Raw genomic sequence first — 57,671 nt, forward strand, 5'->3', positions numbered from 1 at the left:
ATGAGATTAAGCTTTCCCCATCTCAATGAGCATTGACCCCTATTTTAGTTGCTTTTGACCGGATGCAGTAGGGGACTCACGGTTTAGGCACAAGATAACAAAGCCCCTTCAACCGCCCCTTTGACTCTTGGTTATGTCTCGGCAACAGCAAAGGATTTTGCATGCTCGATTCCGCTAGCACTCATTTGCCGCCTGTTCGCGCGGAGCGCTTCTTCAGGTAGGTCGTCACGTTGTAGAGCGTGTGGGAGAAGCCGTTGATGCCGAGGTTGTACAGCCCTTGCGACACCAGCCCCTTCGCGTAGGCCAGCTTGTTGATGGGCGGGCAGGGAATGCCGCGCAGCTCGGCGAAGAGGCGCTTGCATCCTGGCGACACCTCGTTATCGCTGAACACCAGGTCGGAATCCATGCGCTCGAACATGGAGATGGCTGCCTCTCGCACTTCCTCGTGAGAAAGGTCCACTTCCTCGATGATTCCTGAAAGGTAGGTGAATCCGCGGCTGTTGTGGGCGCGCAGGATGCGCTTGTCGGTGACGCCCAGGCGCTCCAGCACGTCCATCATGTCGTTCCAGCGCTCGAGCGGCAGAAGCGTGTTCTTGTGCGCGAACGCCGCAGACTTCTCTGGCGTTTCCTCGCGGTAGCAGTAGTAGGGCGTGTCAAAGTAGCCGATGCGGTCGGTTTGGCAAAGCGTCTCCACCAGAAACGGGTTATCGGCCCAGCCGGCTCCGGGGATCTCCTTGAAGCGGATGCCTCGGTCTTTCAGAAACGACGCGCGATAGATGGCCGACCAGATGGAGGGGTGGTGCGTTAACAAGTGCGCGGCGTCGGTGATGGCGAACGGCTGGCGAGGCGGGTTGACGCGCTTTTTGTAACTGCAGTTCAGTTTGCGCTGTTCGGGCGTGTCGGGCATCCAGATGCGCCAATAAGGTGTTTTTACGATATCGAGTGGAGTGCCGGCTTCTTCGATGTCTGCGGCGAACGCCAGCATGTCCGCATACATGCTGGCCTCGATCCAATCGTCGGGTTCCACGACGGAGATCCACTCGCCGTGCGCTTCGTCCATGCCGCGGTTGCAGGTGGCCCCGTACCCTTGGTTCTGCTTGTCTATCACCGCGATGCGGCTGTCGCGTGCGGCGTGCGCCTGCATGATGGAAAGGGAATTGTCGGTGGAGCCATCGTTCAGCAGGATGATCTCAAGGTTTCGGTAGGTCTGCTTTTCGATGCTGTCCAGGCATTGCTCCAAATACGGCTCCGCGTTCATGATAGGGACGATAACCGATACGAGCGCGTTCGATGGGTTCATGCGTATTCCTTTGGTTTGCTCTGTTCAAACGTATACATAATAGCGTAAAAGTCGGGGTGCCACTCCGGCCGATGTGGAGCATGTGCAGAGAAACATGTACTATAATCGTCGGATAAGAAACATCGATTTCGCGGGGAAGGCGAGGGGGATCTTTGAAAGCGCTTTGCATCATCCCGGCGCATAACGAGGAGGAGTCGCTTGAAAAAACCGTCGACGATTTGCGGACGGTCAATCCCGACGTCGATTTCCTCGTTGTGAACGACGGATCTACCGATGCGACCGGCGAGATATGCAGGCGGAACTCCTATCCCTTCCTCGACTTGCCCATCAATCTGGGGCTCTCCGGTGCGTTCCAAGCGGGCATGCGCTATGCGTATCGCTATGGCTATGATTGCGCGGTGCAGTTCGACGCCGATGGGCAGCATTGCGCCGAATACGTTGCCGCATTGGTCGAAGAGGCGAAGGCGGGCGACATTGTCATCGGCTCCCGTTTCGTGACCGAGAAACGACCCGTTTCCCTACGCATGCTCGGCAGCGTCATGATCGAGAAGGCCATAAGGATCACCACGGGATCGGTCATCAAAGACCCGACCTCCGGCATGAGGGCGTTCAACAAGAGAATGATCGTGCTGTTCGCTAAAGAGCTAAATTTCGGACCCGAGCCCGATACGGTTTCCTATCTGATCAAGCATGCACACGCCAAGGTTTCCGAGGTTCCGGTGAAGATGCGGGAAAGAAGCGCGGGGGAAAGCTATTTCAATTTCAAAAGCTCCATGCTTTATATGCTCAGGATGACGACCTCTATTCTCCTGATTCAGCTTTTTCGCAAGGATCTCAAAGGGGATCTCGCATGATGACGTTAACGCTGCGCATTGTTCTTGTGGTGGCATCTGCGCTAGTGCTGGTGCTCGTCGTTCGCAAGATAAGGAACTCCAAAGTTCGTTTGGAAGACACCCTGTTTTGGCTTTTGCTTGCGTTCGCTCTGTTGGTGGTGAGCATATTTCCCCAAATCTTCGACTTCTTGTCTGAAGCTGCGGGCATTTACTCAACGACGAACTTCGTGTTCCTTTTCTTCATATTCGTGCTATTGATAAAATGCTTCACCATGGGCATACAGATTTCGCAGCTCGACATCCGGGTCAAGGAACTCACCCAATACCTTGCGATCGAGAAATTCGAACGAAGAATGAACGACGAGGGGATAATTGACGGATGCGAATCCAAGGACAAAACCAACGCTAAGGCGGGCTCTGAGGTGGAAAAGGCAAGCTGAGCAGAATTACGCGAAATCGCCGCTAGGCGTCCTTGCCGTCCTCCACAAACACGCCCTCTTGCTTGAACACGGTCGAGAACGTCTTGAAGAAAATCTTCACGTCTAAGGGGAAGCTCATGGTGCGCACGTACTCCACGTCCATCTTCAGGCGGTCGTGCCAGGGGAGGGAGTTGCGGCCGTAGACGGCGGCGTAGCCGGTCACGCCGGGCTTCACGGTGAGCTTGAGGGGCTCGTCGCCCTCGTAGAGCTCGGTCTCGCGGCGCAGGTCGGGGCGGGGGCCCACGACGCTCATGTCGCCTTTCAGCACGTTCAGGAACTGGGGCATCTCGTCTAGGCTCGTCTTGCGCATGAAGGCGCCCACGCGGGTCATGCGCGGGTCGTCGGCGCCGTTGTAGGTGGAGCCGTCCTCCATGACCAGATCGGGGGCGTTCACGCGCATGGAGCGCAGCTTGTACATCTTGAAGTCGCGGCCGTCCTTACCGACGCGCGGGGCGTTGTAGAACACGGGGCCCTTGTCCTCGAAGTGGATGAACGGCGCCAGCACCGCTATGATCAGCAGCACGAACGGCAGCGCCACCACGCCGATCACCAGGTCGCAAACGCGTTTTCCGAACCGCGCGTACATCAGCGGATGCCCTCCGCCTCGAGCGCGGCCCAGGCGCGGTGGACCGCTTCGACGACGTAGTCGACGTCTTCGTCGGAGAGCAGCGTGTGCAGCGGCAGCGTGACCTCGTTCTCGAACTGGCCGCGCGCATTAGGGAAGTCGGCGATGTCGAAACCGAGGTCGCGGTACGCGGTGAGCATAGGCAGCGGTTTGTAGTGCACGTTCGCGGACACGCCGTCGTCGGCCAACCGCTCGATGAGCGCGTTGCGGAACGCCGAGGTCTTGCCCGGCAGCCGCACGAGCATGAGGTGCCCGCTCGATTCGTTGCCGTCGCCGTAGTGTTGCAGCACGTTCACGCCCAAGTCGGCCAAGCCCGCCTCGTAACGTTCCACCAGCTCTCGCCGACGGGCGAGCAGGGCGGGATAGCGGCGCAGTTGCGCCAGACCCAGCGCGGCCTGCAGGTCGGTCATGTTGCACTTCCAACCGGGGAAGGCGATGTCGTACTCCCAGGCGCCGGCGCGCGTCTTCGACAGCGCGTCTTTCGTCTGGCCGTGCAGCGCCATGAGCATGAATTGGCGGTAAAGCTCGTCGGAGTCGAACGCCCCCGCGCGCCACGCCAGGGCGCCGCCCTCGGCGGTGGTGAGGTTCTTCACGGCATGGAACGAGAAGGCGGTGAAGTCGGCCACGGTGCCCGAGGAGCGGCCTTCTTGCACGGCGCCGAGGGAGTGCGCGGCGTCCGCCAGCACGACGACGCGGTCGAACGCGCGCTGCAGCTGGGTCGCGGGCTTCCAACGGTCGCGCGCGCCGTCCAGCGCGGCGAAGAGGCGCTGGTAATCAACCATGCGTCCGGCGATGTCCACGGGAATGACGGCGCGCGTCCGATCCGTCACCAGGGACGGCAGCGCGTCGTAGTCCATTTCGTAGCTGTCCGGCGCCACGTCGCACAGAACCGGTGTCGCGCCCACGTGGCAGATGACCGAGCAGGAGGCGGTGTAGGTGTAGGCGCTCGTGATAACCTCGTCGCCCGGTCCCACGCCCAGCGCCCGCAGCGCGCACTCGAGCGCGGCCGTGGCCGATGCGAAGGTCGCCACGCGCTCGGCTCCGGTGAAGGCGGCTAGCTCGCGCTCGAATTCCTTCGTTTTCGGGCCGGTGGTTATCCACCCGCTCTTCAGCGCGTCGACCACCTCGTCGATTTCCGCCTGCGTGATGTCGGGCGGCGAAAACGAAACGCGTCTCTGCTCGGTCAAGATAAGGCTCCTTGCTTGCTCAAACGGTCGCACCGCTTCGAGGCGGCGCGGCGAAACTCATATTCTGACGCGCCCGCGCCGTTTTGGCGAGGGCGCTCGGTGGAAATCACAGCAGCGTGCGCAGCAAATCCACGATCTCGCGGTACGAGCGCGGCTGGTCGAACTCGCGCTCGGCCACGGCGCGCGCCTTGGCTCCCATGATCTTGCGCAGCGAGGCGTGCCCGGCAAGGGTCGCTATCTCGTCGGCCAGCGCCCGCGGATCCTCGGCCTGCACGTTCACGCCGAAGCCGTCGGCGGTCACTTTGCCGCGGAACTCGGGGCTCGACCCGGTGTTGATCATGGGCTTGCCGCTTGCCAGGTAATCGCCGATCTTCGTGACGATGCTCTGCGCGGCGGACCTCACGAGCGAGTTCACCGTGATGTCCGAGGCGCACAGGTAAGCGGCCATGTGCCCGTAGTCCTGGTAACCCAGGAAGTCCACCGGGGCGTTCAGCTCCCGTGCGAGCGCCTCCAGCTTCTCGCGGTCGGGACCGTCGCCCAGGACCTTCACGCGCACGGGCGGCGCGGCTGACGCGGCGGTTCTGCGATCGCAGCCGGCATCGCCTGCCAGGTCGACGGCCTTCGCGAGCCGTTCCTGCTCGAGCAGTGCGGCGGCCCTCACGAGCGTGGCCACGTCGTAGCTCGCTCCGAGCGTTCCCGCGTACGTGGCCCACACCTCGCCTGCGGGCTTCTCGACCTCGCTCGCATGCTCGCGCGCGCCTGCGTCGAAAGCGGCCAGGTCGTTACCGACATACACGGTGACGTGAGGGTAGGGCCTCTCGCGGTCGGCGGCCGGCCGCGCGGCGTACTCGTCGGACGTGCCAACGGCGCCGGCGAGCAGCTGGTAGACGCGCTTCGCGTCGCGCGCGAAGGGGTAGAACGCTACGTCGCTCACCACGGGGATGTTCACCACCATGCGCATGGCCTCGGGCCACAGATCGTTGATGTCGGCCACGAACGGGATGCCCTGCGCGTCGGCCGCCTCCGCGCAGACGCGGGCGACGTCGTTCGGCGGGATCTCCGCGTAGACGAGGTCGTAGGCACCGGCGTTGCGCGCGAAGTGCTCGCGCAGGTTCTTGGCGGCCACGCGGTGGCTGCGGATGCGCCCGAGGTCGAGGTTGCGCGTGTAGCCCGGCTCCTCGACGAACACGATGCGGTAGGGGAGCCCCTGGTAGCATGCCTTCGAGCAGTCGCGCTGGGCCTTTTCCCAATGCTGGAACGTCGACGTGATGAGGTCGACGGAGAAACCTTCGCGGGCGAGCAGCTCCGATAGGAAGCGGAAGCGCGTGTAGCCGCGTGTCTCGTCGCCCAGCTTCACGCCCATCGTCACGACGGCGATGCGCTTGGGCTTGCGACCGCCGCGCTCGGCAGGGCGCAGCGGTCGCAAGGACGCGGCGCGCCCGTCGTCCGACGCTCCGTCAGCTGCTTCCACCGTGTTCGTTTGCTGGGAATTCGTATCCATAACCGGATCATTATACCAAGCGAGCGGTCGCCGCCGACCGAGAACCGCAAGGCATCCCGGTCGCTCCACAAGAAGAGGTTGCGTCGAGAGCCGTTGCGACGTGGGGCCGGTTTGGTCGCCTCGTAGGGCCTGTATCAAAAGTCGTCAAAATGCGCGTTTCTCGTAGTCGCCCCGTAGGGCAAGGGCTCTGCCCTTGCCGTCTGCCTGCGGAAGCGTCTCTTGTTGAGCGGCAAGGGCAGAGCCCTTGCCCTACACGAATAGCGAAAACGACACTTTTGATACAGCCGCCTACGGCGCGTTGGCTCCGACAACCCGGTCGCTGCGGACTGCTGATCGTTCGCCGACGGGGCCCTACCGCTTCTCCGCTGGCTCCTTCGCCACGAGCACGGGGACGTCGGCCGAGCGCAGCACCCCGTAGCTCACGCTGCCCAGCATGCCGCGCAGCACGCCCAGGCCGCGCGAGCCCATGACGATGAGGTCGCAGCCGTGGTCGTGCGCGTAGTCGTTGATGCCGTCCACGACGGACGGCGCGTTCACGGCCGTCACCTCCACGGGGTTGGGAAGGCCGTCGAGCAGGTCGCCGATGGCCCGGTCCATGTCGTCCCTCTCGCGGGCGAGCGTCGCCTCGGCGAGCTTCCGGTACAGCTCGGGGTCGACGGCGAGCGGCGGAACGCTCTCGTAGGGGTTCGCCTCCAGGCCGAGCGACGGCGGCATCTCTGACAGGTAGACGATGTCGACGACGTGCAGGCGGATGCCCGGATCCTCCTCGGCGAGGCCCTTGGCTATCTCGAGCGCCCGCACGGCGTGCTCGGATTTGTCGAACGGCACAAGGATGTTGGAGAACTTCATGGCCACCTCCGTCTTGTCGCGGCAACGCCTGATGAAACGACTGCAGTATACCATGGGCGTTCCGACTCGCGCCGTGCTCGAAGAGCCGACGGCCGCCCCGTGGTGGTTCCGGGCGCGGCCGTGCGGTTCGATGGGGCGGGCCCGCCTTCCGCGGGCCGGGCCGACTTAGTCGTCTAGCGAGCTCAAGGCCGTTTTCACGGATTCGTAGGCGATGCGGACGGGCTCCATGCGCGCCTTCGCGCCCGCGGAATCGCCCTCGCGCAGCGCGGCGTTCACGTCGCTGATGGCCGCGTAGAGATCGGCGAACGAGAGGTTTCCGGCCACCCCTTTGAGGGTGTGGGCCTCGCGCAGGGCCGTCGCGTCGTCGCCGTCGGCAAGAGCCTGCTCGAGCGCGGCGAAGTGGGTGTCGTCGAGGAACTTGGAGGCAAGCCGCTCGAAGAGCGCCTCGTTGCCGCCGAAGCGGTCCATAGCCTCGTCGTAATCGATGCCGTTTCTTTTCAACGCTTCCGCGTGTATTGACGTCATGGGGTGCCCCCGCCTCTCGTTGTGCGCAGTACGTTCGCCCACCGCGTGCCACGATGGATGGGTAACCAAGTATAACCTTTTCGCGCTGAGAATGAACGATGACATGCGTCCGTCACGCGTGCGTTACCGGCTCGTGTCCTTGTCGTCCACGCGCCGTTGCACGGGCCTTCGACACGTTCGATCATATGACGTTGCAAAAACCTAGTTATATGAACAATAGATAACCAATGATGAAATAATCGCATAGGCGAGAACGCCCTCTCCGTCTTGACAGGGTGCGCGCATCACGTAAGATACACATCTATGAGTTCTCTTTTCGTGCATACCATGGACATGATGATGCCCAAGCCTGGGTTGGTCGGACTGCGCGCCGACGCTCAGGCCTAGCTTCCACGCGGCTTCGTTCCATCGAACGGCCGCACGTTTCCGCACGCGAGCACGAACGAGACGATTGAGAATCCCATGATCCAGCTCGAACACCTGAACAAGACCTACGACGGCGCCGCCGGCGCGGCCCACCATGCGCTCTCCGACGTGAGCCTGACCATCGAGGACGGCGACGTCTTCGGCATCATCGGCGCGTCGGGCGCGGGCAAGTCGACGCTCGTCCGCTGCATCAACCTGCTGGAGCGTCCCACCGCGGGACGCGTCGTCATCGACGGCGCGGACGTGACGAACCTCAAGGGCAAGGAGCTGCTGCGCCTTCGCGCGTCCATCGGCATGATCTTCCAGAACTTCAGCCTGTTCCAACAGCGCACGGTGCTCGGCAACGTCATGTTCCCGTTGGAGCTGCGCCGCGAGAAGAGGGACGCCGCCGAGAGGCGCGCCCGCGAGCTTCTGGAGCTGGTGGAGCTGGGGGACAAGGTCGACCGGTACCCCAGCCAGCTCTCCGGCGGGCAGCAGCAGCGCGTGGCCATCGCCCGCGCGCTGGCGAACAGCCCCAAGGTCATGCTCTGCGACGAGGCCACGAGCGCGCTCGACACGCGTACGACGGTGTCCATCCTGGACCTTCTGGCCGACATCAACAAGGAGCTGGGCGTGACGATGGTGGTCATCACGCATTCGCTGGCCGTGGCGAAGAAGATATGCAACCGCATCGCGGTCATCGACGCGGGCCGCATCGTGGAGGAGGGGAGCACGGCCGACGTGTTCTCCAGCCCGCAAAGCCCCGTGACGCGCGAGCTGCTGGAGTACGACAGCCTGTCGGGGGATCCGGGCGCCTGGCGGGAGCCCAAGGAGCCGGCGGGCAACCGTCTGGACGATCCGGCGATCATGTCATCCCTGGCGCCCATAGGCGCCCCGCTCAACCCGATCATGGTCACGCGCGGCGAGCTGGAGGGGGAATAGCATGGAGTTCCTCGCATCGTTCTTCGACCAGTACGGCTTGCTGCTCGCCCAGGGCACGGGGGACACCATCGTCATGTCCGTGGCCGCTACGATCTTCGCCTACGTTATCGGCATCCCGCTCGGCGTGGCGCTCGTGGTCACGGCTCCGGGCGGCTTGCGCCCGCATCGCGTGCTGAACGCGGTGCTCGGCTGGATCACGAACATCGGCCGCTCCGTTCCGTTCATCATCCTGTTGGTGGTGCTCATCCCGGTGACGCGCTGGATCGTGGGCACGTCGCTGGGCGTGCCGGGCGCCGTCGTGCCCCTCACGGTGGCCGCCGCGCCCTTCGTGGGGCGCATGGTGGAGCAAAGCCTCGCCGAGGTCGACGGCGGCCTGGTGGAGGCTGCGCAGAGCTTCGGCGCCGGCGTGTGGCAGATCGTGGCGAAGGTGTTCTTGCGCGAGAGCCTGCCGTCGCTCATCCGCGGCGCGTCCATCGCGTTCATCACGCTGTTCGGCTACTCGGCCATGGCCGGTATGGTGGGCGCGGGCGGTTTGGGCGACATCGCCATCCGCTACGGCTACCAGCGCTACCAGGGCGACGTGATGGTGGCGGCGCTCATCCTGTGCATCGTGCTGGTGCAGGTGGTGCAGAGCCTGGGCAACCTGCTGGCCCGCAAAGTCGACAAGCGGCGCTAGAGAGAACCGGCAGCCTGCCGGCACCGGAGCCAGCCGACGGCGCGGACGGCCCTGGCGCCCGATCTTGCGGCGATGCCGAGGGTCCGCGCACCGAGAAGAGAGCTCGACGATATTTGAAACCTCATAGGGAAGGGACTACGAACATGAGAATCAGAACCATCGCGAAAGCGGTCGCCACGGTGGCCGTGGCCGGCGCCGCGCTCGCCGCGTTTGCGGGCTGCGGAGGGGCGGCGGGCGCGAAGATCGCCGTGCCGTCCGATCCGACGAACGAGGCGCGCGCCCTGCTGCTTCTGCAGGACCAGGGCCTGATCACGCTGAAGGACGGCGCGGGCCTCTCGGCCACGAAGAACGATATCGCCGACAACCCGCACAACATCGAGATCGTGGAGATGGAGGCCGCCTCGCTTCCCTCGACGCTGCCCGACGTGGACATGGCCGTCATCAACGGCAACTACGCCATCAGCGGCGGCATCGACGTCTCGTCGGCCGTGGCGCGCGAGGACGCCGCGTCCGAGGCCGCCGACAAGTACGCCAACGTGGTGGCCGTGCGCGAGGGCGATGAGGGCAGCGACAAGATCAAGGCGCTCGTCACGGCGCTGCAGAGCGCCACGGCGCGCCAGTACATGGAGGACACGTACGCCGGCCAGGTGGTGCCGCTCGATGTGCCCGGCAACGTCGAGATCGAGGACGCGAAGGACGGTGACGCGCGCATCCTGGTGGGCGCCTCGCCCGCCCCGCACGCCGAGATCCTCGAGCAGGTGCGCGGCATCCTCGCGAACCACGGCTACACGCTGGAGGTCAAGGAGTTCTCCGACTACATCCAGCCGAACGTGGCGCTGGCCGACGGCGAGCTCGACGCGAACTACTTCCAGCACATCACGTACCTGGAGGACTACAACGCCGAGAACGGCACGACGCTCGTGTCCGCCGGCAAGATCCACTTCGAGCCGCTGGGCCTGTACCCCGGCAAGACCGCGAGCATCGAGGGTCTGAAGAAGTAGGGGGTCCGCCGGCCTGCCGGTTGGCGGAACCGTGCGGCATCGAGAGACGCGCGCTCCTCCGGGGGCGCGCGTCTTGTTTGTGCGACGGATCGAAAAACCTGTTCCATCTCGCGGAATTCGTTGGTCGGTGTCGGCGTAACGAAACCGAAACGTCATGCCGTATAATGGTTGCTTGAGAGAAAGGACCTCCTCATGACCGCGAACCCCGACCAAGACTTTGTTCTCAAGACCGTGAAGAGCCGCGACGTCCACTTCGTCCGCTTCTGGTTCACCGACGTGCTGGGCACCATGAAGTCGTTCGCCGTCGTGCCGAACGAGCTGGACGACGCCTTCGCCGACGGCATGGGCTTCGACGGCAGCTGCATCGAGGGGTTCTGCCGCACGCAGGAGTCCGACATGCTGGCCTATCCGGACGCCTCCACGTTCCAGGTGCTGCCGTGGCGTCCGGAGAGCAACGCGGTCGCGCGCATGTTCTGCGCCGTGCGCACGCCCGACGGCCGGCCCTTCGAAGGCGACCCGCGCCATGTGCTCGCGCGCACGGTGGAGAAGGCCCAGGAGATGGGCTACGTGTTCAACGTCGGCCCCGAGCTGGAGTTCTACTACTTCAAGGACGCCGAGGGCACCGAGGTGCTCGACCGGGGCGGCTACTTCGACCTCACGAGCCTCGACTACGCCTCCGACCTGCGCCGCGACACGGTGCTCACGCTGGAGAAGATGGGCATTCCGGTGGAGTACTCCCACCACGAGAACGGTCCGTCCCAGCACGAGATAGACCTGCGCTTCACCGACGCGCTGTCCATGGCCGACGCGGTCATGACGTACAAGCTGGTGGTGAAGGAAATAGCCATGAAGCACGGCGTGTACGCGTCGTTCATGCCCAAGCCCATGGCGGACGAGCCGGGCAGCGGCATGCACGTGCACCAGAGCCTGTTCGACTTCGACGGCAACAACGCGTTCTACGACCCCGAAGACCCTCAGGGCTACCACCTGTCGAAGGTGGCGAAGCATTACGTCGCGGGCCTTTTGAAGTACGCGCCCGAGTTCTGCGTCGTCACGAACCAGTACGTGAACTCCTACAAGCGCCTCATCTCCGGCGGCGAGGCTCCCACGTACCTGTCGTGGGCGAGCAGCAACCGCTCCACGCTCGTGCGCATTCCCGGCTACCGCCCGAACCGAGAGGACGCCTGCCGCATCGAGCTGCGCAGCCCCGACCCGGCCGCGAACCCCTACCTGGCCTTCGCCGTCATGCTGGCCGCCGGCCTCAAGGGCGTCGAGGACGAGCTGGAGCTGCAACCCCCCACCGAGGACCGGGACCTGTTCTCGCTTCCGCGCCAGGACCTGCGTCGCCAGGGCTTCCAAACGCTGCCCGAGAGCCTGGGCGAGGCCGTGGAGCTGTTCGCCGAATCGGAGCTCATGCGCGAGACGCTGGGCGAGCACATCCATTCGTACCTCGTGGCCGCGAAGCGCGCCGAGTGGAACGACTACCAGGGCAATGTGAGCGCCTGGGAGCGCGACCGCTACCTGGCGGTGCTGTAGCCGTGGGCGGGTCGGAAGGGCGGAGGCTCTGACATGAGGAAATCGGTTATTTTCGTCGCCGACAGCTTGGACAACGCGCACAAGTTCCAGCAGGTGCTCTCCGGCCTCGACGTGGACGTGGCCGCCGGATCCTCCGCGCAGTTCAAGAAGCTGCTGTCGCAGCATCCCGGCTACGACCTCGTCATCTACGAGGCGCGCGGCGAGGCGCTGGGCTGCGTGGCGCAGGCCGAGTCCCTGCTGCTCGAGGACGGCTCCGCGGCGCTGCTCGTGATCGTGGGCGAGGACCAGCTAGGGGAGTTCCGCCTGCCCGTACAGGTGAAAAGCGACTTCGTCGTGCACGGCGCCAGCTCCGACGAGTGCGCCGCACGCATCCGCCAGTTGCTGTGGCCCGGCAACGAGAGCTCCGCGTCCGACTTCATCGCGGTCGACTCCATGACCATCAACCTGGCCACCTACCAGGTGAACGTGGCCGGCGAGCCCCTCGACCTCACGTACCTCGAGTACGCCCTGCTCGCCTTCCTCGTGACCCATCCCGGCCGCACGTACTCCCGCGACGCCCTCCTGCGCCGCGTGTGGGGGTTCGACTACTACGGCGGCTCGCGCACGGTCGACGTCCACGTCCGCCGCGTCCGCGCCAAACTGGGGCCCGACCTGTCCCAGCACCTGGAAACCGTCCGTGGTGTGGGCTACCTCTGGAGCGCCTAGCGCCTCCGGACTTCCGCGGCCTCGCAGGTCGAATCCCTCTCACCAAGGTGCAGAGTTAGTTGCCCCCGCCCGGTGACCTCTCAACATCCTTTTGGCCTTTTCCATGGCTTATTGCAGGGTTCGTTCAACCCGTCCGGCCGGCGCTCGGGGAGCCGTTTCGATTCCCCGCTCCGCTGCTCATGCGAAGGCCTTGTTCGCTTTTGGCGAACAGGGCCTTCGCATTCGTGCGCTGCGCTCCTTCATGCTTTATACGATGCGCCCTCCGGGCGCAAAACAGGAACAGTGTTCAGAAGGAATCGAAACGGCTCCCCGAGTGCCGGCCTTGCCGCAGGTTGTTCGACTGCGAACCAGTAGGAGCGAGCCCGGCGAGGGGTTCCGGGCCCTTCCGAACACCACCATCCGCGCCCGCAGGGCGCATACCAAAGCATGAGGGAGCGCAGCGCACGAGCACGTATCCCCTGATCGCAAAAGCGATCAGGGGATACGGGAGCAGCGGAGCGGGGGCCTGGAACCCCTCGCCGGACTCGCTCCGGGCAGGTCGGTCGAGATGGGGGACGTGGGGCTGAGGGCGGAATGGGAGGGCCGTCGTGAGATATTCTGGTGAGGGGGTTCAACCTGCAAGCCGTCAGGGGGCTGGGCGCCGGAAGACCCGGCGCGTCGAAGCGGTTCGAGCGCGAAGTCCCGTTGCGGTTTTCTGTTTCTCGGCTCTCGGTCGGGTTCGGTGCGCGGCCCTTGAACTATACTGGTCGATCAGAAACCAAGCGACGGAGGACACGACCATGCCGAAGAAGATCGCCGTCATCGACGGCAACTCGCTCATGCACCGCGCCTACCATGCCGTTCCGCAGACTATGAACGCGCCCGACGGGACGCCCACGAACGCCGTGTTCGGCTTTTTGGCCATGCTGCTGAAGTTCATCGACATGGCCAACCCCGACGCCATCATCTGCGCGTTCGACGCGGGGCGCCCGGCGTTCCGCATGAAGGCGCTCGAGCAGTACAAGGCGCAGCGCCCGCCCATGGACGACGACCTCAAGGTGCAGTTCCCCATCATCGAGGAGCTGCTGGAGGCCATGGCCGTGCCCGTCGTGCGCATAAAAGGCTGGGAGGGCGACGACGTGCTGGGGACCGTGGCCGCGCGCGACGAGGAGCTCGGGTACGAGACGCTGCTCGTGACGGGCGACAAGGACGCCTACCAACTCGCCACCGACAAGACGCGCATCGTCACCACGAAGAAGGGCATCACCGACGTGGCCATCTACGGACCGGCCGAGGTGGAGGAGCGCTACGGCGTGCGCCCCGACCAGTTCATCGACTTCCTCGGCCTCAAGGGCGACTCGTCGGACAACATCCCCGGCGTGCCCGGCATCGGCGACAAGACGGCCGCGAAGCTGCTGCAAACCTACGGGAACCTCGAGGGCATCTACGAGCACGTGGACGACCTCAAGGGCAAGCAGAAGGAGAAGATGGTCGACAACAAGGACATGGCGTTCCTTTCCCGCGAGGTAGCCACCATCGTGTGCGACCTGGACTTCCCGCTCGACTTGGAAGGGTGCAGCTTCCCCTCGTTCGATCCCGAGGACGTGACCGAGGCGTTCAAGAAGGTGCAGTTCAACGCGCATTTGAACCGCGTGCTCAAGCTCGTGGGGCGCGAGTTGGAGAAGAAGGCGGCCCCGCTTTCATGGGAGCCCGTCGTCACCGGGCCCGAGGCCGACGCGCTCGTCGACGCTGCCATCGCGCGCGGCGAGACGCTGGGCGTGTCGTTCGTGGAGCCGGAGCAGGCGTCGCTCTTCAACGTCGACCTCACGTGCGCCGTCTCCACGACGCAGGGCACGGCGCTGTACGAGGACGAAGGCGGCCTCGCGGCGTTCGCGCGCGTCGTGCGGGGAGGCCCGTTCGCGGCGCTCGACGTCAAGCACGCCGTGCACCGCGTCTACCCGGCCGACACGGCCGAACCGGCGCTCGTGGCCGACGACGACCTTATGGGCATGCGGGCGTTCGACCTGGGGCTCGCAGGCTACGTGCTGAACTCGTCGGTGACGGAGTATTCCTTCGACGCGCTGCTCGACGCCTACTGCGGTGGCGTGCTGCCCGAGACGAAGGCGGAGGCCGACCTGGCCTGCGCGCAGGCCGCAGCCGCCCGTTCGCTCGTGGGACCGCTCACCGAGGCGCTCGAGCGGGACGGGAGCCGCAGGCCCTACTTCGACATCGATCTTCCGCTCGTGGGCGTGCTCGCCGTCATGGAGCGCACGGGGGCGGCCGTGGACTGCGACCGCTTGGCCGAGCTGGGCGCATCGACCCAATCCGAACTGGACGAGCTCAAGGTGCGCATCTTCGAGATGGCGGGGGAGGAGTTCAACCTCGACTCGCCCAAGCAGCTCTCGCGCATCCTGTTCGAGGTGCTGGGCCTCAAGCCCAAGAAGAAGAACCAGCGCGGCTACTCCACCGACGCCGCCGTGCTCAAGGAGCTGTGCGCCGACCACGAGCTGCCCGCGCTCGTGCTGCGCTACCGCGAGCTTTCGAAGATCAAGTCGACCTACATCGACGCGCTGCCCCGCATGCGCGCCGGCGACGGACGCGTGCACACCTGCTTCAACGAGACGGTCACCACCACGGGGCGCCTCTCCTCGTCCGACCCGAACCTGCAGAACATCCCCGTGCGCACCGACTTCGGCCGTCAGATCCGCGCGTGCTTCGTGCCGCTCGAAGAGGGGAGCAGGTTCCTCTCCGCCGACTACTCGCAGATCGAGCTGCGCCTGCTCGCGCACCTTTCCAGCGACGAGCACCTGGTCGCGGCGTTCTGCTCGGGCGCGGACTTCCACGCCAGCACCGCAGCGCGCGTGTTCGACGTGCCGGTGGACGAGGTCACGTCGGAGCTGCGCAGCCGCGCGAAGGCCGTGAACTTCGGCATCGTGTACGGCCAGCAGGCGTTCGGCCTATCGCAGAGCCTGGGCATCCCGTTCGGCGAGGCGAAGGAGATGATCGAGCGCTATTTCGCGGCGTACCCGGGCGTGCGCTCCTACCTGGACGCCACGATCGAGGAGGCGAAGGAGAAGGGCTATGCCGAGACGATGTTCGATCGCAAGCGCCACATCCCCGAGCTCAAGGCGACGAACGCCGCCACGCGCGGCTTCGGCGAGCGCACGGCCATGAACCACCCCATGCAGGGAAGCGCCGCCGACATCATCAAGCTCGCCATGGCCGAGGTGCAGCGTCGCCTGGCGGCCGAGGGATTCCAAGCGCGCCTTCTGCTGCAGGTGCACGACGAACTGGACTTCAGCGTGCCCGAAGCCGAGATCGAGGCGCTGTCCGCCCTGGTGAAGGAAGTGATGGAGGGCGTCGCGCAGCTGCGCGTGCCCCTCGACGTAGACATCTCTTGGGGCGACAGCTGGGCGGAGGCGCATTAGGGTTCCACCGGCCGGCAGCGGAGCCGTTCTCCCGTAGGGGCGATCTCCTGATCGCCCGCTCGCGCTAAGCGCGAGAATGCGGGTTCCGGTTGCTTTTCCGGCTTGCGCCGGAACGGGCGATCAGGAGATCGCCCCTACGGGGTTTTGGAAAGCCCTAGAAGGGTGCGTCTTTCAGGACGCCTGGCAGATCTGCGATGCTGCGCCAACGGCTTTGCGCTCGCTTACTTTGTCGAACCTGTGAGGTCGAGGAAAAAACATGCCACGCCGCCGCGCGTGGCTATAATTATCTGCTATCATATGAATGTTGCGCTCTGTGGAGGCGCGGCAAAGGAAAGAGTGCGATGATACGCGGAGATTGTGCATACGATCACATTGACTTGCTACGGTCACGCTGTTAAGATATCGCCTTGCGTTTTATTTCATACAAGGAGACACTCATGTACGCAATCGTAAAAACGGGCGGCAAGCAGTACAAGGTTGCCCCCGGAGACAAGCTGAACATCGAGAAGCTTGACGCCGAGGTGGGCGCGAAGGTCGAACTCGAGGCCATCTGCGTCGTCGACGGCGAGAAGGTCGAGGCCGATCCGGCCAAGGCCGCGGCCACGAAGGTCACGGCCATCGTCCTCGAGCAGTTCAAGGGCGAGAAGCAGCTCGTGTTCAAGTTCAAGAAGCGCAAGAACTACAAGAAGCTGCGCGGCCATCGCCAGCAGCTGACGCGCGTCGAGATCGAATCCGTCGGCTCGGCCAAGGCCGAGAAGAAGGCCGCCGCCAAGAAGGCGGCTCCGAAGAAGGCCGAGAAGGCCGAAGAGCCCGCGTCCGTTGACGCCGAATAAAGCAAGGGAGGGAATACCATGGCACACAAGAAGGGTCTCGGTTCCAGCCGTAACGGCCGCGATTCCCACGCGCAGCGTCTCGGCGTGAAGTTGTTCGGCGGTCAAGAGGTGCACACGGGCAACGTCATCGTTCGCCAGCGCGGCACGCACATCCATCCGGGCGAGAACGTCGGCCGCGGCAAGGACGACACGCTGTTCGCCCTGTGCGACGGCAAAGTGGAGTTCACGAAGGGCGCCAAGCACAAGGTGCACGTCCGCCCCGAGGCGTAAGGGCGAATCGCTCGCGCCACGACTGCGTAACGTTATCTGTTTTCGCGTGCCCCCTGCTCGTCAGGGGGCACTTTTCATATACAATCCGAGTTGCGAGATCAAAGCATCGACCCTCCGCTGCGCCCTGCGCGGCCGGGACCGAGATAGAGGTACCCAGTGTTCATAGACAAAGTACGCATCCACGTGAAGGGCGGCGACGGCGGCGCGGGCTGCATGTCGTTCCGCCGCGAGGCGCATGTGCCGAAGGGCGGGCCCGACGGAGGCGACGGCGGCCACGGCGGCAACGTGGTGGTGGAGGCCGACGCGAGCCTGTCGTCGCTCATCGAGTACCGCTTCAAGCACCATTTCAAGGCCGATCGCGGCACGCACGGCAAGGGCAGCCGCATGCACGGCGCCACGGGCGAGGACCTGGTGCTCAAGGTGCCCGTGGGCACGGTGGTGCGCGAGTACTTCGAGGAGTCGAAGGAGACGGGCGAGCTCATCGCCGACCTCACGCACGACGGCGAGAGCGTGACCGTGGCCTGCGGCGGCATGGGCGGGCGCGGCAACATCCACTTCGTCACGCCCACGCGGCGCGCTCCCGCGTTCGCCGAGCTGGGCGAGCCGGCCCAGGAGGGCTGGATCGAGCTGGAGATGAAGCTCATGGCCGACGCGGCGCTCGTGGGCATGCCGAGCGCGGGCAAGTCGTCGCTCATCGCCAAGATCAGCGCGGCGCGTCCCAAGATCGCCGACTACCCGTTCACCACGCTCGTGCCGAACCTGGGCGTGGCCCGCTCGGGGGACCTGAGCTTCGTGGCGGCCGACATCCCCGGGCTCATCGAGGGAGCCGCCGAGGGGCGGGGCCTGGGCCACGAGTTCTTGCGCCACATCGAGCGCACGGCGCTCATCGTGCACGTGGTGGATCTGACGGGCGACTACGAGGGCCGCGACCCGTTGGAGGACTACGAGGTCATCAACCGCGAGCTCGCCCTGTACGCCGACGATCTGGCGGCGCGTCCGCGCATCGTCGTGGCGAACAAGATCGACGTGCCCGGCACCGAGGAGGCGGCCGAGCGCCTGGCCGCGCGCGTGCGCGCCGACTCCGTGGCGGCGGCCGGCGGCGACGAGTTCGCCCCCAGCCCCGTCGACCCGAAGCTCTACCGCATCAGCGCGCTCACGGGCGAGGGCGTGGACGCCCTCAAGGCGGCCATCGCCACCAAGGTGCACGAGCTGCGCGAAGCCTCGCGCGCCGAGCTTGCGGCCGACGTGCAGTACGACCACGTGTGGGAGCACAAGCGCGAGGCGCGCGACAAGCGCTTCGAGGTGCTCAACCTGGGCGGCGGCGTGTTCCGCGTCGTCGGCCCCCAGGTGGAGCGCATGGTGGTGCAGACCGATTGGGAGAACGAGGAGGCCATCGCCTTCTTGCAGCACCGCTTGAAGCGCCTGGGCGTCGAGACGGCACTCGAGCGCGCCGGCGCGGTGGACGGCGACGAGATACGCATCGTCGGACGCGCGTTCGACTTCGAGTCGGCGCGCACGGCGGAGGACATGTTCAAGGAGCTCGACCTGTGACGAAGGGTTCTGTCGGCGCCGCCCGTCCCGAGGAGGGACGGGGAAGGCGCCTGGTGATAAAGATAGGGTCGTCCACGCTGACGACGTCCGAGAGCAAGGTCGACTACGACTACCTGCGGCAGGTGGCCGAGCAGGTGGCGCGCGTGCGCGAGGCGGGTTGGCAGCCGGTCATCGTCACGTCGGCGGCCATCGCGTGCGGCTTGGAGGCCCTCGGCATCGACAAGCGCCCGCACGACATGCCGAGCCTCCAGGCTGCGGCGTCGGTGGGCGAGGGCGTGCTGTCAACGGCCTACGCCGAGGCGTTCGCGCCCCATGGCATCGTGACGTCGGTCGTGCTGCTCACGCGTCGCGACACGGCGGACCGCCGTGCCTACCTGCACGCGCGCGACACGCTCACGCGCCTTTTGGAGCTGGGCGTGGTGCCCGTGGTGAACGAGAACGACACCGTGTCGGTCGAGCAGATCCGCTTCGGCGACAACGACACGCTCGCGGCGCTCGTGGCGTGCCTCATCGAGGCCGACCTTATGGTCATCCTCTCGGACATCGAGGGGCTCTACGACGCGAACCCGCATTTCAACCCCGATGCGAGGCTCATCGGGCGCGTGGAGGCCATAGGCCCCGACATCATGGCCGTGGCGGGCGGCGCGGGCACGACCGTGGGCTCGGGCGGCATGATCACGAAGATCAAGGCGGCTCGCGTGCTCATGGTGGCGGGCATCCCCATGGTCATCTGCGCCGGCCGGCGCGCGGACGCCATCGTGGACGCAGCGGCGGGCGAGGACGTGGGAACGCGGTTCGTGGCGGCGCGCAAGCCGCACGAGATCACGCCGAAGAAGCTGTGGATCGCCCTCGGCGACGCGGCCAAGGGCGCGCTCGTGGTGGACGCGGGCGCGAAGGCCGCGCTCATCGGGAAGGGCAGCTCGCTTCTGTCGGTGGGCGTCGCCCGCGTCGAGGGACGGTTCGACGAAGGCGACGTCGTGGACATCAAGGACGACGCGGGCCACCTGTTCGCCCGCGGCCTCGTGGCCGCGGCCAGCGACGAGGTGGAGCTCGCCGTAGGGCATTCGCGCGAGGCGCTGCGGGCGAACCGGCTTCTGGCCGGTTTGGCCGACAAAGCGCTCGTGCACCGCGACGAGCTGATAGTGTTTGAGTAGGGGAGAGACGGCATGGTAATCGAAGACGCAAGGGCTGAGGTCGGGCGTATCGCCGAGGCGGCGAAGCGCGCAAGCGGCGCGCTCGCTCAGACGAGCTCGGAGGAGCGCAACGCGGCGCTCGCGGCTATGGCGGCTGCGCTGCGCGCGCATGCGCCGGCCATCGTGGAGGAGAATGCGCTCGACGTGGAGGCGGCCCGCGCCGCCGGCACGAAGGAGAGCCTGATCGACCGTCTCATGCTGGACGACGCGCGCGTCGAGGTCATGGCGAGCGCGCTCGAGGACCTGGTGGCGTTGCCCGACCCGCTGGGGACGGTGCAGGACGAGCGCACGCTGTACAACGGTATCGAGCTCACCCGCGTGAGCGTGCCGCTGGGCGTGGTGGCCGTGGTATACGAAGCGCGCCCGAACGTGACCGCCGACGCCGCCGGCATCTGCCTGAAATCCGGCAACGCGGCCGTCCTGCGCGGGGGCAGCATGGCCGCGCGCTCGAACGCGGCCGTCGCATCCGTGCTGCACGACGCCGCGGTGGCCTCTGGCATGCCGGAGGGCTGCATCGGCCTGGTGGCTTCCACCGACCGCGCCGCCGCCGACGAGCTCATGCAGCTGCACGGCGTGATCGACGTGCTCATCCCGCGCGGCGGAGCAGGGCTCATTCGCCACTGCGTCGAGTGCTCGAAGGTGCCGGTCATCGAGACGGGCACCGGCAACTGCCACGTGTACGTGCACGCGACGGCCGACCTCGAGCGCGCCCGGGCCATCGTCGTGAACGCGAAATGCCGGCGCTACGGTGTGTGCAACGCAGCCGAGACGCTGCTCGTGGACGAGGCCGTCGCCGAGGCGTTCCTACCCCTCGCGTTGGCCGACCTGCGCGAGCGCGGCGTGGTCCTGCACGCGGACGAGCGCGCAGCCGACGTCGCGGCGGCGCACGGCATCGAGACCGTGCCCGCCACCGAGGAGGATTGGGCCACCGAGTACCTGGCGCCCGAGATCGCCGTCAAGTGCGTGAAAGGCGTCGACGAGGCCGTCGACCACGTGAACCGGTTCGGTACGAAGCATTCCGAGGCCATCGTGGCCGATCCGGACGTGCCGGCGGGCTCGGCGGCCATCGAGGCCTTCATCGCGCGCGTCGACGCGGCCGCCGTGTACGCGAACGCCTCCACGGCCTTCACCGACGGCGGGCAGTTCGGCTTGGGCGCCGAGATCGGCATCTCGACGCAGAAGCTGCACGCGCGCGGGCCCTTCGCCCTCGAGGCGCTCACGTCGTACAAGTACGTGCTGCGCGGCGACGGGCAGGTGCGCGCGTAGTGGCACGCATCTGCGAGCGCTTCGACGACCTGGGCGCGGACGGCGCGCCCGCGCGCCTCGGCATCATGGGCGGCACGTTCGACCCCATCCATATCGGGCACCTGGCCACGGCCGAGCAAGCACGCGAGGCCTACGGCTTGGACGCCGTCGTGTTCGTGCCGGCCGGCAACCCCGTGTTCAAGAAGCATCGCCGCGTCACGCCGGCGGCCGACCGTTTGGCCCTGTGCCGGCTGGCCGTGGCCAGCAATCCGGCGTTCTGTGTGAGCGCGCTCGAGATCGAGCGCGGCGGCGACACCTACACGGTGGACACGCTGCGTGAGCTGCGCGCCCACTACTCGGACAACGTGGAGCTGTTCTTCATCACGGGCGCCGACGCCGTGGCGCATATCGTGAAGTGGCGCGAGAGCGCCGCCATCGCCGATCTGGCCCACCTCATCGCCGTCACGCGGCCGGGCTACGCGCTCACGGCCGAGCGCAAGCGCGAGATAGAGGACGAGGGCAGCTTCGACGTCTCGTACCTCGAGGTCACGGCATTGGCCATTTCGTCGAGCGACCTGCGCGCGCGGCTGCGCGAAGGCCGCTCCATCCGCTACCTCACCATGCAGAGCGTGCGCGACTACATCATGGAGCACGGCTTGTACGAGCATATGGGCGCTGCGATCGAGCCCGCGGAAGAGGTTCCGGCGGCGGAGACCGACGACGCGGCCGATGCAGCCGTTCGATCACCGCAGGCTGTTGCGGCAAACGACCCTATCGAGGCCGGAAAGGGGGCGCGGCGATGAGCGAAGAGCCCCGAACCGCCTCGGGCGTGGCCGTCGACGTGCTGTCCGACGCGTTCTACGCGGCGCGCGAAGACGACCTGTCCCGCCGCCTGAGGCACGGCCGTTTCGAGCACGCGCTCGGCGTGGCGAGGACGGCGGAGAACCTTGCGCGGCTCTACGGAGCCGACGAGCGGAAGGCGCGCCTGGCGGGCTTGCTGCACGACTGGGACAAGAGCTACGATGACGAGGGCATACGCGCCCGCGTGGAAGAGCTGGGCCTCGTCGTGGATCCCTACGTGTTCGAGGAGATGCCCCAGCTGCTGCACGGCCCCACGGCCGCGGCCGCCCTCGCCCGGGAGTTTCCCGGCCTGCCGCGCGACGTGGTGCAGGCCATCGAGCGGCACACGGCGGGCGCGGTGGGCATGACCGACCTCGACATGATCGTCTACATCGCCGACGCGCTCGAGCCGGGGCGCGACTACGAGGGGTTGGGGGAGATACGCAGCCTGGTGGGGCGGGTGTCGCTCGAGGAGCTGTACCTGGCGACGTTCGGACACGTGTTCCTGAACCTCGTGCAGCGCCGCAAGCGCATCCACCCGCAGACCATCGAGATATGGAACCATTACATCGCCCGCTCGCGCGACGCGGCGGACGACCGAAGGAAGAAGAAAGGAACAGCGTGAGCGAACCGAAGAGCAAGCAGGACGAGACGACCTCGCGGGAGCGCGCCCTCATAGCGGCGCGCGCGGCCGACGAGAAGAAGGCCACCGACATCATGGTGCAGGAGGTGCGCGACCTCATCGGCGTGACGGACTACTTCGTCATCGCCACGGCGGCGAACAACCGCCAGGTGGAGGCCATCGTCGACGAGATCGAGGAGGCCGAGCGCGTGCTAGGGCATTGCAAGCCGCTGCACCGCGAGGGCACGCAAGACGGCACGTGGTCGCTTCTGGACTACGGTGACATCGTCGTGCACGTGTTTCAGCCCGAGACGCGCGAGTACTACCGCCTCGAGGCCCTGTGGAACGACGCCCCGGTCATCGACCTGGCCAAGGAGGCCGGGCTCACCGAGCTCGAGTACTCCGACCGCATCGCCAAGCTCCTGGGCAAGGCGTAGGCCATCCGGCTTGCGGGGCGGCGCGCCCGAGGATGACGGGCCGTGCCGACGGGACAGGCGGCGAACGCGCGCCTTCCATAGAAGTTGTCCCAACCAACGGGGGCGGCGTGCCCTTGCGCGCCGCCCCCGTTTTCCCGTCCGCTGTTAAACCAGCATTGACATTATGCAAGCCAGCGCGTTGTCATCCTGAGCAGGTGCATGTCAATGCTGGTTTAACAGCGGATTTTCCCGCATCGGGTACCTGAAAGCATGCAAGGTTCACACGCCCCCTCTCGCGTTGGATCGTTCAAGGCGCGAGAGCCTGTACAAGTCGCTCTCGGCCGATGGCAATCCTCGGCTCTCCACGGTCATGAACGTGGTCGACGCGTTGGGATTCAAGCTGGCAGTGGAGCCGCGCTCCTAGTTCCCGGCGGGCTTTCCGCCGTCATTCCCGGGGTCCTCGCCGCTTCGGCGCTCGCTTCCGGCCGCCGCGGCCCTTTTCCGTTCGGCGGGGCGAAACGCCTTCGGCAGCGGGACGGCGGCGCCCAGGGCGGCAGCCAGGAACATGACCACGACGCCTTTGACGGGGAAGCACAGAAACAGCAGCAGCACGGCCATGAGGGGCTGGCGCATGACGCCGCCCACGAGGGCGGCCGTGCAGGCGCACAGGCAGAACACGGGGTCGGCCCCGGTGAGCGCGGCCATGCCGTAGCCGATGGCTATCCCCGAGAAGATGACGGGGAAGAAGTGCCCGCCTCTCCAGCCGAAGCGGATGCAGAGCGGCGTCACCGCGACTTTCGCGAACCCGGTGGCCAGCAGCGCCGCCGCGCCCATGGTCGTCCACACCTCGCCCAGCTGCTCGGCCTGCGTCTCCCCGGCGAACATGGTGAACGGAAGCAGGATGCCGACGCTCGCCAGCACGAGTCCGGCGATAAGGGCCTTGATCACGGGGCGGTCGCCCATCTTGCTTGCGGCCTTCTCGAACAGGCCGTCGAACACGCAGAACAGCCAGCCGCCAAGGGCGCCTATGAGCGCGAGGGGCACGAGCCAGGCGAGCTCGGTCGCGCCGACGTGGATGTCGGTGAAGCGCGGCAGCGACAGGCCGCCGCCGAACAGCGCGCCCAGCCCCATGAACGCCCCGAGCGCGCCTGCGATGGCGCAGAAGTACACGACGATCTTCCCGTTCTTCGGCAGCGTGATGGTCGAGCCCCCTTTGCCTTCGCGGTCGTCTCCGTCGCCGTCGCCGTTGCCGTAGAGCGGCGCGGCGAAGCCGAACAAGGGAGCGGTGAAGATGGCCGAGAGCGCCGCCATGGTGCCCACCTCGGTGAGCTTCTGGAAGTCGGCGCCGAAACGCTTCATGCGGTCGCCCACCCACGTACAGATTCCCGCGACGGCGCCGGTGAGGCCCGCTTCGGGTCCGACGGACCCGCCGAAGAACAGCGGCAGCAACGCGGCCACGGACAGGGATCCCAGCTTGTCGTAGTCGTAGCGTCCGTCGCGCTTCACTTTCGCCATGACCTCGTTCAGGTCTTCGGGGTAAGGGCCGAAGCGCTTGGTGAACAGACCGATGACCAGGCCTCCTACGAGGCACGCGGCCAAGGGGAAGTAGATGCTGAAGCGCGAGCCCAGGTTGCTCCAGATGAACGTTATGCCCAGGTTCATGGCGAACAGCAGTGCCCAGACGAACGCTCCGGCGACGGCGCCGGTGACGATGACGGCCAGAACGAACAGCGTGCGGTTCGCGAGCTTCGTCGTCTCCACGGGCCCCGCCTATCGGCCGGCCATATCGCGGGCGGCCGGCAGCCCGTAGGCCCCTTCCGCCTGGCGCGCGGCGCGCACGATGGCGCCCTGCATGGCCTCGGTCGCCAGCACGGACACCGCGTCGGGCAAGGCTTCCACCTCGCCGGACGCGAACGCGAACACGGTGTCTCCGTCGTTCAAGGTGTGCACGGGCTTGATGGCGCGCGCATAGGCGTCGTGGACGGTCGAGGCGGTCTTGGCCGCCTGCGCCTTCGTGATCCTCGCGTTCGTGAGCACCACGCCGATGGTGGTGTTGGGGCAGGGCCCTCCTTCTGCGGGAGCGCCGCTTGCGGCTTCGGCGGCCGCCTGCGCGGCCATCGCGCCGAACGCGTCGAGCGGGTCCATGACGCCGCCCGCGTCGCCGCGGCATCCCGCGATCCAGGCGCCGCTCTCGTCGCGCACGTTGCCGAGCGCGTTCACGGCCACGATGGCGCAGACGGCGAGGTCGCCGAGCGCCAGGCCGCACACGCCGAGACCCGATTTCATGGCGCGCTCGCCGCCCAGCAGCTTGCCCACCGTGGCGCCGCAGCCGGCGCCGACGTTGCCTTCCTCCAAGGGCTCGCCCTCTCCGCGCTCGAACGCGGCGGTGCAGGCCGCGGCGCCCATGGCGGCGTCGGGGTGCGCGCTCTCGCCGACGGGCAGGTCGAACAGGCAGGCTCCCACCACGATGGGCACGCATGCGCCCGCCACGGGGAAGCCGATCCCGCGCGCGGCGAGCTCGTCCATGACGCCGGTCGAGGCGGCCAGCCCGAAGGCGCTTCCGCCTGCGAGCACGACGGCGTGAACGGCCTCGATCATGTTCTCGGGGCGCAGCAGGTCGGTTTCGCGGGTGGCAGGCCCGCCGCCGCGCACGTCGACGCCGCACACGGCCCCAGCGGGTGCGACGACCACGGTGCATCCGGTTGCGGCCTCGGCGTTCTGCGCGTGGCCGCAGCGGAAGGCGGGCAGGTCGGCGAGGGTTGCGGGTCGGAACATCGGGTTCTCCTTGCTCATGTAGGTTGCCGCCTATTGTACACCGTCGCAGCCGCCTGCCGCGCGTCCGCACGCCTGCCGTTCGCGTCTTCCGACGCCCATTTCGCGCCCTGCGGGCACCGTTTCCCTGCGCTTCGGAACCCGGTCGGTCCTCTCGAAGGGGTAGGGGTGTGCGGATACGAACGTATGTCGGGTCTTGCATAACGCTGACCCTGCGACTATGATAAGCGAACCATCAGGGCCGATGCGCTGCCTCTACGAGAGGAGCGTTGCCCTATGACTGGATTCTTGGAACAATCGGCATGCAAGGGTCGTCGACCGAACCACTTGGCGTCCCAGCGCCACTACCCGAGGCCCGACCTCATCGCGCGGCTTCTGCGCGAGCGGCATGTCGCCCGATTCCTCGTCGCGCCGGAAGGGTTCGGCAAAAGCGGCCTCGCTATGGAGTACTCCGACACGGTGTTCTCGTTCGAGCACGTGTTCTGGATCAACGGGCGCAGCCCCTGTTTCCTGCGCGACCTCGATCGCGGCATCATCGTGTCCTCGCTGACCATGGCCGACGAGGAGCCGTTCCTCGTCGTGGTGGAGGACGTCCCTCCGCTCGACGCGGCCCGCGCGGCGTCGCTTTCCGCAGCCTTCGACGACCTGCTCGGACGCGGTTGCGAGGTTCTGGCCACGTGCACGCCCTCGTGCGACGCGTACGGGCCCCTTCAGCACGACCGCCTCAAGCTGTCCGCCGTCGAGCTGTTGCTTTCCGACGTCGAGGTCGATGCCGGCCGCTCCGTCGACGACCGGGCGGCGCGGCCGGCCTCCGCGGTTCCCCCGGCCGAGCGCATTCCCGCATTGGTATGGGGTCCATCCGGCGCGGAGGAGGCCTTCCTCGACGGCGCCTTGCGCGAGGAGCTGCCCGCCGACGTGCTGCTGGCCATGTCCACGATGCTCGTGCTGGGGCGGGGCTCCGTGCTCGACGTCGATGCGTTCGGACCCTGCGGCGACGACCTCGTAGCGCTGATGGCGTCGAGCTATCCCTATCTGGGCATCGACCGGCGCGGCGAGCGCTTCGAGGCGCCCGATTTCCCCGCATCGGCCGTGGCGCGGGCCGTCGCCGGAAAGATCGACGCCCTGGCCGCCCGTTCGCGCTTCGCCGGGCGCGACGCGCTCGCGGGACGCTGGGCGGACGCGCTCGTCGCCCGCGCCCGCTGCGAGCGGGCTTGCGAGCTGGTGGGGGTGCTCTGCTCGCGCGGCGCGCGGGCGGCATGGCTGACGGAGCGCTCGCGGGCGCTTATGAAGGGCGTGTGCGTGCTGTCGGCCCACGAGCTGTACGCCTCGCTCGGGCAAGCCGCGTCCCTGGCGAACCCGCGGCTCGAACTGGGGGAGGCCGCAAGGCTCGCCGCGCTCGGCGACACGACCGGGGCGCTCGGCCTCGCCCGACGCGTCGCCTTCGACCTGTCGGCACCCGACGGCGTGCGCGCCCTCGCGGCGCTCGTGGTCGTGAGGCGCGGCAAGGGCCCGTCGCGCAAGCGCGCCTGCGAAGAGCTCGCGCGGCTCGCAGGACCGCAAGGGGGCGGCGCGGAGCCTTCGACGAAGAACCGCGACGAGGGAAGGGCGTCCGATGCGGCGTTTTGGCGACCGCTCGTCCAAACGCAGCTGACCTTGCTCGACGACCCCTCGTGGCTCGCGCACGGCGCCGCATGCCGCATGGAGGGCGCGGACGAGGATGCCCGCGCCCTCGCGGCGGCATGGGCGCTCGACGAGGTGGCCGAGGGGAGGGAGGGCGCTCGGTCCGACGAGGCGTCCGAGCGCGCTGCGGCCTTGGTCCGGCTGGAGACGTTCGTGCGGTCGCGGCTCGCGGAGGCGGGCGATCGGCCGCGCGACCTGTTCGTCGCGGCGGCCGGCCTCGCCTTGGAACGGGTTCGCGAGCGGGGAGCGCTCGGCCCGATCGAGCCGCTCGGCGCTTCCGAGGCCCTCATGCTGCACCGCGTGGAGATGGAGCTGTTCTCCCAGAGGCGCTCGTTCGAGCGGGCTGCCCGCGAGCGCGAGGAGCGAAGGGCGGAGCGCGCCGCCGCGCGTCCCGACGAGTACCTCGACGGGCGCTACCTGCCCGAGAAGGGGCGCAGCGCGACCATCGTCCCGCTGCTCACCGTAAACCTGTTCGGCGGGTTGGACGTGCGCATCGGCGACACGCCCGTCGACCCGCGCCGCTTCCGCCGCCAGAAGGTGAAGACGCTTCTGGCGCTGCTCGTGCTCAACCGCGGCCGCGAGTTCCCGCGCGACCGGCTCGTGCGCATCCTGTGGCCCGAGAGCGAGATCGAAACGGCGCGCAAAAACTTCTACTCCATCTGGTCGTACCTGCGCAGCGCCCTGTCGGGCCCGTCGGGCACGTGCCCTTACCTCGTGCGCCAGCAGAACGGGTGCCGCCTCGACGAGCGCCTGCTGAACACCGACGTGGCGCGGTTCGACGCCGTGTGCCGCATGCTGCTGTTCGGGCAGCCCGGCGCCGACGGATGGGCGCAGCTCTACGCCGAGATCGACGACGCGTTCGCCGATGACCTCATGCCCAGCGAGCAGGACAACGAGTTCGTGGTGCAGGCGCGCCGCGAATGCCGCGTGCAGCTCGTCGACGCGCTGGTCGCGGCGGCGGATCGCCTCGTGGAATCGGACGACGCGCAAGAGGGACTGTGGTTCGCCCGCGCGGCGCTGCGTCGCGACCGCACGCGCGAGGACGCCTACACGGCCCTCATGCGGGCCCAGATCGCCGCCGGGCAGCGCACGGCCGCGCTCGAGACGTACTTCTCCTGCCGCCGCTTCCTCACCTCGGAGCTGGGCATCGACCCTTCGCTCAAGACCATGGCGCTCTATCGCAGCATCATCGAAACGGAGGAGCCGCTGGATTGACGACGGCGCCGTTCCGCACCGCTTCCGCATGGATGGCGATGTGCGTGAAGAAGAGAGCATTATTGAATAATAAAGGTATGGTAAATATACCTATAAGGAGCTATAATGGAATTCGAATACGATCCGCAGAAAAGCGCGCGGAACCTTGCGAAGCACGGCATCGACTTCGGAGAGGCGCAGAGGCTGTGGGACGAGCCCCATGTGAGGGCATCCGCCAAGAAACGAGACGAGCGCCGTTACGCCGTTGTCGGCATGGTACGCGGCGTGTGTTGGACGGCGATAGTGACCGATCGAGGTGATCGGGTTCGTATCATATCGGTTAGGCGATCGACGGAAAAAGAGAGGAGCTACTATGCGAGGCACCAAGATAACCTCTGAGAACCTTGAGGAGATGTTTGACCGTGGCGAGGATGTAACGGAGTTCTTCGACTTCGATTCGGCCGTGGTGGAGGATAAGACCGAAACCAAGCGCGTGAACGTGGACTTCCCCGCATGGGTGGTGGAGGCGCTCGACCGCGAGGCTCGGCGGATCGGCATCGGCCGCCAAGCGGTCATCAAGACGTGGATCGCGGAACGCCTCGACGACGAGGCGGCGCGCAGGAGCGCCTGAGCGGCTCGCCGGCCTCTGCGCGTCGAAGCCGCGGCGCATTCCGAGGGAGCGCCGCTCGGCCGTCGCGCAGCCGGCCGAACGCGAAGGCTGCTTCGGAAAAACGGAGCCCCGCCGCGCCCTCGCCGGCGCGCGGCGGGGCCTTGCGTGCCCTGTGGATTTCCTCTGACGCGAGGCGCGTTATGCTAGAGTAGCAAGTACTGTTCAAAGCCAAGAGAAGGACGGCGCATCACATGGCAGGATTCCTATCCAAGCTGCTGACGCTCGGCGAGGGCAAGCAGCTTAAGAACTACGAGGCGGCGGCTCAGAAGATCAACGGCCTCGAAGCGGAGATGCAGGCGAAGTCGGACGACGAGCTGCGCGCCCTCACCGCCTCCTTCCGCGAGCGCGCCGACGCGGGCGAGGATCTGAAGAGCCTGCTGCCCGAGGCGTTCGCCACCGTGCGCGAGGCGTCCGTGCGCACGTTGGGCCTGCGCCACTTCGACGTGCAGCTCATCGGCGGCATGGCCCTGAACGACGGCCAGATCGCCGAGATGAAAACCGGCGAGGGCAAGACGCTCGTGTCCACGCTGGCCGGCTACTTGAACGCCATCCCCGGCCACAATGTGCACATCGTCACGGTGAACGACTACCTGGCCCGTCGCGACAGCGAGTGGATGGGGCAGATCTACCGGTTCCTCGGCATGGACGTGGGCCTCATCCAGAACGGCATGCGCCCCGACAAGAAGAAACCCGCCTACGCGGCCGCCGTCACGTACGGCACGAACTCCGAGTTCGGCTTCGACTACCTGCGCGACAACATGGTCACGCGCGCCGAGGCCCGCGTGCAGCGCGGCCACCACTTCGCCATCGTCGACGAGGTCGACTCCATCCTCATCGACGAGGCGCGAACACCGCTCATCATCTCCGGGGCCGGCACGCAGGCCGCCGAGACGTACAACAAGTTCGCCCGCGTCATGCCCGGCCTCGTGCCCGAGGTCGACTTCGACATGGACGAGGCGAAGAAGACCATCAACGCCACCGAGAGCGGCCTGGAGAAGATCGAGTCGATGCTCGGCATCGACGACATCTACGCCGACCCGTCGGGGCAGATGGCGAACCACCTGCAGCAGGCCTTGAAGGCCCAGTTCCTGTTCCATCGCGACGTCGACTACGTCGTGGTGAACGGCGAGGTGAAGATCGTCGACGAGTTCACGGGCCGCATCATGGAGGGCCGCCGCTACTCCGAGGGCCTGCACCAGGCGCTCGAGGCGAAAGAGCACGTGCTCGTGCGCGAGGAGAACCAGACGCTCGCCACCATCACGCTGCAGAACTACTTCCGCCTGTACGAGAAGCTTTCCGGCATGACCGGCACGGCCATGACCGAGGACGCCGAGTTCCGCGAGATCTACAAGCTGCCCGTCGTGGCCATCCCGCCGAACCGCCCCGTGGCCCGCAAGGACGAGGACGACCTCATCTACCGCACGGTGGAGGCGAAGTTCAACGCCGTGGCCGACGACGTGGCCGCCCGCAACCAGGCCGGCCAGCCCTGCCTCATCGGCACGGTGTCCATCGAGAGCTCCGAGAAGCTCTCGCGCCTGCTGGACAAGCGCGGCATCAAGCACGAGACCCTGAACGCGAAGAACCACGAGCGCGAGGCGCACATCATCGCGCAGGCCGGCCGCGTGGGCGCCGTGACCATCGCCACGAACATGGCCGGCCGCGGCACCGACATCCTGTTGGGCGGCAACCCCGAGGTCATGGCCGACGACGTGCTGCGCGCGCGCGGCTTCGACCCCGACCGCTCCCTGAACGACGAGGAGGCGGCCGAAACGGACGAGGCGGCCATGCCGGCGCCCTCCGACGAGGAGCGCGCGAGCGCGCTCGCCGAGGCGAAGGAGACCTGCGCCGTCGAGCACGAGCAGGTCATCGCGGCGGGCGGCCTCACGGTCATCGGCACCGAGCGCCACGAGTCGCGCCGTATCGACAACCAGCTGCGCGGCCGCGCCGGCCGCCAGGGCGACCCGGGCGTCACGCAGTTCTACCTGTCGCTGGAAGACGACCTCATGCGCCTGTTCGGCGGCAACCGCATGGACTCCATCGGCCGCATGATGGAGAAGACCGACATGCCCGAGGACATGCCCATCCAGGCCGGCATGGTGTCCAAGGCCATCGAGAGCGCCCAGCGCCAGGTGGAGAGCATGCACTTCGCAGCCCGTAAGAACGTGCTCGAGTACGACGACGTCATGAACCTGCAGCGCGCCGCCATCTACGGGGAGCGCAACGCCATTTTGGACGGCAAGGACATGGCCGAGCGCATTCCCGAGATCGTGCGCGAGGCGGTGGAGGCCGTGGTGGCCGAGAACTGCCCCGACAAGGTGCCGAGCGACGACTGGGACGTCAAGCCCGTGGAGACGTGGGCCGCGAACATGACCGGTCGCGACGACTTCAAAGTGGCGGAGGTCGACCACGAGGACGACCCGGCCCTGCTCGCCGACGCGCTGGTGGACTATCTGGAGGGCGTGTACGCCGAGAAGGCCGAGCAGCTGGGCGAGGTCATCAAAACCCTCGAGGCGCAGGTCATGCTCCGCATCATCGACACGCGCTGGATGGCCCACCTGCAGGAGATGGACTACCTCAAGGCCGGCATCGGCCTGCGCGCGTTCGGCCAGCGCGACCCGCTCGTGGAGTACAAGAACGAGGCCTACAACGCGTTCCAGAACCTCACGGCGTCCATGTACGAGGACTACCTGCGCACGCTTCTGCGCCTGCAGATAGCCGTGCAGCAGGCCCCGGAGCTGCCCGAGGAGAAGAGCCCGCTCGACGGCAAGGTGAGTTACTCCTCGCCCGAGCAGGCGCTCGAGGAAACGGGTGTGGCCGCCGCGCGCCGTACACCGCCCGCGCAGGCGTCCGGCCAGGCCGCGCCGCCTCCGAAGCCCGCGGCCGCGAAGCCGCAGACCTACGAGAAGGACAAGGACGATCCCTTCGCGAACGTGGGCCGCAACGATCCGTGCCCCTGCGGCTCGGGCCTCAAATACAAGAAGTGCCACGGCAAAAACGCATAGGTTGAACATGGCAGACAGCAACGAACGAGACATCGAGCAGATGGCCGAGCGCGTGAGCGACGCGCGCGGCTTCCTGCACATAGACGACAAGACGGCCGAGCTGGCGAAGCTCGACGAGGAGATAGCGGCCCCCGGCTTCTGGGACGACGCGTCCCATGCGCAGGGCGTCTCGAAGCAGGCGTCGAACCTGCGCGAGACCATACGCGAGTACGACGAGGCCGCGGCGCTTCTGGAAGACGCCCGCGCCGCGCTCGAGCTGGCGGGGGAGGACGAGGCGTTCGCCGAGGAGGCCGACGCCGCGCTGGCGCGCCTGTCGGGCCTGCTCGACGCCCTGGAGATCACGTCGTGGTTCTCCGAGCGCTTCGACGGCGGCGACGCCATCCTCACGGTGAACCCCGGCTCCGGCGGCCTCGAGGCCCAGGACTGGACCGACATGCTCTACCGCATGTACGTGCGCTACGCCGAGAACAAGGGTTGGAAGGTCACGATCCTCGACGTGGTGCCGGGCGAGGGCATCGGGTTGGACAAGGCCACCATCCAGATCGAGGGCCGCAACGCCTTCGGCATGCTGAAGAGCGAGAACGGCGTGCACCGCCTCGTGCGCATCAGCCCCACCGACGACAAGAAGCGCCGCCATACCACGTTCGCGGGCGTGGAGGTGCTGCCGGTGCTGCCCGACGACATCGAGGTGGACCTGAATCCCGCCGACGTGCGCGTGGACGTGTACCGCTCCAGCGGCCCCGGCGGCCAGTGCGTGAACACCACCGACTCGGCCGTGCGCCTCACCCACCTGCCCACGGGCATCGTGGTGACGTGCCAGAACGAGAAGTCCCAGCTGCAGAACAAGGAGGCGGCGTTCCGCGTGCTCAAGGCGAAGCTCTACGAGCGCGAGGAGCAGAAGCGCCAGGAGGAGCTGGCCGAGCTGCGCGGCGACCGCATGGACAACACGTTCGGCAGCCAGATCCGCAACTACGTGCTGTATCCCTACCAGATGGTGAAGGACGTGCGCAGCGGCGTGGAAACCGGCAACGTCGACGCCGTCCTCGACGGCGACCTGGAGGATTTCGTGATAGGCTATCACAAGTGGCGAGTCTCTCAATAACGGAAGGAAACGAAATGACCGAGCTTGAACGGCGGGCGACGGAGATGCGCGCCGACATCGTGCGGATGATCGCGGAGGCCGGCAGCGGGCACCCGGGCGGATCGCTCTCGTGCGCCGACATCCTGGCCGCGCTGTACTTCGGCGGCGTGCTCGAGCACGACCCGGAGCACCCGGAGTGGGAGGGGCGCGACCGTTTCATCCTGGCGAAGGGACATGCGGCGCCGGCGCTGTACGCGGCGCTCGCGCAGGCCGGTTACTTCCCGACCGACGAGCTCGCTACGCTGCGCAAGCTGGGCAGCCGGCTCCAGGGCCACCCGGACTCGAACCAGCTGCCCGGCGTCGAGGTGTCCACGGGCTCGCTCGGCCAGGGGCTGTCCATCGCCGCCGGCGCCGCCGCAGGCCTGAAGCTCGACGGCAAGCCGCAGGCGGTGTTCGCGCTGCTGGGCGACGGGGAGTGCCAGGAGGGCCAGGTGTGGGAGGCCGCCATGTTCGCGGCGCACCGCGGTTTGGACAACCTCGTGGCCGTCGTCGACCGCAACGGGCTGCAGATCGACGGGCGCACCTGCGACGTGTGCGATCCGGGCGACCTGGGCGCGAAGTTCGCCGCGTTCGGATGGGACGTGACCGAGGTGGACGGCCATGACGCGAGTGCCCTGGTCGAGGTCCTCGGAGCCGCGAAGGCCGCCCGCGCGGGCAAGCCCCACGCGGTCATCGCCCGCACCGTCAAGGGCAAGGGCGTTCCGTTCATGGAAAACGAGGCGGGCTGGCACGGAAAGGCTCCGAATGCCGAGCAAACCGCCGACGCGCTCGCCGCGCTCGAGGGCGCCGAGGGGAAGGAGGCTTGCCGTGGTTAAGCTCGCAAGCGAGGACCAAGCCAAGCAGAAGAAGGCCACGCGCGCGGCTTACGGAGCGACGCTCGCCGAGCTCGCGGGCGAGGGCGTTCCGGTCGTTGCGGTGGACGCCGACCTCACGGGCTCCACGACCACGAAGAAGCTCGCTGACGCCGGATACGCCGACCGCCTGTTCAACTGCGGCATAGCCGAGCAGAACATGGTGGACGTGGCCGCCGGTTTGGCCGTCACGGGGCACGTGGCCTTCACGGGCTCCTTCGCCGTGTTCGGCACGGGGCGCGCCTACGACCAGATCCGCAACACCGTGTGCTACTCCAACCTCGACGTGAAGGTGGCCCCCACGCACGCCGGCATCTCCGTGGGACCCGACGGCGGAAGCCACCAGATGCTCGAGGACGTGTCGCTCATGCGGGGGCTCCCGAACATGCGCGTGCTCGTGCCGGCCGACTACGCCGCCGCGCGCGCCGCGCTGCGCCTGGCGGCCGCCGAGCCGGGCCCCGTCTACGTGCGCATGGGCCGCGCGAGCGTGCCGTGCGTGTACGCCGACGACGTGGAGCTGGAGCTCGGGCGCGCCTACGTGCTGCGCGAAGGTTCCGACGTCACCATCGTGGCCTGCGGCGTGGAGGTGGAGCAGGCGCTCAAGGCGGCCGATATGCTGGCGGACGCAGGCGTCGACGCCGAGGTGATCGACGCGTTCTCCGTGAAGCCGCTCGACGAGGAGACCATCCTGGCCTCGGCGGCCAAGACGGGCTGCGTCGTCACGGCCGAGGAGCACAGCGTGATGGGCGGCTTGGGATCGGCCGTGGCCGAGGTCCTCGCGCGCAAGCTCCCGACTCCGGTGGAGTTCGTGGGCATGCGCGACGCGTTCGGCAAATCGGGCGAGTTCGAGGAGCTGATGGCGTACTTCAACCTGGACGCGAGGGCGCTTGTCGAAGCTGTGAAGAACGTTATGGCGCGAAAGCAAGTCTGATAGAATCTAGCCGTCTCAGTACATCACTATTCGAACGGAGCATTCTGTGACGAACGTTTCCAGCCAAGGGGGTTCTGCGCGCCCGACGGGTCGCACCGGCGCCCACGCGGCTTCCCGACAGGCTACTGCGCAGCTTTCTGCGTCGCTGCCCGTTCTGGAGGTCGACGACATTCCCCAGCAGACGGGCAAACCGGTCATCACCTTCGACCATGTGACGAAAGTGTACCCCGCGCAGCCCAACAAGCCGGCGCTCAACGACATATCGCTGCAGATCTACGCAGGCGAGTTCATCTTCCTCGTGGGCCATTCCGGCTCCGGCAAGTCCACCTTCATCCGCATGCTCATCCGCGAGGTGAAGCCGACGCAGGGCCACATCTACGTGGCCGACGAGGACCTCACCACCATGCGCAACTGGCGCGTGCCGTATCTGCGCCGCAACATCGGCTGCGTGTTCCAGGACTTCAAGCTGCTGCCGAACAAGACCGTGTTCGAGAACGTGGCCTTCGCGCTCGAGGTCATCGGCAAGAGCCGCCACGTCATCAAGACGCAGGTGCCCGAGGTGCTGCGCCTGGTGGGCCTGCAGGACAAGCTCAACAAGCGCCCCGACCAGCTCTCCGGCGGCGAGCAGCAGCGCGTGTCCATCGCGCGCGCCATCGTGAACCGCCCGCCGCTTCTGGTGTGCGACGAGCCCACCGGCAACCTCGACCCGCAGACGTCGCGCGGCATCATGGACCTGCTCGAGCGCATCAACCGCACGGGCACCACGGTGCTCGTGGCCACGCACGACCGCGAGATGGTGGACAACATGCGCCGCCGCGTGGTCGCGCTCGACCGCGGGCACCTGACCCGCGACCAGGATAGGGGGGTGTACGGCTTCGATGTCTAGTTTCGCGTACTTCCTCAAAGAGTCCCTGACGGGCTTCACGCGCAACCTTTCGACGGCGCTCGGCTCCATCGTCACCATCTTCCTGTCGCTGCTGATCATCGGCGTGTTCCTTGTCGGCGGCCTCGTGGTCGAGAACGTGGTGTCCGGCGTGGAGAACGAGGTGTCCATCGCCGCGTTCGTGGCCGACGACGCCTCGCAGAGCGACATCGACCAGGTGGAGAGCTACATCCGCGGCCTCGAAGGCGTGGCCTCGGTCGGCTTCACCACCAAGGACCAGGCGCTCGAGAACTTCCGCTCGACGTCCACCACCGACATCATCGACGCGCTCGACGGGCAGAACCCGCTGCCCGCGTCCATCGACGTGGAGCTTTCCGACCCGCAGCTCGTGGAGCAGGTGGCCGATTCGATCCGCAGCAACGCCACGTACCAGAAGATCTACGGCTACGACACCGTGGACGATTCCCTCAAGTACGGCCAGAAGACGGTGGAGAAGCTGTTCACGCTCACGAACTACGTGCGCTACATCGGCATCGCCCTCATCGCGCTGCTCATCTTCATCGCCATGGTGTTCATCAACAACACCATCCGCCTGGCCATCCTGGCGCGCCGCAAGGAGATCGCCATCATGCGCCTCGTGGGCGCGTCGAACGGCTTCATCCGCGGGCCCTTCCTCATGGAAGGCGCGCTGCACGCCGTCATCGGCTCGCTTTTGGCGGTGGGCGTGCTGGAGCTTCTGCGCAACATGGCGCTGCCGAAGCTGCAGAGCGCGCTGCCGTTCTTGTCCTTCGACGTGAGCCTGAACATGTTCTTGCTCATCTACGTCGCGCTCGTGGTCGCGGGCCTGGTCATCGGCCTTTTGGGTTCCGCGTTGGCCATGCGCCGCTACCTGAAGGTGTAACGGCCGCGCAGGCGGCTTGCATATGGCAAGGCATGGAGACAACAAGCAGATTGCGGCGTCCGCGCGTAAAGCGCGGGCCCGCAATTTGCGTTTGATGAGGACGTTCGCGCTCGTCGTGTTCCTCTGCGCGGCCTTCGTGGCCGGTTTCGCCGTGCGCGGCAACGACGCCTTGCTCTCGTCGCTCGGCTTCGCCCCGCTGCTCGAAAACGGCGATTCCGCGGCGGGCACGGCGGCGGCCAAGGACAAGAACGCCTACAACTCGCTATCGGCGCGCGTCTCGGAAGTCGAGGACGCGCTCGCCAACGACTCCTTGGATTCCTACGACCTCGACACGGCGACCATGGGCGTGCTCGACGCGTTCGCCGACACCACGGAGGACCCCTACCTGCGCTACTACGACCCGGCGCGCTACTCCTCCCTCATGCACGACAGCTCGGGCAGCTACTCCGGCGTGGGCGTGCTGTTCTCGGAATACAACGGGCTGGCCTATGCCGTGGACGTGTTCGACGGCTCGGCGGCCCAGGCGGCCGGCGTGCGCCAAGGCGACTTCGTGGTGGCCGTCGACGGCGACCGGGGCCAGGAGTGGTCCATGAACGAGGTCACGGCCTCGCTCGACCGTGCGGAGGGCGATACCGTGGTCGTGACGTGGCGGCGCCCGGCGGCGCTCGAGGCCGAGGGCGGCGAGGAGTTCACCACGACGCTGGCCTGCTCGAAGTACGACGTGAAGAACGTCACGACGAGCCTCTCCGGAACCGTGGGCTACATCAAGGTGAAGCAGCTGACGCAGAACTCGTCCAGCTTGGTGAAGCAGGCGCTTGCGGACTTGGGCGCCCAAGGGGCCCTCTCGTTCGTGCTCGACATCCGCGACAATCCCGGCGGGTACCTCACGCAGGCCGTGGACCTGGCGAGCCTGTTCGTGAAGAGCGGCGCCATCGTGCAGATCGAGACGAAGGACGGCAAGAGCGTGAAGTCGGCCACGGGCAGCGTGGCCACCGACAAGCCGCTCGTGGTGCTGGTGAACGAGAACACCGCCGCCGCCGCCGAGGTGCTGGCCGCCGCGCTGCAGGAGAGCCAGCGCGCCACGCTCGTGGGCGCCTCGACGCTGGGCAAGGGGTCGGTGCAGGTGGTGCGCGACCTGAGCTTCGGCGGCGCGCTGCGCTACACGGCGGCCTACTATCTGAGCCCCCAGGGGCGCTCGTTCGACGGCGTGGGCGTGACGCCCGACGTGTCGGTGGGCCTTGGCGGCGATGCCGGCAGCGACAACCAGAAGAACCTGGCCCTGGAAACCGCCCAGTCCCTCGTGCGGGAATAGCGCCGTGGCGCGCTCGCGGTCGCATACGCGCCGCCGCCCCCGCAGCAATCCGCGCGGCGTGCTGACCGTGCGCGGCGGCGGTTTCGGGTTCGTGCAGACGGCCGAAGGCGCCTTTTTCGTTCCCGCGTCGAAGATGGGCGGCGCCTTCGACGGCGATCTCGTGGAAGTGGCGCCCCTGCCCCCGACGGGTGGCAAGGGAGGGGCGAAGCAGCCGCATCAGGGCGGCTCCCGTCCCGCGGACCAACCGGCCGCGCGCGTCGTGCGCGTGCTCGACCGCGCCCACGATACGATTCTGGGCCGCTACGAGGTGGCCGAGCCCTTCGGCGTGGTGGTGCCCGGGGATTCGCGCATTCCCTACGACATCTTCACCATGCGCGCCGACCGTCCGGACATCGAGGACGGGTCGATCGTGCGCGTGCGCATCACGACGTTCCCGTCGCGCAACACGGCGGCCACCGGCGTAGTGGAGGAGGTCGTCGGCCGTGCGGGCGACGAGGAGCTGGGCGTGGACCTCATCGTGGCGCGGCACAAGCTGGAGACGACGTTCTCGGAGGGCGCGCTCGCCGAGGCGCGGGCCGCCGTGTTGGACGAGGAGGGGGCGCTCGCCGAAGGATATCGCGACCTGCGGGGGCGCTTCACGTTCACCATCGACCCCGCCGATGCGCGGGATTTCGACGACGCGCTGTCTTTGGAGCGGGTTTCGACCGGCGGGACCGCGATCGGGGGCGACGGCGTCCAGTCGCTCAAACAGTCCTCGCTGCGCTGCGGAACTCGCTTGGTGAACGCCGCCGCCCCCGATCGCTCCAAGGGAGAAGAGGTTCCTGCCGGGGTGCGGTTCGTTGACGGACGCGGGGCCCGTGCGGCGCGGTGGCGGTTGGGGGTGCATATCGCGGACGTGTCGCACTACGTGCCGTGGAACTCGTCGATCGACCTGGACGCGCGGAGGCGGGCGACGAGCGTGTACTTGGTCGACCGGGTCATCCCGATGCTTCCCGAGGAGCTGTCAGGGGATCTGTGCTCGCTGCGGCCCGGCGAGGCGCGGCGCGCGATGACGGCCGACCTGTACCTGGACGACGAGGCTCGGCTCGTGGGCTACGAGCTGTACCCCGCGCTCATCGAGTCGAACGCCCGATTAACGTACGACGAGGCCCAGCATATGCTGTCGGCTTGCCAGCCGACAGGCAACGCCGACGCTGTGGAAACCCTCGCTGACTTGAGTGGACCTGCGGTATTGAACGACCCCCTCGCCGCGCGCCTCGCGGCGCTCTCGCGCATCGCGAAGCGGCGCGCGGCGGCGCGGGAGGCGGCCGGCGGCCTGGACTTCGACACGACCGAGGCGAAGGTGCGCCTGGACGGCGAGGGGCACCCCGTGGCCATAGACCTGCGGCGCAAGACGGAGGCGACGTCGCTTGTCGAGGAGGCCATGATCCTGGCGAACGAGACGGTGGCGCGCCACCTGCGCGACGCCAAGTTCCCGGCCCTTTTCCGCGTGCACGACAAGCCCTCGGCCGACAGCTTGGCGGCGCTCGTTCCGGTGCTCCAAGAGTTCGCATGGTTCAAGGATATCGACCAGAACCGGCTCGTGGCCGGCGACCCGCACGTGCTCGGCAGCGTGCTCGAGGCGAGCGCGGGCCGTCCGGAGGGCGAGCTCGTGTCAACGCTCGTGCTGAGATCCATGAAGCGCGCCGTGTACCGCCCCGTCTGCGACCCCCACTACGGCCTGGCGAGTGGGGCGTACACGCATTTCACAAGCCCCATCAGGCGCTATCCCGACTTGGTGGTGCATCGCATGCTCAAGGCGCAGCTGCGCCGCCGCCCGGAGCGGTTCGACCAGGAGGTCGCCGCCCTTCCGTGGATAGCCGAGCACTCCTCCAGCATGGAGCGCGTGGCCGAGAAGGCGGCGCGCGAGTCGCAGGAGCTCAAGATCGTGGAGTACATGGAGCGCGCGGTGGGGCAGGCGTTTCCGGCCGTCGTGTCGGGCGTGACCACGTACGGGGTGTACGTGCGGCTGGAGAACACGGCCGAAGGGCTCGTGCCGCTCAAAAACCTCGGGCACGAGTACTTCTCGTTCGATCCGGTGCTGCACCGCTTGACGGGACAGGACACGGGCACGGTTTACCGTCTGGGGCAGCGCCTTCCCGTCGTGCTGACCGCGGCCGACCCGCGCGCCGGCCGGCTCGACTTCCGTCCGGCGCGCGAAGAGCGCTGACCGGCGGGTTTCGCGGACGAGGAAGGGGAGCTATGGGATGGGTGCGCGAGAGGGCGCTGGCCATGGTGCGCGTCATGCGCCGCAACAAAGGAGCGTTCGCGCTGTACGTGGTGCTGCGGCTCGTCGTGGTCGCCTGCGCCGTAGGCGCGATCGCGTTCGGCAACTACGAGGCGTTCTTCCTGTGCCTGCTTACGCTCGTGCTGTTCTTGGTGCCGCCGTTCATCGAGGTCAACTTCAGCATCACGATACCCGAGACGCTCGAGGTGGTCATCGCGCTGTTCATCTTCGCCGCGGAGATCCTGGGCGAGGTGTTCCACTTCTACACCATCTTCCCGTTTTGGGACACGCTGCTGCACACGTTCAACGGGTTTCTGGCGGCGGCCATCGGCCTCGCGCTCGTGTCCATCCTGAACCGCTCGGACCGCATCGCGTTCTTCCTCTCGCCGTTCTTCTGCGCCGTCGTGGCGTTCTGCTTCTCCATGACCATCGGCGTGCTATGGGAGTTCTTCGAGTTCGGCATGGACCAGGTGTTCGGGCTGGACATGCAGAAGGACACCGTGGTGTCGGCCATCTCGAGCGTGCTGCTCGACCCCGAGGGGCTGCAACGGCCGTTTCGCATCGACGGCATCGGGTCCGTGACGGTGAACGGGCAGGATCTGGGATTGGGAGGGTACCTGGACATCGGGCTCATCGACACGATGGAGGATTTGTTCGTGAACTTCGTGGGCGCGCTCGCGTTCTCCGTCATCGGCTACCGTTACCTGAAAAGCAAGGGGGAGGGCACGTTCGCGCGCCGCTTCGTGCCCGTGCTCTCCGTGTCGGACGAGGATCTCGGCACCCGCGACGGGCGCGATGATCCTTGCGAGGCCGGCGTCTTTCGCGAGCCGAACGCTTCCGGCGGGCGTGGCGGCGCTCGCGGCGTCGACGGCCTCGGGGCTTCTGCCGATGCGCGCGAAAGCGGGGTTGCGGGCGAATCCGCCGACTCCGACGAGCCCGGTACTTTGACGGTCTAACTTTGTGCGGTATGATGCGAACGACGTGAAGCGACGAGCGAGAAGGGGGAGGGAATGGACGGTTCCAACCGGGAGGCGAGCGCGTCGCGGCAGCGGCGCGAGGAGATCGACGACCTGCTGTCGGGCACGTTCAACTCCATCCTGCGCATCGAGGAGCAGTCGCTCGACAACCGCCTGACCCACGGGCTCACCATCACCGAAGTGCACACCATCGTGGCCGTCGGGCTGCACGAGCGCAATCCGATGAACGTGGTGGCCGCCCGCCTGAACGTGACGCTGGCCACGCTGACCACGGCGGTGAACAAGCTGGCCAAGAAGGGGTTCGTCGACCGCACGCGCGCGGAGGACGACCGGCGCAAGGTGCTCGTGTCGCTCACCAAGAAGGGCAGGCAGGTGCTGCGCGCGCACAACCTGTTCCACCATCAGATGATCGACGAGGCCCTGGCCGACCTCACCGACGAAGAGGAGCGCGTGTTCGCCGACGCGCTTGCGAAGGTGAAGGCGTTTTTCGACGCGCAAAGCTGATGCCAGTCGCCTGTTTTGCCCGAGCAAGGGCCGGGAGGCCGTGCAGAACTCCTCGCACACTTCGCGAAAGCTCGTCGTCCTGCACGGCCTCCCGGCCCTTGCTCGGGCAAAACGACTCGCAGACAACGTGCGAATCGCACACGGGGGCGCGTTGAAAACGGGGTAGAAGGGTGAGGGAAGGCCGCAGAAATCGTGGAGGGGCGGCGAGGGGACTTGCAATCGAAAGTCCGCCACCATACCATTACTTCGGTAGAAATACTTTGATTATCAAACTAATTGGCATGACGTGAAAGGAACGCAACCATGGCTACCATCGACATCGTGAAAGACGTGCTCGTGGAGAACCTCGACCTCGAGGCCGACAAGATCGCCGAGGACGCCACGCTGGAGTCGCTCGGCGTCGACTCGCTCGACATGGTCGAGCTCATCTGCGACCTGGAGGAGAAGTGCGAGGTCGAGTTTGGCGAGCCCGAGGGCATCGAGACTATCGGCCAGCTCGTCGCGCACATCGACTCGCTGAAGTAAAGCGCATGCCGATCGGGCCCCGCTGCGGGGCCCTTGCTTTGACGCACGCCGGAACGAAGAGGAGCGAACTTGAGCATGAAGACGCGTATCACGGAACTGCTGGGCATCGAGGTGCCCGTCATCCAGGGCGCCATGGCGCGCATCGCGAACGCGAGCCTGGCAGGCGCGGTGAGCGAGGCCGGCGGCCTGGGCATCATCGCATGCGGCGGCGCGCCGCTCGAGTGGGTGGAGGAGCAGGTGCGCATCGCCCGCTCGATGACCGACAAGCCCATCGGCGCGAACGTCATGCTCATGGACCCGAACGCCGGCGAGACGGCCGAGCTTTTGGCGAAGCTGCGCGTGGACGTGATCACGACGGGCGCGGGTTCGCCTGCGAACTACCTGCCCATGTGGAAGGAAGCCGGCATCAAGGTGGTGCCCGTGGTGGCCTCGAGCGCGCTGGCCGCGCGCATGGAGCGCCTCGGCGCCGACGCCGTGGTGGCCGAGGGCACCGAGGCCGGCGGCCACATCGGCGAGCTGACCACGATGGCGCTCATCCCCGCGGTATGCGACGCCGTGTCCATCCCCGTGATCGCCGCGGGCGGCATCGCCGACGGGCGCGGCATGGCCGCCGCCTTCGCGCTGGGCGCCGAGGGCGTGCAGGTGGGCACCCGCTTCCTCACGGTGGACGAGTGCATCATCGCCGACGCCTACAAGGACAAGGTGATCGCCGCCAAGGACGCCGACACCATCGTCACGGGCCGCGGCAGCGGGCATCCCGTGCGCTGCCTGAAGAACAAGTTCGCCCGCACCGTGCGCAAGCTCGAGGGCGACGTCGCCGCCAACGGCGACGAGCTGGAGGCCATGTACGTGGGCTCCCTGCGCCGCGCGGTGGAGGGCGACGTGGACAACGGCACCATGATGGCGGGCCAGTCGGCCGCGCTCGTGCACGAGCGCGCGACGGCGGCGGAAGCCATTGCCGCGATGGTGAAAGAGGCGGAAGCGCTCGGCGGGCTCGACCTCGAAGCGCTGGCCGCGCTGAACGCCCGTCGCGGACGCGCGATCTAGGGGGATTGCCATGGCTGATTTTCAACCTGCGGGAGGGCCGGTCGTCGACACCCAGTCGCTCGGCAGTCCTGGCTCGCACGAAGCGTCCACTGGACGCTTCGGCTCGTGCGGAACTCGCTTGGTGGGTGCCGATGACCGGCCCTGTTTCGAGTCGGCGATCCCTTCCATCCCTGCGGGCTCGCCCGTCTTCATGTTCTCGGGGCAGGGGTCGCAGAAACCGGGCATGGGGGGCGATCTCCTCGCTGTGAAAGAGGTGGGGGAGGTGTTCGCCTGCGCGTCAGACATGCTGGGATACGACGTGGTCGACCTCGTGCTCAACGCCGATCCCGACGAGCTCAACGACACGCGCAACGCCCAGCCGGCGTTGTGCGTGCTGTCGGTGGCTGTCGCGCGCGCCCTCATGGCGCGCGGCGCGGAGCCGGCGGCGGTGCTGGGCTTCTCGCTGGGGCAGGTGGGCGCGCTGGCCGTGTCGGGCATGCTTTCCGACGAGGCGACGTTCGCGTTCGTGAAGGCGCGCTCGGAGCTCATGGCCGAGGCGGCCGCCGCGCATCCGGGGGCCATGAGCGCCCTTTTGAAGGCTGACGAGGAGAGTGTCGTCGCGCTCTGCGACCAGTGCGCCGAAGGCGAGGTGCTGGTGCCTGCGAATTTCAACTGCCCGGGGCAGATCGTCGTCGCGGGCGCGCCGGCGGCCGTCGCACGCGCCGAGGCGGCGTGGGCCGAGGCGGGGAAGCGCTCGTCGCGCCTGGCCACGTCGGGCGCGTTCCACAGCCCGCTCATGGCCGATGCCGCGGCCGGGCTCGCCGCCTATCTGGAGGACGTCGAGTTCTCGGAGCCGCGCATCCCGCTTATCTGCAACGTCACCGCCGCGCCGTTGTCCGCCGCCGAGGCGCGCGATCATCTCGTGCGCCATCTCACGAGTCCCGTGCGCTTCCAGCAGAGCGTCGAGGCGCTGGCCGGCGCCGGAGCCGACACGTTCGTCGAGGTGGGCTTCGGCGGGGTGCTGGCGAACCTCGTGAAGCGCTGCGCCTTGACCGCGACGCGCGCCTGCGTGCAGGACCGCGCGAGCTTCGACGGCTTTCTCGCCGCCTCCTCCGCAACCGATTCCGAATAGGAGCTTCCACCCTATGACCAACGATACCGAAACCCCGCGCCGCAGCGCGGTCGTCACCGGCTCGAGCCGCGGCATCGGCCGCGCGGCGGCCGAGGAGCTGGCGCGCGCGGGCTTCGACGTGTGCGTGAACTGCTCGAGCGAGGGCGGTCTGCCCGCCGCGCGCGAGCTGGCGGAACAGCTCGCGGCCGACCACGGCGTGCGCGCCATCGCGGTGGCCGCCAACGTGGCCGACGCCGCAGAGGCCTCCGCGCTCATCGACGCCGCCCAGGAAGCGTTCGGGCGCGTGGACGTGCTGGTGAACAACGCCGGCATCACGCGCGACGGCCTCGTGGCCCGCATGAAGGAAGAGGACTTCGACGCGGTTATCGACGTGAACCTCAAGGGCACGTTCAACTGCTGCAAGGCCGCGGCGCAGCGCATGATGAAGCAGCGCTACGGGCGCATCGTCAACCTGTCGAGCGTCGTGGGCGTGGCGGGCAACGCGGGCCAGGCGAACTACTCGGCCTCGAAGGCCGGCGTCATCGGCCTCACTAAGTCCATCGCCCGCGAGCTGGCGGCCCGCAACATCACGGCGAACGCGGTGGCGCCGGGCTTCATCGCCACCGACATGACTGACGCGCTGTCGGAGAAGCAGCGCGAGGCCATCGTGGGGCGCATCGCGTCCAAGCGCCTCGGGGAGCCCGAGGACGTGGCGAAACTCGTGCGCTTCTTGGCCAGCGAGGACGCGGGCTACATCACCGGACAGGTTGTTTGCATCGACGGAGGTATGTCGCTATGAGCGAGAACACGAACGCATCGACGCGCCGTCCCGACGGCACGCATCGCGTGGTCATCACCGGCATGGGCGCCGTGTCGCCCGCCGGCGTGGGCGTGGGGGCGCTGTGGGACGCGGTCATGGGCCGCGCCTGCTGCATCGGGCCGGTCACGCGCTTCGACACGGCCGACTACGACGTTCATATCGCCGCCGAGGTGCGCGATTTCGACGCCACCGAGCACGGTTTGTCGAAGAAGGAGGCGCGCCGCTTCGAGCGGTTCGTGCAGTACGCCATCGTCGCGTCCGACGAGGCGCTGGCGCAGTCGGGCCTTGACTTGGAAGCCGAGGACACCACGCGCATCGCGTGCGTGTTCGGCACCGGCATCGGCGGCATCGACGAGCTGCAGAGCGGCTTCTTCACGCTGGCCGAGAAGGGGCCGAAGCGCGTGAGCCCGCTCTTCATCCCCACGATGATCGGCAACATCGCGGCCGGCAACCTCTCCATCCGCTACGGGCTGCGCGGCGAGTGCCTGAACGTGGTCACCGCCTGCGCCACCGGCGCTCATTCCATCGGCGCGGCCGTGCGCGACATCCGCCACGGCTACATCGACGCGGCGCTGGCCGGCGGCTCGGAGGAGTCCGTGTCGCCCATCTGCCTGGCCGGGTTCTCGAACCTCGGCGCGCTGTCGAAGGCCGAGGACCCTGCGCAGGCCTCCCTGCCGTTCGACGTGCGCCGCGCGGGATTCGTGGCGGGCGAGGGCGCGGGCGCGGTGGTGCTGGAGTCGCTGGAGCACGCGCTCGGGCGAGGCGCCACGGTGCTGGCCGAGATCACGGGCTTCGGCTCCACGGGCGACGCCTACCACATGACGGCCCCCGAGCCCAGCGGCGAGGGCGTGGCGCGCGCGATGCGCCAGGCGCTTGAGGAAGGCGGCTTCACGCCGGACGACCTGGGGCATCTGAACGCCCACGGCACCGGCACGCCGGCGAACGACGCCACCGAGTCGAAAGCGCTGCTGGCGCTCATGGGCGAGGAGGCGGGGCACGCGGTCCCGGTGACGTCGGTGAAGGGCACGACGGGCCACACGCTGGGCGCCGCGGGAGCTATCGAGGCCATCGTGTGCGCCTTGTCCGTGATGAACGACTGCGTGCCGCCCACGGCCGGCTTCGCCGAGGCCGATCCGGAATGCCCGGTGAACGTGGTCACGGAGGCGAAGACGAACTACCCGCAGAAGGTGGCGCTGTCGAACTCGCTGGGCTTTGGCGGGCACAACGCGTCTTTGGCTATTTCGCCGTATCGCGCTTAGCAACCTGCGAGACGCGCGGGACGGCCGGGGATGCCCAGTCGCTCGGGCAGTCCTGAGGTCGCACGAACAGCCCGCTGGGCTATTCGGCTCCTGCGGAACCGCTCTGCAAGGCAAGGAACGTTGGAAGGAAAGAGCATGGACATCGAATATCCCTGCGGCAAGGACGTCATCGAGGCGGTGCTGCCGCATCGCGACCCGTTCTGCTGGGTGAGCCGGGTGGTGGCGTGCGAGCCGGGCGTGGAAGTGACGGCCGAGCTGGACGTCGATCCCTCCCTTCCCCTGTTCGCGGGGCATTTCCCTGGGCATCCGGTGCTGCCGGGCGTCATCATCATGGAGGCGCTCGCGCAGGCGGCCTCGTTCTGCATCCTCGTGGAGCGCGGCGCGGAGGGATCCATCGGCTTTCTCACCGGCATCGACGGCGCGAAGTTCCGCCGGCAGGTGGAGCCGGGCGAGACGCTCACGCTGAAAGGGCGCATCGTGAAGTCCTCGTCGCGTCTGTGCGTGGCCGAGGTGGAGGCCAGCGTGGACGGCGCGGTGTGCGCCACGGCCACGCAGAAGTACGTGCTGGCGAAGGCCGAGGCGTAAGGCGGCGCGCTCGCGCCCCGAGACAGAGGCTAGGGATCATTCGATGAAGCAACGCAAGCAGAACTACATCACGCTCTCCGCCGATGGCGAGGTCGTCCCACAGGGGAGCGCGGTCGAAGATGCGGCTCCCGCGCAGGAATCGGCCGACGTCGCCTACCGCCTGTCGCGCATGGTGGAGGAGGCCGCCGGCTCCCCGGTGGCCCCGAACGCGCTGGACGCGGCCGACATGTCGGAGTACACCGCCGTGGCGCCGGGCGAGGCCCAAACCGCCGCCCGTGCCGAGCGGGCAGCCCGCGTCGCGGAACCGGCGGCGAAGCCCGTCGCGCTCGTGATGGCGCGCTCGAAATCGGCGAAGCGCCTGCTGCAGGCCGTGGCGGACGCGGGCTTCTGCGCCTGCGCGGCGTATACGCAGGACCGTCGCAACGAGGGCTACCTCAAGGCGGCCCAGCGCGCGGTGTGCCTGGGCGAGAAGTACTCCGACGCGCTGTTCTGCAACGGCCACGCCGTGCTGGAGGCGGCTGCCGAGTGCGAGGCGGCGGTGGTGCTGCTCTCCGACGAGGCGCTCCCCCTGGCCGAAGTGGACAGCTTCCTGGCCCGTGCCGCCGCGCGGGGCGTGCGCGTGTTCCGCGCGATGAACCCGGACGCGCCGGCGCTCGGCTGGATCCTCTGCTCTACCGACAAGCCCGCCGCCGACGACGGAACCTGGCGTACCTGCCAGCACTGCGGCCTTTCGTTCGACGAGGCCAGCCTGGCGTCCGGGCATTACGTGTGCCCCTCGTGCGGCGGATACTTCCGCATGTCGTCGGCCGAGCGCATCGACGACACGCTCGACGCGGACAGCTTCGTCGAGTGGAACCGCCGCGTGCCCGAGACCGACCCGCTGAACTTCCCGGGCTACGACGACAAGCTGGCCGCGCAACGCGAGAAAACCGGCCTCGAGGAGGCCGTGCGCACGGGAGAGGGCCGCATCGCGGGCCTGCGCGTGGCCGTGGGCATCATGGAGTCGCGGTTCTTCATGGGGTCCATGGGATCGGTCGTGGGCGAGAAGATCAGCCGGATGGTGGAGCGCGCCACCGACGAGCGCCTGCCCGTGGTGGTGTTCACGGCGTCGGGCGGCGCGCGCATGCAGGAGGGGCTCGTGTCCCTCATGCAGATGGCGAAGGTCTCGTGCGCGCTTTCGCGCCACGCCCAGGCGGGGCTGCCGTACCTCTCGGTGCTCACCGACCCCACCACGGGCGGCGTGACCGCGTCGTTCGCCATGCAGGGCGACGTCATCCTGGCCGAGCCGCGCGCGCTCATCGGCTTCGCCGGCCAGCGCGTCATCAAGGACACCATCAAGCAAGAGCTGCCCGAGGGCTTCCAAACCGCCGAGTTCGCGCTCGAGCACGGCTTGATCGACGCCATCGTGGAGCGCGCAGATATGCGCGCGACGCTCGCGCACCTGCTGGCCATCCATCTGGCAACGGTGGATCGCGGTTCGTGCGGACCGGGCGAGAGCGCCATCCTGTTGGACTACCGGAAGGTGCGCGACAACCTGGAGCACGGCACGGACACCTACAACACGGTGACGTACGGCATGCTGGAGCCCGAGGGCGGCCTGCCGTTCGGCGACGCCGCCGCGCGCGGCTCCCGGCGGGCCCAGCGGCTGCTGTCCGGCCTTGCCGGGCGCTTCGAGCGCAAGGCTTCCGGGCCTGCGATGCCCAAGCGTTTGGAGAAGGCGCTCTCGCGCGGCGGCTTCGACGCGGAGGAGGGCGCGTCGCTCGAGGTGAACGGCGTGGTGATGGGCGGTGACGCGAACGTGGCCGCCGATCCCGGCAACCGCGCTTGGCAGAGCGTGCAGCTCGCGCGCAACGTGCACCGCCCCACGGCGCGGGCCTACATCGACGCGTTCGTGGACGGTTTCATCGAGCTGCACGGCGACCGCGCCTTCGGAGACGACGGGGCCGTGGTGTGCGGCCTGGGCTGGATAGGCGGCCGTGCCGTCACGGTGATCGCGCAGGAGAAGGGGGCCGACCTCAAGGAGCGCATCCGCCGCAACTTCGGCTGCCCGCAGCCCGAGGGGTACCGCAAGTCCCTGCGTCTCATGCGCCAGGCCGAGAAGTTCGGCCGTCCCGTGGTGTGCCTCGTGGACACGCAGGGTGCGTTCTGCGGCATGGAGGCCGAGGAGCGCGGGCAGGGCAACGCCATCGCCGACAACCTGCTGGCCATGGCGGGCTTGCGCGTGCCGGTGGTGAGCGTGCTTCTGGGCGAGGGCGGAAGCGGCGGCGCGCTGGCGCTGGCGCTGGCCGACCGCGTGGCCATGCAGGAGCACGCCGTGTACTCGGTGCTGTCGCCGGAGGGCTTCGCGTCCATCCTGTGGAAGGATCGCACGCGCGCGCCCGAAGCGGCGGCCGTCATGAAGATGAGCGCCGCCGAAGCCTGCCAGATGGGCATCGTGGACGCCGTGCTGCCCGAAGGCCCTGCTCCCGCCCACGAGAACCCCGAGGCCGCCGCCGAGCAGGTGCGCGCCTACGTGGTGGACGTTCTCGCCGAGCTGTGCGAGCAGCCGATCGAAGAGGTGCTGGAAGCCCGCTACGAGCGCTTCGCGAAGTTCTAGCAGAATTCGATAGACTGAGCGGAAACCCCTGTAGGGACGGTCAGCAGGCCGCCCCTACAGGAGGCCTGCTTTGTCATCCTGAGCGGAGCGCCGAAGGCGCGGAGTCGAAGGATCTTCGACGATGGAATCCTTTCGATGCTGAAGATCCTTCGACTCCGCGCTCCGCTTGGAAGGACGACTAACCCTGCAGCAGGTCTGCGAGCTCTTCCTTGCTCAGGCTGGCCAGCGACACGCCGCCGCCGGCCACCAGGCGGTCGGCCAGCTCGCTCTTGGTGTCCTGAAGGCGCAGGATGCGCTCCTCGATGGTGCCCTCGGCGATGACCTGGTGCACGCTCACCACCTTCGTCTGGCCGATGCGGTGCGCGCGATCGGTGGCCTGGTTCTGCGCGGCGGCGTTCCACCACGGGTCGGCGTGCACGACCACCGACGCGCCCGTGAGGTTGAGCCCCGTGCCGCCCGCCTTGAGCGACACGAGGAACGCGGGCGTGTCGTCGGCGTTGAAGGCGTCCACCAGCTCCAGGCGCTTCTTCTTGGGCGTGGCGCCCGTGATGGTGTAGTGGGGCACGCCGGCGCGCGCGAGCCGCTCCGAGATGCGCGCGAGGAAGCTCGTGAACTGCGAGAACACGAGCGTCTTCTCCCCGGCGTCCAAAGCGGACTCCACCAGTTCCACGACGGCGTCCAGCTTCGCGGCGGGGCCGTCGTAGTTCTCGTACAGAAGCCCCGGATCGCAGCACAGCTGGCGCAGCCTCGTGAGCTCGGCGAGCACCTCGACCTTGGTGCGGTCGCGCTCCCGGCTCTTGCGTTCGCGGTGCTGCGCGGTCAGCGCCTCCCGCAGCTGCTGCTCGCTCGCGGCGTACAGGCGGCGCTGCTCGCCCTCCAGGCTCACGCGCACCACCGATTCCAACTTGTCGGGCAAGTCGCGCAGCACGTCGGCCTTCTGGCGTCGGAGCATGAACGGCCCCACGAGCGCCTGCAGCCGCCGCGCGGCCTCGTCGTCGCCGCCGAGCAGCGGCAGCTCGAAGCGCTCGCGGAAGCGCATGTAGGAGCCCAGAAGCCCCGGCATGAGGAAGTCGAAGACGCTCCACAGCTCGCTCGGGCGGTTCTCCACCGGCGTGCCGGTGAGGGCGAAGCGGTGGCGCGCCCGCACGCGCTTCACGCCGCGCGCCGTCTTGGTGGCGTGGTTCTTCACGTATTGCGCCTCGTCGAGCACGCAGCAGAAAAACGATCGGCGGGCGTAGTCGTCCGCGTCGATGCGCAGCAGGTCGTAGGAGGTCACGAGCACGTCGCAGGGCTTGCCGCCGGTCGTTCCGCGTCCGTGCGCCGCGTCGCCGCAGGCCTCGTCGCGCGCGAGGGTCCGCTCGCGCTTCGTGCCCGCCACGGCGCGCACGTCCAGCTCGGGCGCGAACCGCTCGAACTCGGCCTTCCAGTTGTACACGAGCGAAGCCGGGCACACGATGAGGCTGGGCCCCGCCTCGCGCGCCTCCTCGCGCCGTGCGAGCAAAAAGGCGATGAGCTGCACGGACTTGCCCAAGCCCATCTCGTCGGCCAGGATACCGCCGAATCCCGCGTCGGCGAGCGCGCTCATCCAGCGAAAGCCCGCCTCCTGGTAGGGGCGCAGCGTGCCCGCGAGCGACGCCGGTGCGCGGTAGGCGCGCTCGTCCACCTGGCGGAAGTTCTCCACGTAGCGCGTGAACGACTCGTCGCGCTCGGCGTCGGCCAGCGCCTCGTCCAGGTAGAGCGCGCGGAAGGCGGGCAGCTGCACCGTGCCCGACGCCAGCTCTTTGGCCGTGATGCCGAAGTCCTCCACCAGGCGGTCGAGCTCGGCCAGGTCGTAGCCCTCCAGGCTCATGAACGCGCCGTTGCGCAGCCGGTGGTAGCGCTTGCGCTTGCGGTAGCTGGAAAGCAGCGCGGCGAGCTCCGAGGCCGGAAGGTCGTCGGAGGACACGGTGAGGTTCACCAGATCCCCCGCGAGGGAGAGCCCCGTGGCGATGCGCGGTTGCTTGTCGCGCAAAAGCCGGTCGAAGGCGGGCGTGGTGAACACCTCGCCGAGCTCCTGGAAGCGGGCGAGGCCGCCGAACACGAGCGTGGCGATGGCCTCGTCGTCGCCTATCTCGATGAACGGATCCGGCAGGTCGAAGTAGCGCTCCACCAGATCGCGCGCCTTGCCTTCCAGGCGCTCGTCGCGCAGCGGGCCGGGAGGCGCGTCGGGCCCTTCGCCCCGCGACGGACGGCCGCCTGCGGCCCCGCTTCCCAGCGCCTCGAACAGCGGGTGGCGGCGCTCTCCGTACACGGCTTGGGCGTCGCAGGTCACCCCGCGCTTGTCCCGATCGAAGTAGAACTCCAGCTGGCAGGGCACCGGGCGGTAGGCGTTCACCTCGGCGGGGGCGATCACGTGCAGGTGCTCTTCGATGGCGGGCAGCACGGCCGCGCAGAACAGGGGCATGTCGGTCTCGCTCACGAACAGGCGGTCGTCGTCGCTTCCGTACACGTTGCGCAGGAAGTCGGCCGTGCGCGCGAAGCCGGGCGAGCAGCGATAGAACAGGTCGTCCTGCCATACGTACATGCGCTCTCCCTGCGCGGCGAAGGGGATGTCGTCACCCCGCGCGATGGCGAAGCCGCCTTTGTCCGTGCGGTTCAGGCGCACGTCGATGAACGGGTCCTCGTGCACGATGCGCGCCTGCGTGACGGAGCGCGTGCCGTAGTCGGTCCCTTCGACGGTGAACGAGGTGCCGTCGAGCACGTCCAGAAGCTCGATGAGCTCCCAGTCCGACAAATCCAGGCTGCGCTCAACTTCCTCGCGGCTGCGGTAGCGGCCGTACAGCGGGCCGTTCGCCTGCTCGCGCAACGAGACCGCCTTGTCCAGGAAGCCGACGAGGGCGCGCCCGCGGTCGGTGAACGCGGAGGGGACGTGGGCGAAGGCGAGCTTCTTGCCGTAGGCGAAACGCTCGCCGGTGCGCATGCGGCGCACGAAGTCGGAGATGCTCCGCAGCACGTAGGACCCGTTCGGGCCGGCCACGCGGAAGTGCGCCGACCACGTGCGGTAGCCGTAGGCGACGGTGGCCTCCACGTCCACGGTGCCCGGCTCCTCGGCATCCGCCTGCCGCGCGCGCTCCATGAACGCGGCGATGCTCGGCGAGGTGGAGGCCGTGCGCACCTCCCGGTAGCCCAAGAACTTTTCCGGTGCCCTCCCGTAGGCCAGGAGCAACGCCGCGGAGTGCTTGCACATGCCGTCGTACTCGCGGTAGGCGGGGCAGGTGCACGCGTAGTCCGTGACGACGTCGGCCTCCTCGTCGAAGGACGCGGAGGTGCGGTAGCGGTCGTTCCAGCCGTTGCTGGAAGCGACGAACGCGGAGAGCACGGTCTCGTCGCCGTCGTAGCGCACCTGCTTCGTGAGGATGTTCCGATCGGAGGTCGCGATCGCCTGGGCCCGCTGCAGCGTGCGCGGGTAACAGTGCTCCGCGATGGCGTCTTCCGAGATCATTGGTGCGGCCACGCCCCTTTCCCTAACGAACGGGTGTACTGTTTCATCATACTACACACGCTGGCGCACAGGTCCGTGAAAGGGCCCTCTCCTTGCAAAATCGGCAGAACGCGGATTCAAAGGTTCTTTGAATGCCGAGCATACGGGGCAAGACGACGGCCGCAGCCTTCATACTTTACCAGAGAGGCCGAGGGAGCGCCGTCGTAGGGCGCTGCGATATGAAGGAGAAAACTACCGATGAAACCGATGAAGATGGCGAAGTTCGTGTTGGGCGGTCTGGGCGGGGCGCTCGCGCTGTCCGCGGCCGTCGCCGTGCCGTGCTTCGCCGAAGAGGGCGTCACCACCATGGCCACCACGGCGCCGCTGAACATGCGCGTCGCGGCCGATATCAACTCCAACGTCATGACCGCCATTCCGCAGGGCACGTCCGTGCAGGTGTTCGGCATGACGCAGGGCGGCTGGTACGATGTGGAGTACAACGGCGCGCGCGGGAACTGCTGGTACCAGTACCTCGACTTCGAGGGCTCGGCCGACGGCACCGTGCACGACGGCCACGTGACCGACATGTACGCAACCGCGCCGCTCAACGTGCGCCTGCAGCCGAACACGGGCGCGCAGATCATCGGGTCGTTGGTCGAGGGCCAGTACGTGCCCGTCATCAGCAAGCACGACGGATGGTTCAAGGTGAGCTTCAACAGCCAGGAGGCGTACTGCTACGGCGAGTACCTGGGCTTCGGCCAGACGGGCGCCGACAAGTGCCAGGCCGCCGCGGCCGAGGACGTCTCCAACAGCGAGATGAACAAGCTCACGACGACGGCTCCGCTGAACGTGCGCTCGCAGCCGAGCACCGACGCGTCCATCCTGGGGTCGTTCGCTTCCGGCGAGGTGGTGAGCACGATCTCGGTCGAGGACGACTGGTACCAGGTGAAGTACCGGGACACGACCGGTTATTGCTACGGCGCGTACCTGAAGTAGGGGTGGGCGGCGAAGATTCGCCGAAGGGGCGTCGCGCTGCGCGCGGCGCCCCTTTTCTATCGGTCGGGTGCCTCGTCGAGATCAATGGAGGCCAGCTTGTCGATGAGCTTGCGGTAGATGCGGCTCGCGATCCAGGGCTCGGTCGACAGGGCGCAGACGTCGTCCAGGTCCACCCACCTCACGCCGCTGTTCTCATCGGGCTTGACGCGCAGCGGCTCGTCCGGCGAGGCCACGGCCAGGTACGTGACGTTCAGGTGCAGATGCGAGCTCACGTAGCGTCCGCGCTTCTCGTGACCGTCCACCGTGAGCACCTCGAGCGAGTAGATGCCGCCCGGACCGCACGGCACGAGGCGCGCGTGCGCGACCCCGGTCTCCTCTTCCAGCTCGCGCAGCGCCACGCGGGCGAGGTCGCGCTCGCCGTCGGCGTGCCCGCCGATCCAGCTCCATGAGTCGTATAGGTTGTGGTACACCATGAGCGTGCGCTCCCGGGCGGGATCGACCGTCCAGACGGAGCAGGCCATATGGGCGGTCGACGAGCGGTCGAACGCGCGCGGATCGGTTTCGAGCGCGTGCAGGATGACCTGCCGGTCGACCTCCTCCTGCTCGTTGAAGGGTTCGTAGGCGCGTATGTCGTCGATGAGGCTCATGGGTGCCCATTGTACGCGGAGCCCCCGCGAAGGGCAACGCCGCGAGAGGGACGGCGTGGTAGAATGGCCGTCGTTATTGCGCGATGCTACGGAAGAGAGGCCGCTCTTGAAGATAGCCATCAGCTCCTGCCTTATGGGGGAGCCCTGCCGCTTCGACGGGCGGGCTTGCCCGAACGAAACGGCTCGGTCCCTGCGAGACGTTGACGGCGTCGAGCTCGTGGAGCTGTGCCCGGAGGTCCTCGGCGGCCTGCCCGTGCCGCGTCCGCCGAGCGAGATCGCCGCGTCCGAGCGCGTTCTGCGCGTGACGAACGCGGAAGGTGCCGACGTCACGGCCGCGTTCATAGAAGGTGCGCGGAAAGCGCTCGAGATCGTGCAGCAAAACGGGTGCAAGCTGGCCGTACTCAAGGCCAAGAGCCCGGCGTGCGGCAGCGGGCGCGTATACGACGGCACGTTCACAGGTACGCTCGCGGAAGGCTACGGCGCTGCGGCGCGCCTGCTGCGCGGGGAAGGCGTGCGCGTGATCGACGAGGAGCGGCTGCGCGCCGCGCTCGCCGCTTCCGAGGCGCGCCATCCGGGCGCGCGGCCCGGTCTGCTGGCCGACTCCGCCGCCGACTGCCCCGTGCTCGAGACCGAGCGGCTGGTGCTGCGCGCCATCGTGCCGGACGACGCCGAGGACGTGTTCGCCTATTGCTCGGATCCCGACGTGGGCGCGGACGCTGGCTGGCCCATGCACCGCACGATAGAGGACTCGCGCGCGTTCATCGAGGCCGTGGCCTGCGAGCCGCACGTGTTCGGCCTGTTCGAGAAGCTTCCCGCCAGCGGGTCTGCCGCCGCGCCCGGCGACGGGGGCGCTGCGCTGCGCACGGGCCCCTGCATCGGCTCGGTCGGCCTCATCCCCGACCCGCAGCGACGCAACGTGGACGCCCTCATGCTGGGCTACTCGATGGCGAAGCCCGCTTGGGGCCGCGGCCTCATGACCGAGGCGTCGCGCGAGGTGCTGCGCTACGGCTTCGAGGAGCTGGCGCTCGACCTGGTCACGTGCACGCACTACCCGTTCAATGACCGCTCCCGCCGCGTCATCGAGAAGTGCGGCTTCGCGCACGAGGGCATCCTCCATGCCGCCGAGGTCGGTCCCGACGGCGTCGTGCGCGATCTTGAGTCGTACTGCCTGCGGCGAGACGATTGGCGCGTTTCGGCGCGAGGATGAACGGCTGCGGGCTCGTCCTCGCCGGCAGTTGATTGGCGGGCCGCTCTCGAACCGCACAGGTTCGGAGCGCGGGCCGCGAGGGCAACGAAGGATCGGCGCGCCCGGTCGAACGGCGCCCTATGCGCCGCCTTCCGATTGAGCCCGATCGACGCGGTCCGCCTCGCGCCGATCGGTCGGCGCGGCGGGTTTGCGGTAGAGGAACGTGAAGCACTTCGGGCAGCTCACCGCATCGGGAGCGACCGGCTCGCCGCATGCGGGGCAGCGGCCGTCGTCGGCGGCCGCGCCGTCGCCGTCCATGCAGGCGCCGCACATCACGCAAGGGATGCACATGGGGCGTCTCCTTTCCTTTTCCGTTCCTCGGCGCCGGGTTCCCGGGCGGCTTTCTCGATCTCCTGCCGTATGAGGGCTGCCAGCGAGTCGTGCACGACGTTCTCGAAGGGGATAATGTCGCGCGCGGTGCGCCGCGCCGACGTGTAGTTGAGGCGCTCGACGTAGCGCGACAGGACCGCGCCCGTGTAGAACTCAGCGAGGAAGTCGACCCCCGCGTTGCCCGTCAGGCGCTCGCGCAAGGCCCTCTGCTCCACCGCGCTCTGCCGGTCGATCTCGCGGTCGATCAGGAACAGTATGTCCTCCTTGATCACCGGGAAGAACAGCTGGTGCAGGTAGAAGTCGAGTGTTCCCGGACCGCGGGTCGAGAAGATGCAGCGGTAGTACGCCCTTCGCTTCTCCAAAGAATAGGAGAGCGCCGCGAAGAAGGGGGCGTTGTAGATGCGCCCCGACTCTTCGATCCTGCGCGCGTAGAAGGGGAACTCCGCGAGCGGGTTGTCGGGTGCGTCGTGTTCGCGCACGAGCAAGTCCTCGGGGAACTTGTCGGCGAGCCCGCTTGCCAAATCGTAGCGAAACAGCCAGACGATCAGCTGCTCCTTGTCGGCGAAGTGGTAATAGAACGTCTTGCGGTGCTTGCCCGCCGCCTCCGCGATCTGGTTGACGGTGATCCGCTCTGCGGGCATGGTTTCCACGAGGCGCACGAACGCCTCGGCCAGGCGGAGCTTCGCTTCGTAGCGTTTCGGGCTCATGCGGCACCTCGAACGGTTCGTCTGCCGCGCGACCGGTCGGCGGCGCGGGCTGCTGCGGCTTCCATGATAGCGCGGAAGTTCCCGCGGCGAAACGGGGCGCCGCGGGAACTTATCGGTGTGCTTCGATCGGGAAGGGTTGGCTATGCGCCGTCCTTTGAACTTCCCGGCGCCTTCGGCGGCGCGGGGGCCTTGGGCGCGCCCGGCGCGGCCGGGGCGCCTGGGACGCCGGGCGGGGCCGCCTGGTCCTGCGGCTTCCTCATCATCGCGCCGCACTCGGGGCAGGTGCCGTCGGCGTTCGGCTCGGCGACGATGTAGCAGCTGGGGCACACCACCTCGCC

52 protein-coding genes (1 of these 52 cut by a window edge) are annotated in these 57,671 nt (G+C 67.7%); 39 read left to right on the top strand and 13 right to left on the bottom strand.

Annotated elements, in window-relative coordinates; genetic code table 11:
• Positions 1-181: 181 nt before the first annotated feature.
• Complete coding sequence (locus HCH03_RS06835) at positions 182-1,300, bottom strand: glycosyltransferase family 2 protein (protein WP_221688889.1); 1,119 nt, start codon at positions 1,298-1,300, stop codon at positions 182-184.
• Between the two features lie 152 nt (positions 1,301-1,452).
• Here HCH03_RS06835 and HCH03_RS06840 point away from each other — a divergent pair, with 152 nt between their 5' ends.
• Together HCH03_RS06840 and HCH03_RS06845 are read left to right on the top strand one after the other, a co-directional pair.
• The gene (locus HCH03_RS06840) at positions 1,453-2,154 is read left to right on the top strand and encodes a glycosyltransferase family 2 protein (RefSeq protein WP_221688890.1); all 702 of its coding nucleotides are present in this window, start codon (positions 1,453-1,455) and stop codon (positions 2,152-2,154) included.
• The gene (locus HCH03_RS06845) at positions 2,151-2,573 is read left to right on the top strand and encodes a DUF2304 domain-containing protein (RefSeq protein WP_246599805.1); all 423 of its coding nucleotides are present in this window, start codon (positions 2,151-2,153) and stop codon (positions 2,571-2,573) included. Before HCH03_RS06840 ends, HCH03_RS06845 begins: the two co-directional genes overlap by 4 nt.
• Before the next feature lie 22 nt (positions 2,574-2,595).
• On the opposite strand, the gene HCH03_RS06850 is transcribed toward HCH03_RS06845, so the two are convergent.
• From HCH03_RS06850 to HCH03_RS06870, 5 genes are all read right to left on the bottom strand, one after another.
• Positions 2,596-3,198, bottom strand: a complete 603-nt coding sequence (locus tag HCH03_RS06850; protein WP_221688891.1) for a sugar transferase — start codon at positions 3,196-3,198, stop codon at positions 2,596-2,598.
• Positions 3,198-4,424, bottom strand: coding sequence for a DegT/DnrJ/EryC1/StrS family aminotransferase (locus tag HCH03_RS06855; protein ID WP_221688892.1), 1,227 nt, complete (start codon positions 4,422-4,424; stop codon positions 3,198-3,200). Before HCH03_RS06855 ends, HCH03_RS06850 begins: the two co-directional genes overlap by 1 nt.
• 106 nt (positions 4,425-4,530) lie before the next feature.
• On the bottom strand, positions 4,531-5,925 hold the full coding sequence (locus HCH03_RS06860; protein ID WP_246599806.1) for a glycosyltransferase: 1,395 nt from the start codon (positions 5,923-5,925) through the stop codon (positions 4,531-4,533).
• Positions 5,926-6,276: 351 nt separating this feature from the next.
• Positions 6,277-6,828, bottom strand: coding sequence for a universal stress protein (locus HCH03_RS06865; RefSeq protein ID WP_246599808.1), 552 nt, complete (start codon positions 6,826-6,828; stop codon positions 6,277-6,279).
• A 111-nt stretch (positions 6,829-6,939) separates the two neighbouring features.
• The gene (locus tag HCH03_RS06870) at positions 6,940-7,299 is read right to left on the bottom strand and encodes an Hpt domain-containing protein (RefSeq protein ID WP_221688893.1); all 360 of its coding nucleotides are present in this window, start codon (positions 7,297-7,299) and stop codon (positions 6,940-6,942) included.
• A 462-nt stretch (positions 7,300-7,761) separates the two neighbouring features.
• Between HCH03_RS06870 and HCH03_RS06875 the strand changes: the two genes are divergently transcribed.
• From HCH03_RS06875 to HCH03_RS16615, 15 genes are all read left to right on the top strand, one after another.
• Positions 7,762-8,646: a methionine ABC transporter ATP-binding protein gene (locus tag HCH03_RS06875; RefSeq protein WP_221688894.1), complete on the top strand. Its 885-nt coding sequence runs from the start codon at positions 7,762-7,764 to the stop codon at positions 8,644-8,646.
• Between the two features lies 1 nt (position 8,647).
• On the top strand, positions 8,648-9,322 hold the full coding sequence (locus HCH03_RS06880) for a methionine ABC transporter permease (RefSeq protein ID WP_080143460.1): 675 nt from the start codon (positions 8,648-8,650) through the stop codon (positions 9,320-9,322).
• A gap of 143 nt (positions 9,323-9,465) precedes the next feature.
• Positions 9,466-10,323 (top strand): MetQ/NlpA family ABC transporter substrate-binding protein, encoded by an 858-nt coding sequence (locus tag HCH03_RS06885; protein ID WP_221688895.1) that lies wholly within the window; start codon positions 9,466-9,468, stop codon positions 10,321-10,323.
• Between the two features lie 192 nt (positions 10,324-10,515).
• Positions 10,516-11,859 (top strand): type I glutamate--ammonia ligase, encoded by a 1,344-nt coding sequence (glnA, locus tag HCH03_RS06890; RefSeq protein ID WP_221688896.1) that lies wholly within the window; start codon positions 10,516-10,518, stop codon positions 11,857-11,859.
• 33 nt (positions 11,860-11,892) lie between these two features.
• Positions 11,893-12,564, top strand: coding sequence for a winged helix family transcriptional regulator (locus HCH03_RS06895; RefSeq protein WP_080143457.1), 672 nt, complete (start codon positions 11,893-11,895; stop codon positions 12,562-12,564).
• A gap of 779 nt (positions 12,565-13,343) precedes the next feature.
• Complete coding sequence (gene polA, locus HCH03_RS06900) at positions 13,344-15,971, top strand: DNA polymerase I (protein WP_221688897.1); 2,628 nt, start codon at positions 13,344-13,346, stop codon at positions 15,969-15,971.
• Between the two features lie 437 nt (positions 15,972-16,408).
• A complete protein-coding gene (gene rplU, locus HCH03_RS06905; RefSeq protein ID WP_080143455.1) occupies positions 16,409-16,804 on the top strand; it encodes a 50S ribosomal protein L21 in 396 nt (131 codons plus the stop codon).
• A gap of 18 nt (positions 16,805-16,822) precedes the next feature.
• Positions 16,823-17,074, top strand: a complete 252-nt coding sequence (gene rpmA / locus HCH03_RS06910; protein WP_080143454.1) for a 50S ribosomal protein L27 — start codon at positions 16,823-16,825, stop codon at positions 17,072-17,074.
• 156 nt (positions 17,075-17,230) lie between these two features.
• On the top strand, positions 17,231-18,625 hold the full coding sequence (gene obgE / locus HCH03_RS06915; protein WP_080143453.1) for a GTPase ObgE: 1,395 nt from the start codon (positions 17,231-17,233) through the stop codon (positions 18,623-18,625).
• Positions 18,622-19,779 carry a glutamate 5-kinase gene (proB, locus tag HCH03_RS06920; protein WP_221688898.1) on the top strand — a complete coding sequence of 386 codons (1,158 nt, stop codon included), beginning with the start codon at positions 18,622-18,624 and terminating at the stop codon, positions 19,777-19,779. The genes obgE and proB overlap by 4 nt, the downstream gene beginning before the upstream one ends.
• Before the next feature lie 12 nt (positions 19,780-19,791).
• Entirely contained in the window at positions 19,792-21,084 is a 1,293-nt protein-coding gene (locus tag HCH03_RS06925; RefSeq protein ID WP_221688899.1) for a glutamate-5-semialdehyde dehydrogenase, read from the top strand.
• The gene (gene nadD, locus HCH03_RS06930) at positions 21,084-21,866 is read left to right on the top strand and encodes a nicotinate-nucleotide adenylyltransferase (RefSeq protein ID WP_221688900.1); all 783 of its coding nucleotides are present in this window, start codon (positions 21,084-21,086) and stop codon (positions 21,864-21,866) included. The genes HCH03_RS06925 and nadD overlap by 1 nt, the downstream gene beginning before the upstream one ends.
• Positions 21,863-22,528, top strand: a complete 666-nt coding sequence (yqeK, locus tag HCH03_RS06935) for a bis(5'-nucleosyl)-tetraphosphatase (symmetrical) YqeK (RefSeq protein ID WP_246599810.1) — start codon at positions 21,863-21,865, stop codon at positions 22,526-22,528. The genes nadD and yqeK overlap by 4 nt, the downstream gene beginning before the upstream one ends.
• On the top strand, positions 22,525-22,962 hold the full coding sequence (rsfS, locus tag HCH03_RS06940; protein WP_368042426.1) for a ribosome silencing factor: 438 nt from the start codon (positions 22,525-22,527) through the stop codon (positions 22,960-22,962). Before yqeK ends, rsfS begins: the two co-directional genes overlap by 4 nt.
• Before the next feature lie 277 nt (positions 22,963-23,239).
• The gene (locus tag HCH03_RS16615; RefSeq protein ID WP_281421086.1) at positions 23,240-23,365 is read left to right on the top strand and encodes a helix-turn-helix domain-containing transcriptional regulator; all 126 of its coding nucleotides are present in this window, start codon (positions 23,240-23,242) and stop codon (positions 23,363-23,365) included.
• On the opposite strand, the gene HCH03_RS06945 is transcribed toward HCH03_RS16615, so the two are convergent.
• Together HCH03_RS06945 and HCH03_RS06950 are read right to left on the bottom strand one after the other, a co-directional pair.
• The gene (locus tag HCH03_RS06945; protein WP_221688902.1) at positions 23,362-24,702 is read right to left on the bottom strand and encodes a chloride channel protein; all 1,341 of its coding nucleotides are present in this window, start codon (positions 24,700-24,702) and stop codon (positions 23,362-23,364) included. The genes HCH03_RS16615 and HCH03_RS06945 overlap by 4 nt on opposite strands.
• Before the next feature lie 9 nt (positions 24,703-24,711).
• Positions 24,712-25,716, bottom strand: coding sequence for a P1 family peptidase (locus HCH03_RS06950; protein WP_221688903.1), 1,005 nt, complete (start codon positions 25,714-25,716; stop codon positions 24,712-24,714).
• Between the two features lie 273 nt (positions 25,717-25,989).
• Here HCH03_RS06950 and HCH03_RS06955 point away from each other — a divergent pair, with 273 nt between their 5' ends.
• The 20 genes from HCH03_RS06955 (at position 25,990) to HCH03_RS07050 (ending at position 49,947) form a co-directional block, all read left to right on the top strand.
• Entirely contained in the window at positions 25,990-28,608 is a 2,619-nt protein-coding gene (locus HCH03_RS06955; RefSeq protein WP_221688904.1) for an AfsR/SARP family transcriptional regulator, read from the top strand.
• Positions 28,609-28,713: 105 nt separating this feature from the next.
• Positions 28,714-28,986 (top strand): BrnT family toxin, encoded by a 273-nt coding sequence (locus HCH03_RS06960; protein WP_221688905.1) that lies wholly within the window; start codon positions 28,714-28,716, stop codon positions 28,984-28,986.
• A 13-nt stretch (positions 28,987-28,999) separates the two neighbouring features.
• Positions 29,000-29,218, top strand: a complete 219-nt coding sequence (gene brnA, locus HCH03_RS06965; protein ID WP_246599811.1) for a type II toxin-antitoxin system BrnA family antitoxin — start codon at positions 29,000-29,002, stop codon at positions 29,216-29,218.
• Positions 29,219-29,448: 230 nt separating this feature from the next.
• Positions 29,449-32,259, top strand: coding sequence for a preprotein translocase subunit SecA (gene secA / locus HCH03_RS06970; protein ID WP_221688907.1), 2,811 nt, complete (start codon positions 29,449-29,451; stop codon positions 32,257-32,259).
• A gap of 7 nt (positions 32,260-32,266) precedes the next feature.
• A complete protein-coding gene (prfB, locus tag HCH03_RS06975) occupies positions 32,267-33,361 on the top strand; it encodes a peptide chain release factor 2 (RefSeq protein ID WP_080145197.1) in 1,095 nt (364 codons plus the stop codon).
• Positions 33,362-33,375: 14 nt separating this feature from the next.
• Positions 33,376-34,215, top strand: a complete 840-nt coding sequence (locus HCH03_RS06980; protein ID WP_221688908.1) for a transketolase — start codon at positions 33,376-33,378, stop codon at positions 34,213-34,215.
• On the top strand, positions 34,208-35,182 hold the full coding sequence (locus HCH03_RS06985) for a transketolase family protein (protein ID WP_221688909.1): 975 nt from the start codon (positions 34,208-34,210) through the stop codon (positions 35,180-35,182). The genes HCH03_RS06980 and HCH03_RS06985 overlap by 8 nt, the downstream gene beginning before the upstream one ends.
• Before the next feature lie 46 nt (positions 35,183-35,228).
• Positions 35,229-36,068 carry a cell division ATP-binding protein FtsE gene (gene ftsE / locus HCH03_RS06990; RefSeq protein ID WP_438821624.1) on the top strand — a complete coding sequence of 280 codons (840 nt, stop codon included), beginning with the start codon at positions 35,229-35,231 and terminating at the stop codon, positions 36,066-36,068.
• Positions 36,061-36,966: a permease-like cell division protein FtsX gene (gene ftsX, locus HCH03_RS06995; RefSeq protein WP_080143439.1), complete on the top strand. Its 906-nt coding sequence runs from the start codon at positions 36,061-36,063 to the stop codon at positions 36,964-36,966. The genes ftsE and ftsX overlap by 8 nt, the downstream gene beginning before the upstream one ends.
• Before the next feature lie 22 nt (positions 36,967-36,988).
• Positions 36,989-38,278 (top strand): S41 family peptidase, encoded by a 1,290-nt coding sequence (locus tag HCH03_RS07000; protein WP_221688910.1) that lies wholly within the window; start codon positions 36,989-36,991, stop codon positions 38,276-38,278.
• Positions 38,279-38,282: 4 nt separating this feature from the next.
• Positions 38,283-40,487, top strand: coding sequence for a ribonuclease R family protein (locus tag HCH03_RS07005; protein WP_221688911.1), 2,205 nt, complete (start codon positions 38,283-38,285; stop codon positions 40,485-40,487).
• 32 nt (positions 40,488-40,519) lie between these two features.
• A complete protein-coding gene (locus HCH03_RS07010) occupies positions 40,520-41,500 on the top strand; it encodes a hypothetical protein (RefSeq protein WP_246599813.1) in 981 nt (326 codons plus the stop codon).
• Between the two features lie 54 nt (positions 41,501-41,554).
• A complete protein-coding gene (locus HCH03_RS07015; protein WP_221688912.1) occupies positions 41,555-42,025 on the top strand; it encodes a MarR family winged helix-turn-helix transcriptional regulator in 471 nt (156 codons plus the stop codon).
• A gap of 303 nt (positions 42,026-42,328) precedes the next feature.
• A complete protein-coding gene (locus HCH03_RS07020; RefSeq protein ID WP_221688913.1) occupies positions 42,329-42,550 on the top strand; it encodes an acyl carrier protein in 222 nt (73 codons plus the stop codon).
• Positions 42,551-42,619: 69 nt separating this feature from the next.
• On the top strand, positions 42,620-43,597 hold the full coding sequence (locus tag HCH03_RS07025; protein WP_438821625.1) for a nitronate monooxygenase: 978 nt from the start codon (positions 42,620-42,622) through the stop codon (positions 43,595-43,597).
• A gap of 10 nt (positions 43,598-43,607) precedes the next feature.
• Positions 43,608-44,708, top strand: coding sequence for an ACP S-malonyltransferase (locus HCH03_RS07030; protein WP_221688915.1), 1,101 nt, complete (start codon positions 43,608-43,610; stop codon positions 44,706-44,708).
• Between the two features lie 13 nt (positions 44,709-44,721).
• On the top strand, positions 44,722-45,486 hold the full coding sequence (fabG, locus tag HCH03_RS07035; RefSeq protein ID WP_221688916.1) for a 3-oxoacyl-[acyl-carrier-protein] reductase: 765 nt from the start codon (positions 44,722-44,724) through the stop codon (positions 45,484-45,486).
• A complete protein-coding gene (fabF, locus tag HCH03_RS07040) occupies positions 45,483-46,766 on the top strand; it encodes a beta-ketoacyl-ACP synthase II (RefSeq protein WP_221688917.1) in 1,284 nt (427 codons plus the stop codon). Before fabG ends, fabF begins: the two co-directional genes overlap by 4 nt.
• Before the next feature lie 135 nt (positions 46,767-46,901).
• On the top strand, positions 46,902-47,351 hold the full coding sequence (gene fabZ, locus HCH03_RS07045) for a 3-hydroxyacyl-ACP dehydratase FabZ (protein WP_080143430.1): 450 nt from the start codon (positions 46,902-46,904) through the stop codon (positions 47,349-47,351).
• Between the two features lie 43 nt (positions 47,352-47,394).
• The gene (locus HCH03_RS07050) at positions 47,395-49,947 is read left to right on the top strand and encodes an acetyl-CoA carboxylase carboxyltransferase subunit alpha (protein ID WP_221688918.1); all 2,553 of its coding nucleotides are present in this window, start codon (positions 47,395-47,397) and stop codon (positions 49,945-49,947) included.
• Between the two features lie 178 nt (positions 49,948-50,125).
• Here HCH03_RS07050 and HCH03_RS07055 read toward each other — a convergent pair whose 3' ends face one another.
• Entirely contained in the window at positions 50,126-53,440 is a 3,315-nt protein-coding gene (locus HCH03_RS07055; RefSeq protein ID WP_368042427.1) for a DEAD/DEAH box helicase, read from the bottom strand.
• Positions 53,441-53,665: 225 nt separating this feature from the next.
• Here HCH03_RS07055 and HCH03_RS07060 point away from each other — a divergent pair, with 225 nt between their 5' ends.
• Complete coding sequence (locus HCH03_RS07060; protein ID WP_221688919.1) at positions 53,666-54,403, top strand: SH3 domain-containing protein; 738 nt, start codon at positions 53,666-53,668, stop codon at positions 54,401-54,403.
• A gap of 56 nt (positions 54,404-54,459) precedes the next feature.
• On the opposite strand, the gene HCH03_RS07065 is transcribed toward HCH03_RS07060, so the two are convergent.
• The gene (locus HCH03_RS07065; RefSeq protein ID WP_221688920.1) at positions 54,460-55,050 is read right to left on the bottom strand and encodes an NUDIX hydrolase; all 591 of its coding nucleotides are present in this window, start codon (positions 55,048-55,050) and stop codon (positions 54,460-54,462) included.
• 106 nt (positions 55,051-55,156) lie between these two features.
• Here HCH03_RS07065 and HCH03_RS07070 point away from each other — a divergent pair, with 106 nt between their 5' ends.
• Positions 55,157-56,257 carry a GNAT family N-acetyltransferase gene (locus HCH03_RS07070; protein ID WP_221688921.1) on the top strand — a complete coding sequence of 367 codons (1,101 nt, stop codon included), beginning with the start codon at positions 55,157-55,159 and terminating at the stop codon, positions 56,255-56,257.
• Between the two features lie 117 nt (positions 56,258-56,374).
• Here HCH03_RS07070 and HCH03_RS07075 read toward each other — a convergent pair whose 3' ends face one another.
• The 3 genes from HCH03_RS07075 to HCH03_RS07085 form a co-directional block, all read right to left on the bottom strand.
• Positions 56,375-56,587, bottom strand: coding sequence for a zinc ribbon domain-containing protein (locus HCH03_RS07075; protein ID WP_221688922.1), 213 nt, complete (start codon positions 56,585-56,587; stop codon positions 56,375-56,377).
• On the bottom strand, positions 56,569-57,333 hold the full coding sequence (locus HCH03_RS07080) for a TetR family transcriptional regulator (protein ID WP_221688923.1): 765 nt from the start codon (positions 57,331-57,333) through the stop codon (positions 56,569-56,571). Before HCH03_RS07080 ends, HCH03_RS07075 begins: the two co-directional genes overlap by 19 nt.
• Positions 57,334-57,473: 140 nt before the next feature.
• Positions 57,474-57,671 carry the 3' portion of a hypothetical protein gene (locus HCH03_RS07085; protein ID WP_221688924.1) on the bottom strand. It continues 30 nt past the right edge of the window, so only the last 198 of its 228 coding nucleotides appear in the window; its start codon lies off the right edge, out of view; the stop codon is at positions 57,474-57,476.

It is taken from the genome of Gordonibacter massiliensis (ex Traore et al. 2017) (assembly GCF_019731765.1).
Classification (GTDB): domain Bacteria; phylum Actinomycetota; class Coriobacteriia; order Coriobacteriales; family Eggerthellaceae; genus Gordonibacter; species Gordonibacter massiliensis.

Coding starts and splice junctions, on each gene's coding strand:
- HCH03_RS06835 (WP_221688889.1), bottom strand. CDS start 1,300: ATGAACCCATCGAACGCGCTCGTATCGGTTATCGTCCCTATCATGAAC.
- HCH03_RS06845 (WP_246599805.1), top strand. CDS start 2,151: ATGATGACGTTAACGCTGCGCATTGTTCTTGTGGTGGCATCTGCGCTA.
- HCH03_RS06850 (WP_221688891.1), bottom strand. CDS start 3,198: ATGTACGCGCGGTTCGGAAAACGCGTTTGCGACCTGGTGATCGGCGTG.
- HCH03_RS06860 (WP_246599806.1), bottom strand. CDS start 5,925: ATGGATACGAATTCCCAGCAAACGAACACGGTGGAAGCAGCTGACGGA.
- HCH03_RS06865 (WP_246599808.1), bottom strand. CDS start 6,828: ATGGTATACTGCAGTCGTTTCATCAGGCGTTGCCGCGACAAGACGGAG.
- HCH03_RS06870 (WP_221688893.1), bottom strand. CDS start 7,299: ATGACGTCAATACACGCGGAAGCGTTGAAAAGAAACGGCATCGATTAC.
- HCH03_RS06875 (WP_221688894.1), top strand. CDS start 7,762: ATGATCCAGCTCGAACACCTGAACAAGACCTACGACGGCGCCGCCGGC.
- HCH03_RS06880 (WP_080143460.1), top strand. CDS start 8,648: ATGGAGTTCCTCGCATCGTTCTTCGACCAGTACGGCTTGCTGCTCGCC.
- HCH03_RS06885 (WP_221688895.1), top strand. CDS start 9,466: ATGAGAATCAGAACCATCGCGAAAGCGGTCGCCACGGTGGCCGTGGCC.
- glnA (WP_221688896.1), top strand. CDS start 10,516: ATGACCGCGAACCCCGACCAAGACTTTGTTCTCAAGACCGTGAAGAGC.
- HCH03_RS06895 (WP_080143457.1), top strand. CDS start 11,893: ATGAGGAAATCGGTTATTTTCGTCGCCGACAGCTTGGACAACGCGCAC.
- polA (WP_221688897.1), top strand. CDS start 13,344: ATGCCGAAGAAGATCGCCGTCATCGACGGCAACTCGCTCATGCACCGC.
- rplU (WP_080143455.1), top strand. CDS start 16,409: ATGTACGCAATCGTAAAAACGGGCGGCAAGCAGTACAAGGTTGCCCCC.
- rpmA (WP_080143454.1), top strand. CDS start 16,823: ATGGCACACAAGAAGGGTCTCGGTTCCAGCCGTAACGGCCGCGATTCC.
- HCH03_RS06925 (WP_221688899.1), top strand. CDS start 19,792: ATGGTAATCGAAGACGCAAGGGCTGAGGTCGGGCGTATCGCCGAGGCG.
- yqeK (WP_246599810.1), top strand. CDS start 21,863: ATGAGCGAAGAGCCCCGAACCGCCTCGGGCGTGGCCGTCGACGTGCTG.
- HCH03_RS06950 (WP_221688903.1), bottom strand. CDS start 25,716: ATGTTCCGACCCGCAACCCTCGCCGACCTGCCCGCCTTCCGCTGCGGC.
- HCH03_RS06955 (WP_221688904.1), top strand. CDS start 25,990: ATGACTGGATTCTTGGAACAATCGGCATGCAAGGGTCGTCGACCGAAC.
- HCH03_RS06960 (WP_221688905.1), top strand. CDS start 28,714: ATGGAATTCGAATACGATCCGCAGAAAAGCGCGCGGAACCTTGCGAAG.
- brnA (WP_246599811.1), top strand. CDS start 29,000: ATGTTTGACCGTGGCGAGGATGTAACGGAGTTCTTCGACTTCGATTCG.
- secA (WP_221688907.1), top strand. CDS start 29,449: ATGGCAGGATTCCTATCCAAGCTGCTGACGCTCGGCGAGGGCAAGCAG.
- prfB (WP_080145197.1), top strand. CDS start 32,267: ATGGCAGACAGCAACGAACGAGACATCGAGCAGATGGCCGAGCGCGTG.
- HCH03_RS06980 (WP_221688908.1), top strand. CDS start 33,376: ATGACCGAGCTTGAACGGCGGGCGACGGAGATGCGCGCCGACATCGTG.
- ftsX (WP_080143439.1), top strand. CDS start 36,061: ATGTCTAGTTTCGCGTACTTCCTCAAAGAGTCCCTGACGGGCTTCACG.
- HCH03_RS07000 (WP_221688910.1), top strand. CDS start 36,989: ATGGCAAGGCATGGAGACAACAAGCAGATTGCGGCGTCCGCGCGTAAA.
- HCH03_RS07010 (WP_246599813.1), top strand. CDS start 40,520: ATGGGATGGGTGCGCGAGAGGGCGCTGGCCATGGTGCGCGTCATGCGC.
- HCH03_RS07015 (WP_221688912.1), top strand. CDS start 41,555: ATGGACGGTTCCAACCGGGAGGCGAGCGCGTCGCGGCAGCGGCGCGAG.
- HCH03_RS07020 (WP_221688913.1), top strand. CDS start 42,329: ATGGCTACCATCGACATCGTGAAAGACGTGCTCGTGGAGAACCTCGAC.
- HCH03_RS07030 (WP_221688915.1), top strand. CDS start 43,608: ATGGCTGATTTTCAACCTGCGGGAGGGCCGGTCGTCGACACCCAGTCG.
- fabG (WP_221688916.1), top strand. CDS start 44,722: ATGACCAACGATACCGAAACCCCGCGCCGCAGCGCGGTCGTCACCGGC.
- fabF (WP_221688917.1), top strand. CDS start 45,483: ATGAGCGAGAACACGAACGCATCGACGCGCCGTCCCGACGGCACGCAT.
- fabZ (WP_080143430.1), top strand. CDS start 46,902: ATGGACATCGAATATCCCTGCGGCAAGGACGTCATCGAGGCGGTGCTG.
- HCH03_RS07050 (WP_221688918.1), top strand. CDS start 47,395: ATGAAGCAACGCAAGCAGAACTACATCACGCTCTCCGCCGATGGCGAG.
- HCH03_RS07060 (WP_221688919.1), top strand. CDS start 53,666: ATGAAACCGATGAAGATGGCGAAGTTCGTGTTGGGCGGTCTGGGCGGG.
- HCH03_RS07065 (WP_221688920.1), bottom strand. CDS start 55,050: ATGAGCCTCATCGACGACATACGCGCCTACGAACCCTTCAACGAGCAG.
- HCH03_RS07075 (WP_221688922.1), bottom strand. CDS start 56,587: ATGTGCATCCCTTGCGTGATGTGCGGCGCCTGCATGGACGGCGACGGC.
- HCH03_RS07080 (WP_221688923.1), bottom strand. CDS start 57,333: ATGAGCCCGAAACGCTACGAAGCGAAGCTCCGCCTGGCCGAGGCGTTC.